47 protein-coding genes are annotated in these 54903 nt (G+C 30.4%); 17 read left to right on the forward strand and 30 right to left on the reverse strand.

Features of this window, described 5'->3' with window-relative positions:
* Positions 1-108: 108 nt before the first annotated feature.
* From RSC72_RS10365 to RSC72_RS10405, 9 genes are all read right to left on the reverse strand, one after another.
* On the reverse strand, positions 109-876 hold the full coding sequence (locus RSC72_RS10365) for a LytR/AlgR family response regulator transcription factor (RefSeq protein WP_332544990.1): 768 nt from the start codon (positions 874-876) through the stop codon (positions 109-111).
* 64 nt (positions 877-940) lie between these two features.
* On the reverse strand, positions 941-2260 hold the full coding sequence (locus RSC72_RS10370; RefSeq protein WP_332544988.1) for a RagB/SusD family nutrient uptake outer membrane protein: 1320 nt from the start codon (positions 2258-2260) through the stop codon (positions 941-943).
* A 13-nt stretch (positions 2261-2273) separates the two neighbouring features.
* The gene (locus RSC72_RS10375) at positions 2274-5615 is read right to left on the reverse strand and encodes a SusC/RagA family TonB-linked outer membrane protein (RefSeq protein ID WP_332544987.1); all 3342 of its coding nucleotides are present in this window, start codon (positions 5613-5615) and stop codon (positions 2274-2276) included.
* Between the two features lie 9 nt (positions 5616-5624).
* The gene (locus tag RSC72_RS10380; protein WP_442878328.1) at positions 5625-8204 is read right to left on the reverse strand and encodes a zinc-dependent metalloprotease; all 2580 of its coding nucleotides are present in this window, start codon (positions 8202-8204) and stop codon (positions 5625-5627) included.
* A 100-nt stretch (positions 8205-8304) separates the two neighbouring features.
* Entirely contained in the window at positions 8305-9909 is a 1605-nt protein-coding gene (locus tag RSC72_RS10385) for a histidine kinase (protein ID WP_332544986.1), read from the reverse strand.
* Positions 9910-10066: 157 nt separating this feature from the next.
* Positions 10067-10702, reverse strand: a complete 636-nt coding sequence (locus tag RSC72_RS10390) for an NAD(P)H-dependent oxidoreductase (RefSeq protein ID WP_332544985.1) — start codon at positions 10700-10702, stop codon at positions 10067-10069.
* A 7-nt stretch (positions 10703-10709) separates the two neighbouring features.
* Complete coding sequence (locus RSC72_RS10395) at positions 10710-11078, reverse strand: DUF1304 domain-containing protein (RefSeq protein WP_332544984.1); 369 nt, start codon at positions 11076-11078, stop codon at positions 10710-10712.
* A gap of 23 nt (positions 11079-11101) precedes the next feature.
* Positions 11102-11521 carry an organic hydroperoxide resistance protein gene (locus RSC72_RS10400; RefSeq protein ID WP_332544983.1) on the reverse strand — a complete coding sequence of 140 codons (420 nt, stop codon included), beginning with the start codon at positions 11519-11521 and terminating at the stop codon, positions 11102-11104.
* A 6-nt stretch (positions 11522-11527) separates the two neighbouring features.
* Positions 11528-11959 carry a MarR family winged helix-turn-helix transcriptional regulator gene (locus RSC72_RS10405; protein WP_332544982.1) on the reverse strand — a complete coding sequence of 144 codons (432 nt, stop codon included), beginning with the start codon at positions 11957-11959 and terminating at the stop codon, positions 11528-11530.
* A 143-nt stretch (positions 11960-12102) separates the two neighbouring features.
* On the opposite strand from RSC72_RS10405, the gene RSC72_RS10410 reads away from it, so the two are divergent.
* The 4 genes from RSC72_RS10410 to RSC72_RS10425 all read left to right on the forward strand — a co-directional run bounded on the left by RSC72_RS10410 (position 12103) and on the right by RSC72_RS10425 (position 14793).
* Positions 12103-12663, forward strand: coding sequence for a TlpA family protein disulfide reductase (locus RSC72_RS10410; protein WP_332544981.1), 561 nt, complete (start codon positions 12103-12105; stop codon positions 12661-12663).
* A gap of 234 nt (positions 12664-12897) precedes the next feature.
* Positions 12898-13323 (forward strand): hypothetical protein, encoded by a 426-nt coding sequence (locus RSC72_RS10415; RefSeq protein WP_332544980.1) that lies wholly within the window; start codon positions 12898-12900, stop codon positions 13321-13323.
* The gene (locus tag RSC72_RS10420) at positions 13324-13791 is read left to right on the forward strand and encodes a hypothetical protein (protein WP_332544978.1); all 468 of its coding nucleotides are present in this window, start codon (positions 13324-13326) and stop codon (positions 13789-13791) included. It begins immediately after the preceding gene.
* 456 nt (positions 13792-14247) lie between these two features.
* The gene (locus RSC72_RS10425) at positions 14248-14793 is read left to right on the forward strand and encodes a DUF1697 domain-containing protein (protein WP_332565973.1); all 546 of its coding nucleotides are present in this window, start codon (positions 14248-14250) and stop codon (positions 14791-14793) included.
* Positions 14794-14865: 72 nt separating this feature from the next.
* Here RSC72_RS10425 and RSC72_RS10430 read toward each other — a convergent pair whose 3' ends face one another.
* The 4 genes from RSC72_RS10430 to RSC72_RS10445 all read right to left on the reverse strand — a co-directional run bounded on the left by RSC72_RS10430 (position 14866) and on the right by RSC72_RS10445 (position 20250).
* Positions 14866-16944, reverse strand: coding sequence for a protein-disulfide reductase DsbD family protein (locus RSC72_RS10430; RefSeq protein WP_332578491.1), 2079 nt, complete (start codon positions 16942-16944; stop codon positions 14866-14868).
* The gene (tilS, locus tag RSC72_RS10435; protein WP_332565971.1) at positions 16938-18245 is read right to left on the reverse strand and encodes a tRNA lysidine(34) synthetase TilS; all 1308 of its coding nucleotides are present in this window, start codon (positions 18243-18245) and stop codon (positions 16938-16940) included. The genes RSC72_RS10430 and tilS overlap by 7 nt, the downstream gene beginning before the upstream one ends.
* A gap of 110 nt (positions 18246-18355) precedes the next feature.
* On the reverse strand, positions 18356-18763 hold the full coding sequence (locus RSC72_RS10440) for an RrF2 family transcriptional regulator (protein ID WP_332547017.1): 408 nt from the start codon (positions 18761-18763) through the stop codon (positions 18356-18358).
* A 77-nt stretch (positions 18764-18840) separates the two neighbouring features.
* Positions 18841-20250: an aldehyde dehydrogenase family protein gene (locus RSC72_RS10445; RefSeq protein WP_332547016.1), complete on the reverse strand. Its 1410-nt coding sequence runs from the start codon at positions 20248-20250 to the stop codon at positions 18841-18843.
* Positions 20251-20343: 93 nt separating this feature from the next.
* Here RSC72_RS10445 and RSC72_RS10450 point away from each other — a divergent pair, with 93 nt between their 5' ends.
* Entirely contained in the window at positions 20344-20778 is a 435-nt protein-coding gene (locus RSC72_RS10450) for a hypothetical protein (protein ID WP_332547015.1), read from the forward strand.
* 10 nt (positions 20779-20788) lie between these two features.
* Here RSC72_RS10450 and RSC72_RS10455 read toward each other — a convergent pair whose 3' ends face one another.
* Positions 20789-21424 carry a LysE family transporter gene (locus tag RSC72_RS10455; RefSeq protein ID WP_332565970.1) on the reverse strand — a complete coding sequence of 212 codons (636 nt, stop codon included), beginning with the start codon at positions 21422-21424 and terminating at the stop codon, positions 20789-20791.
* Positions 21425-21597: 173 nt separating this feature from the next.
* Positions 21598-22059: an Lrp/AsnC family transcriptional regulator gene (locus tag RSC72_RS10460; RefSeq protein ID WP_332547037.1), complete on the reverse strand. Its 462-nt coding sequence runs from the start codon at positions 22057-22059 to the stop codon at positions 21598-21600.
* A gap of 379 nt (positions 22060-22438) precedes the next feature.
* Here RSC72_RS10460 and metK point away from each other — a divergent pair, with 379 nt between their 5' ends.
* Positions 22439-23698 (forward strand): methionine adenosyltransferase, encoded by a 1260-nt coding sequence (gene metK, locus RSC72_RS10465; RefSeq protein ID WP_332547035.1) that lies wholly within the window; start codon positions 22439-22441, stop codon positions 23696-23698.
* Positions 23699-23728: 30 nt separating this feature from the next.
* Here metK and RSC72_RS10470 read toward each other — a convergent pair whose 3' ends face one another.
* Positions 23729-24127, reverse strand: a complete 399-nt coding sequence (locus RSC72_RS10470; protein WP_332547034.1) for a hypothetical protein — start codon at positions 24125-24127, stop codon at positions 23729-23731.
* 93 nt (positions 24128-24220) lie between these two features.
* Positions 24221-24604, reverse strand: coding sequence for a hypothetical protein (locus tag RSC72_RS10475; RefSeq protein WP_332547032.1), 384 nt, complete (start codon positions 24602-24604; stop codon positions 24221-24223).
* 145 nt (positions 24605-24749) lie between these two features.
* On the opposite strand from RSC72_RS10475, the gene fabG reads away from it, so the two are divergent.
* A complete protein-coding gene (fabG, locus tag RSC72_RS10480) occupies positions 24750-25493 on the forward strand; it encodes a 3-oxoacyl-[acyl-carrier-protein] reductase (RefSeq protein WP_332547068.1) in 744 nt (247 codons plus the stop codon).
* 82 nt (positions 25494-25575) lie between these two features.
* The gene (gene menD, locus RSC72_RS10485) at positions 25576-27246 is read left to right on the forward strand and encodes a 2-succinyl-5-enolpyruvyl-6-hydroxy-3-cyclohexene-1-carboxylic-acid synthase (protein ID WP_332547066.1); all 1671 of its coding nucleotides are present in this window, start codon (positions 25576-25578) and stop codon (positions 27244-27246) included.
* Positions 27247-27273: 27 nt separating this feature from the next.
* Here menD and RSC72_RS10490 read toward each other — a convergent pair whose 3' ends face one another.
* The 3 genes from RSC72_RS10490 to RSC72_RS10500 all read right to left on the reverse strand — a co-directional run bounded on the left by RSC72_RS10490 (position 27274) and on the right by RSC72_RS10500 (position 30121).
* Positions 27274-27813, reverse strand: coding sequence for an OmpA family protein (locus RSC72_RS10490; protein WP_332565969.1), 540 nt, complete (start codon positions 27811-27813; stop codon positions 27274-27276).
* Positions 27810-28466, reverse strand: coding sequence for a SanA/YdcF family protein (locus RSC72_RS10495; RefSeq protein WP_332546820.1), 657 nt, complete (start codon positions 28464-28466; stop codon positions 27810-27812). The genes RSC72_RS10490 and RSC72_RS10495 overlap by 4 nt, the downstream gene beginning before the upstream one ends.
* A 65-nt stretch (positions 28467-28531) precedes the next feature.
* Positions 28532-30121: a Na+/H+ antiporter gene (locus RSC72_RS10500; RefSeq protein ID WP_332546818.1), complete on the reverse strand. Its 1590-nt coding sequence runs from the start codon at positions 30119-30121 to the stop codon at positions 28532-28534.
* Between the two features lie 111 nt (positions 30122-30232).
* Between RSC72_RS10500 and RSC72_RS10505 the strand changes: the two genes are divergently transcribed.
* Complete coding sequence (locus RSC72_RS10505) at positions 30233-31000, forward strand: methyltransferase domain-containing protein (protein ID WP_332546816.1); 768 nt, start codon at positions 30233-30235, stop codon at positions 30998-31000.
* Between the two features lie 69 nt (positions 31001-31069).
* Here RSC72_RS10505 and RSC72_RS10510 read toward each other — a convergent pair whose 3' ends face one another.
* From RSC72_RS10510 to RSC72_RS10525, 4 genes are read right to left on the reverse strand one after another with little or no spacing between them, the layout of a single operon-like run.
* Positions 31070-32257, reverse strand: coding sequence for an aspartate aminotransferase family protein (locus tag RSC72_RS10510; protein ID WP_332546814.1), 1188 nt, complete (start codon positions 32255-32257; stop codon positions 31070-31072).
* Positions 32258-32259: 2 nt separating this feature from the next.
* Positions 32260-32820 (reverse strand): hypothetical protein, encoded by a 561-nt coding sequence (locus RSC72_RS10515; protein WP_332546812.1) that lies wholly within the window; start codon positions 32818-32820, stop codon positions 32260-32262.
* 38 nt (positions 32821-32858) lie between these two features.
* Positions 32859-34502, reverse strand: coding sequence for an OstA-like protein (locus RSC72_RS10520; protein ID WP_332565968.1), 1644 nt, complete (start codon positions 34500-34502; stop codon positions 32859-32861).
* Positions 34503-34520: 18 nt separating this feature from the next.
* On the reverse strand, positions 34521-34976 hold the full coding sequence (locus RSC72_RS10525; protein ID WP_332547007.1) for a Fur family transcriptional regulator: 456 nt from the start codon (positions 34974-34976) through the stop codon (positions 34521-34523).
* A 179-nt stretch (positions 34977-35155) separates the two neighbouring features.
* On the opposite strand from RSC72_RS10525, the gene RSC72_RS10530 reads away from it, so the two are divergent.
* Both RSC72_RS10530 and RSC72_RS10535 read left to right on the forward strand, forming a co-directional pair.
* Complete coding sequence (locus tag RSC72_RS10530; protein ID WP_332565967.1) at positions 35156-37495, forward strand: ATP-dependent helicase; 2340 nt, start codon at positions 35156-35158, stop codon at positions 37493-37495.
* A gap of 210 nt (positions 37496-37705) precedes the next feature.
* Positions 37706-39172, forward strand: coding sequence for an alanine/glycine:cation symporter family protein (locus RSC72_RS10535; RefSeq protein ID WP_332546954.1), 1467 nt, complete (start codon positions 37706-37708; stop codon positions 39170-39172).
* A gap of 47 nt (positions 39173-39219) precedes the next feature.
* Here RSC72_RS10535 and RSC72_RS10540 read toward each other — a convergent pair whose 3' ends face one another.
* From RSC72_RS10540 to porU, 4 genes are all read right to left on the reverse strand, one after another.
* Positions 39220-39627 (reverse strand): OsmC family protein, encoded by a 408-nt coding sequence (locus RSC72_RS10540; RefSeq protein ID WP_332546953.1) that lies wholly within the window; start codon positions 39625-39627, stop codon positions 39220-39222.
* Positions 39628-39642: 15 nt separating this feature from the next.
* A complete protein-coding gene (locus RSC72_RS10545; protein ID WP_332546951.1) occupies positions 39643-40554 on the reverse strand; it encodes a pirin family protein in 912 nt (303 codons plus the stop codon).
* Positions 40555-40668: 114 nt separating this feature from the next.
* Entirely contained in the window at positions 40669-41892 is a 1224-nt protein-coding gene (gene porV, locus RSC72_RS10550) for a type IX secretion system outer membrane channel protein PorV (protein ID WP_332546949.1), read from the reverse strand.
* 30 nt (positions 41893-41922) lie between these two features.
* Complete coding sequence (gene porU / locus RSC72_RS10555; RefSeq protein WP_332565966.1) at positions 41923-45786, reverse strand: type IX secretion system sortase PorU; 3864 nt, start codon at positions 45784-45786, stop codon at positions 41923-41925.
* Between the two features lie 158 nt (positions 45787-45944).
* Between porU and gldJ the strand changes: the two genes are divergently transcribed.
* Entirely contained in the window at positions 45945-47579 is a 1635-nt protein-coding gene (gene gldJ / locus RSC72_RS10560) for a gliding motility lipoprotein GldJ (protein WP_442878297.1), read from the forward strand.
* An 83-nt stretch (positions 47580-47662) separates the two neighbouring features.
* Here the strand turns inward: gldJ and RSC72_RS10565 are convergent, their stop codons facing one another.
* The gene (locus RSC72_RS10565) at positions 47663-48190 is read right to left on the reverse strand and encodes a GNAT family N-acetyltransferase (RefSeq protein WP_332546973.1); all 528 of its coding nucleotides are present in this window, start codon (positions 48188-48190) and stop codon (positions 47663-47665) included.
* 209 nt (positions 48191-48399) lie between these two features.
* Between RSC72_RS10565 and RSC72_RS10570 the strand changes: the two genes are divergently transcribed.
* The 5 genes from RSC72_RS10570 (at position 48400) to RSC72_RS10590 (ending at position 53781) form a co-directional block, all read left to right on the forward strand.
* Positions 48400-49683, forward strand: coding sequence for a UDP-N-acetylmuramoyl-tripeptide--D-alanyl-D-alanine ligase (locus RSC72_RS10570; protein WP_332578492.1), 1284 nt, complete (start codon positions 48400-48402; stop codon positions 49681-49683).
* 39 nt (positions 49684-49722) lie between these two features.
* Complete coding sequence (locus RSC72_RS10575) at positions 49723-50205, forward strand: hypothetical protein (RefSeq protein WP_332547057.1); 483 nt, start codon at positions 49723-49725, stop codon at positions 50203-50205.
* Positions 50206-50357: 152 nt separating this feature from the next.
* Positions 50358-51407: an endonuclease gene (locus RSC72_RS10580; protein WP_332547056.1), complete on the forward strand. Its 1050-nt coding sequence runs from the start codon at positions 50358-50360 to the stop codon at positions 51405-51407.
* A 94-nt stretch (positions 51408-51501) separates the two neighbouring features.
* Complete coding sequence (locus tag RSC72_RS10585) at positions 51502-52605, forward strand: endonuclease (RefSeq protein ID WP_332566443.1); 1104 nt, start codon at positions 51502-51504, stop codon at positions 52603-52605.
* A gap of 444 nt (positions 52606-53049) precedes the next feature.
* Positions 53050-53781 (forward strand): MBL fold metallo-hydrolase, encoded by a 732-nt coding sequence (locus tag RSC72_RS10590; RefSeq protein ID WP_332545775.1) that lies wholly within the window; start codon positions 53050-53052, stop codon positions 53779-53781.
* 55 nt (positions 53782-53836) lie between these two features.
* Here RSC72_RS10590 and RSC72_RS10595 read toward each other — a convergent pair.
* Positions 53837-54903 (reverse strand): hypothetical protein (locus RSC72_RS10595; protein WP_332578493.1); only part of this gene is annotated, 1067 nt, incomplete at its 5' end.

Consider the following 54903-nt stretch of genomic DNA (forward strand, 5'->3'; position numbering starts at 1 on the left):
GAATAGAATTTTATCTTCTAAAACCTTATTCTCGATACAAAATTCTTACAGAATTCCATTCGAATTGACGGGTTAATTTCTAAAATTAGCAAAATGTACAACGGGTAATCAAATACTAGAATCTAACCAATTTTTCCATTCGGAAATTTGAGTTTTACTCACAAAAATAGATGAATTAATTTCTGGAATTGGTTCTAATTTGACTTCAATTTTTTGACTAGTATGTTTTATAATCTCCGTGATCGAATTGATATGCACAATAAATTTACGGTTAATTTTGAAGAAATTTCTGGGATTTAATTTATGAATAACATCTTTTATTGTATCATCATAAATATATGTTTTATAGTCTTTTGTCGTTAAAAAAAGATGTTTTCCTGAGGCAAAGAAGTAAGCAACCTCCTCTTCTTCTATCGATCTAAATTTATGACCATTCATCACCAAAAAACGATTAACCATAGTTGATTCATGCTTTTCTAAAGCAACTATAGATTGTAATGTAGAAGATGCATCAAAACTATTTCTAATTGAAACAAATTTATGCAAAGCAAGCTCTAATTGACTTTCTTCAAAAGGTTTTAAAATATAATCTATTGTAAAGAGTTTGAATACTTTGATTGCGTATTCATCGTAAGCGGTGATAAAAATAATTGGAGCAAAAAGTTCTATTTCTTCAAATATCTCAAAGCTTTTTCCGTCACCTAAATGAATATCCATAAAAATGAGGTCGACAGAATTATCTTTTAAAAATTCTATTGCTTGTTTTTTAGAACGTAATATAGTCAATGCAGTAATTGGCACAATATCTTGTTGCTCTAAAAGATTTTTTAGATAAGTTACCGCCAATAATTCGTCTTCAACAAGTGCAATATTCATAATTGCACAAAAATACAAAAAAAAAATAACCGCCTAAATGATAAATAAAGGCGGTTTAAAAATGTTATAAATGAGGATTATTGAGCTTTGCTGCTTGTGGAATTTCTATTGTATAACGAACATCATTTTTCTGTAAAATATATTCTTTATCTGAAATATGATGTATAATTTGTTTTTGATCTGCACGACGTAAATCATACCAACGTTGTCCTTCTAACGCAAATTCTCTGAAACGTTCATCTAAAATAAACTTCATCAATTCAGTAGAATTCATTGCAGAAATTTCAGTTTGTAGTTTTGTAAAACCAGTTGCTGAATAACGATTTTGTAAAACGGTAAACAATGTTGCCTTTGCTTGATCTAATTTGTTTAATTTCAAATACGATTCAGCTTTGATGAAATATAATTCAGCTACACGAAAAGACGTTTTGAATTCTGAATTTCCACCTTTGATGACTTTATATTTTGATCCATTTTTCTCAAAATAAAGAGAAAAACGTAAATCATTTTGAGTATCGTAACTACTTAACAATTCTGGCGAAACATACGCCATATATTGTACAGCATTGTTCAAGGTATTGTCTAAAGCTAAAATAGATTCGGCAGATGTGTAATGATTTGGAACTTGTTTTGTCGTGTTCAAATTCACTAAATCACCTTTTATTTTTAGCGTAGAATCAGAAAAATCAATTGCTTTTTGCCATTCATTTTTGTACAAAGCGATTCTTGCTTCTAAAGCATTTAAAGCTGCATTCGAAAATCTATAATTTAATCCCGCTAATTGCTGATCCATTTTCATCAACTTCGTTGCTTGTGCTAAATCAGACTCAATGTGATTGTAAACTTCTTGAACAGATGATGGCTTAAGCGTTGCTTCTAAATCTACTTTTAAATTTAAAGGAACTCCTTTGTCTGTACTTGCTGTTGCCGAATTATATGGTTTACCGTATAAATTCACTAAATCAAAATATGCATAAGCACGTAGCGCATAAGCTTCTGCTAATAATTGATCTCTTTCAGCAGAATTTTCCATTGTTTGTTGTCCTTCATTGATGATTTGATTGGCATAAAAAATCACTGTATAAAAAGTAACCCAAGGAAATTGAATTGATATTTGATCTGGATTTGTATCCTTCCATTGCGCAATCTCACGATATGAAATGAAATCATTTGAATATTCATTCAATGTAACCTCATCTGTTCGTAAAGCTGTCAAAGACTTGTGTGTTGGATATTTTGAATAGGCATTCGTTAATACCATACGATAATCTTCTACCGTTTTTGGAATCACTTTTCCGTCTGGTTCAATATCCAAATAATTGTCACAACTAACTGCTGTAAAGCTAACTGCAACTATGCTTAATAATAAAAATATTTTTTTCATTTGACTTTAAAATTTAGAAAGAAACATTAACTCCTACTGTTACAGATTTTGCAATTGGTTGTGCATAAATATTTCCGTATGTTTCTGGATCAAAATAACCTTTGTATCCATTACTAAACACAAATAAATTACGTCCTTCTAAGCTAAAACGAGCACTTTTGAAACCTACAACCTCAGCATATTTGTTTGGTAAAGTATAACCAACACGAATACTACTGATTCGCATATAGCTAATTTCCTTCGCCCAAATGTCTAATAAATTGTATGCATTCGCATTGTTTCCTGCAAACCATTTGTTCGCCATCCAACTATCGTTATCACCCTTAATTGGACTTGTAATTCCTGGAAGTGTAGAACCTGCCTCGAAAATATCTTGTGTATAATTACGACCTGGATCCAATTCCATTCCACGATAAGAAGGCGTTCTCATCACAGTTTGTTTTAAATTGAAAGCTGCTGAAATCGTTAAATCAAAATTGTGAATTTTGAAATTATTGATAATACCTCCTGTAAATTTAGGATCACGATCTCCGATATATGTAAATAAATTACGTTTCTCCTCGCTTGTTAATTTAGAATCAACAAATTCTCCTGGTAAAAAGTCTTCGTATAAATCATACAAAGCAAAGAATTCTTTCGCAGAAACTTTTTCATCACCTTTCCAGAACATTGGATTTCCGTGTTCATCAAATCCAGCTGTTTTTAAAGCAAAAATTGCATTTACAGGTAAACCTTCACGAGATGGAATTAAACTATTTTCGCGTTGTTGTTCTTTAAGAACTTTACTTTTATTGTGTGCAAAATTAACTGTTGTCGACCATTTAAAGTTTTTCTTATCAATGTTACGTGTTGTTAAAGCAATCTCGAAACCTTTGTTTGTCAATTCACCCCAATTCACCATTGTATATTCAAAACCAGTTTCTAAAGGCGTTTCGCGCATACTAATCATATCTGTTCCTTTACGGTTGTAAACATCAACAGCAAGGTTGATACGATTTTTGAAAAGACCTAAATCTAACCCAATATTTGTGTTGGTTGTTTTTTCCCAACGTAACAAATCATTAGGTAAATTAATCGCATTGATAATATCTTCTTTATTACCTGGTAAAATTGTCGCATCATTATACTCACCAATAAAAAATGGAGAAGTATTACGATCAATATTTCCTTGTAAACCATAAGAAGCACGTAAACGAAGATTCGAAATGAAATCGACATTCTCCATAAACGATTCTTTTGAAACTAACCAAGAACCAGAAACTGCCCAAATTGGTAAATATTTATATTTTTTGTTAACACCAAATAAATTCGTCCCATCATAACGTACACTACCAAAAAGAGTATATTTTCTGTCTAATGTATACGAAGCTGTTGCAAATGTAGACACATACGCATTTTCATCCGTAGGCATTTCTCTGTACGTTTCGTAACGTTTGTCAGCGGCAGAGCTTGAGTTTGGGAAAACGATTGCTGTCCCTGTTTTCGTTATTTTATTGTAACCAAAAGCACGTGTTAAAGTCGTCTCATTTTGTGTGTGACGAATTTCTGTACCAGCCATCAAGTCAATTTCGTGACGATTGTTAATCGTTGTACTATATGTTCCTTGTAATTTCCAGTTATATTGAAAAAATTCGTTATCCCAATTTTGTTTAACTCCTCCGTCTGGTAAGAAATATAGATATTGTCCAGATTTATAATAACGCGTTCCTTCTCTCATTTTACGTGTAAAATAAGTTTCTTGTTCTGCGTATTTTTCTGTTTTATTACTATCGTATTGAATTCCGAATTGAGATGTTAATTTTAAACCTTTTGCTAATTGATAATTAAAATCAACAATTCCTTTTAACGAACGATTTTTTAATGTATAATTTGTATTTTCTCTTTCTTCAATAAAATTGAATGGAATAGAACGATCATCATATCCATCAATATCTTGATCATAGCGATAAGAACCATCTTCATTAAATGGAGATAAATATGGATTCGCATTTCGTGAATAATTAATCGGGTTGATTGACGCATCAGCATCTGTTACAAAAGATTTTTTATCACTTGAAGTTGCAAAAATAGAAATCCCTACATCTAATTTATCGTTTAGTTTATAATTATTTTTTAAAGTAAGATTATAACGTTCAAAACCAGTTCCAATTGTAGTTCCTTGTTCATCATAATAACCTAACGAGAAATAATAATCAGAACGATCATTTCCTCCAGAAATACTCAATCCATATTGTGTATTAATTGCATTACGATACAATAATTTTCCCCAATCTGTTGTATTATTTCGTAAAGAATTAATTTGATTTTGCGTTGTAAGATCTAAAGAATTAAATCCTCCATTTCGTAAAGCATCTAATTGATTATTCTTTTGCAAAATTCGCATTACTTCACCTTTGTCTGTACGATACGTTAAATCGTCGCGACCAGCAAGCATTAATTCAAGATCAACTTTTTGAGAAGAGTTCAATAAATTCAAACGATCAAAATCTGGACGAGCCGTTACAAATGTATTCGCCGAAAAGTTAACCGTCATAGCGCCTTTTTTACCACGTTTTGTTGTAATCGAAATTACACCATTCGCAGCTCTTGCACCATAAATAGCCGTTGCAGCAGCATCTTTAAGAATCGTAATATCTTCGATATCGTTTGGATTTAATCCCGCGATAGAAAAGTTTTGCAATTGATCGATGTTATCTTTATCGCTAAAGTTTGGTACATCATTTCCTTCTAATGGTAAACCATCAATCACCCATAATGGATCTTGTGGTCCTGAAAGAGAAGCTGTACCACGAATTCTAATTTTACTTGGAGAACCTGGCGACCCCGTTTCTGTTGATACAGCTACACCAGCAATTTGCCCACTTAATAATTGATCAACACTTGCCACACCAGCTTGTTGAATATCATCCATTTTTACAGTTGATACTGCTGAAGTTAACTTACGTTTTTCAATTTTTTGATAACCAGTTACCACAACTTCTTTCAAGTCATTATTCTCTGGAAGAGCTTCACCTGAAGTTGATTTTAAACTAACATGATACGTTGTTAAATCTGTAGAAAGTTCAATTAATTTAGAATCATAACCTAAATAACTAATCAATACAGATTTTGTATTCGCAGGAACTTCTAAGGAAAAGAAACCATCTTCGTCTGTAACAGTACCAACTGTTACACTTTCTATAATTCCTTTTTGATCTGTTACTGTTGAAATTGATTGAGCTTCAATTTTAACAGATGCACCAGCAATTCCGATCAACAATTTTTCGTCTTGAACCGAACCTGTAATCACTCTCTTTTCTTGAGAAAACGCAATACTTGCCGCAAAAAGTGGCAAAAGAATGAGTGTCTTTTTCATTTCTATATCTTACTTTAAAGCTTCTTTAATACGAATGATTAAATCAGCATAATGCGCTTTTGTAGACGCATCTCCATTATTCTTTTTCTTGTTTAACAAAGTCAACACGCGTTGCAATTCTGCTCTTTTATAAGTTGTCACTTCTGACACTCTTTTCATAGAAGAATAGTTGATATTACGTGCCATTTTTTCTTCGTCCAAATAATTACAGATAGTTGGTATTTGTAGGTTTTGGTCAACTGTAAGTGCTGCAACAGTTGTTTTCTCAAATAATTTGTTTGTCGAAACAATTAAAGCATCAACATAATTTTTTTGAGTCATTTTTTCAAGAATCGTTAAGTTTGTTTTTTTATCAAAAGCTGTACTTCTTACTTGATCAAATAAATTTTCAACTGTATAGATTTTTTCGTTTGATTTTAATTCTTGGTGATTCAATTCATTTTCTAAAAGACGTAACAAACGATCATCTGTAAATAAATTATAAATCAACCCATATTGCATTTCTCTTGCCAATGTATACGGCGTTTGCTCGTAAGGTCCCATTGGAGAGTTTTTGATGGCATACGTTTTATCTAAAATATCATTGAAGAATAACCATTTTGGTAAATTGATTACATTTTCATTTAAATAATTAACAGCTTTGCGTTGCATTTCTGCTGAAACTGGTTCGTATGCTTTTTTATCAATTCCAAAAAACGTATTGTTCAGATAAATTCCACCAACATTCGCTAAAACGTGATTTGAATATAAATCCCACTGCCCGATTGTTTGGTAATATAATTTCCCTGTATTGATATAGCTTTTTCCATCTTCGTACGTCCATTTCAAAATGTTTTCTGAAACACGTTTTAGATTTTTCATTCCATATTCACTCGCCAAAACAGCATCATCACCTAAATCTTCTGATTGAGAACGTGGATCAATTGTACTTAAATAACCTTGTTGTTCACCATAGAAATACATCGGATCATCCTCATGTTTTTCAATCATATTACGAAGTGATGTTTTCTCCGTTTCTTGATTTGGAAACCAACGATATCCCCACTCTATTGCATATTTATCATACAACCCAATTTTTGGTGTAATTGCTGTAACGCCATCTTCTGGTTGTGCCACATAATTGTAACGGGCATAATCCATAATAGAAGGAGCTGTTCCACCCATTTTGTCTGTAAATTCTTTAGAACGTAAAGATTCTACTGGATAAGAAAAAGAAGAACCCATGTTATGCTTCAAACCAAATGTATGTCCTACTTCATGAGAAGACACAAAACGAATTGCTTCTCCCATGTGTTCGTCACTAAATTTATTTCCTCTCGCTTTTGGATCAATTGGACCAGTTTGAATACGCATCCAATCATGCAAAGAAGTCATTACATTGTGCCACCAAATGATATCAGCTTCTAAAATTTCTCCACTACGTGGATCAACTACAGAAGGTCCCATTGCATTCGCTTTTGGAGAAGCTGCATACGTAATCACTGAATAACGCACATCATCAATATCAAAATCTTTGTCATCAGCAGTTGGTTCTTTTGCAATAATTGCATTTTTGAAACCTGCTTTCTCAAAAGCGACTTGCCAATCGTGTACACCAGCAATAATTTTTTGACGCCATTGTTTTGGTGTCGAAGGATCGATATAATAAATAATTGGTTTCTTAGGTTCTACTAATTCACCTTTCAAATATTTTTCTTTATCCTCGTCTTTTGGTTCTAAACGCCATTTTGTAATAAAGCGTTGATCTTCCATTTTGTGTTGAGCATCATTAAAAAACCAATGTTTTTCTGTGAAATATCCCACACGATTATCTGCTAACCTAGGTTGCATAGGAGTTGTCGAAAGTAAAACAATATTACTTGTAACACCCAAGGTAACAGCCAAATCTACCCCTCCTTCATTTACACTTGTCGTTAACTGAGACTTAACCACAATGTTTTCTGGAAACGTTTTTACATTCTCTACATATGATAGATTTGCCTTTACCGAACCTCCTAAACCTACGTTCGTTAATACATCATTAAAACTTTTTTGATTTCCATCAAAAATTTTGTTCACTTTAATCGCAACTGCTGTCGAATCGCTATTTTGAGCTTCTATATCAAAAACTTCTATAATCGATTCCGAAAAATTATCTTTCACAGAAGCTGTAATTGCATCATTTTTAGGCGAAGAAACTTGTGGAACAATTGTTTTGACCCACACTTTTTTAGCTACTTTATCATGATAAAAAGAAATCACTTTGTTTTCGTAGTTCATTCCTTTATTCAAGCCCGCTTCGTTAACTTCCATCGGAACTTGAGACAATTTATTAACGACCAAAAATTGGCGCCCAAATAAAGTATCTGGAATCTCAAAATAGATATCTGTCTTAACTTGAATTGTATTGAATAAACCTTTCTTATACGTTCCTTTTTTTATTAATTCATCTATTTTTTTAACTTTCGTTACAGTTGAATCTTTTTTCTCAGTTTTATCTTTTTCAGCTTTTTTATCTTCTTTCTTCTGTCCATAAACAACAGCCGAAGACATTGCCAAACCAAGATATAGTGCTAATTTATAATTCTTTCTTTCCTTATTTTGACTCATTCGAACATTAAATTATCATTAATTATGGCATAAACTTAATCGCAGTTTTCTTATAATAATAGTTTTTTGGAGTGAGTGGTTAGTTTTTTGGAGTGAATGGTTAGTTTGGTTCGATGTAAGGTAAAAAACAAATAAATTCTTCGTTTTCTACTTTGGTCAAAAAATTATTAACTTGATAAAAATGATAGATTTTTTGTAAATAGTTTAAACCAAATTTCTCATTTTCTGTCGCCTTAGCTTTTTTCTGAAAAGTATTTTTAACAATAATCAAATCAGATTTTACGATAATATTTATCATTAAAGGTTGATCAATTGTAGCAATATTATGTTTTATGGCATTTTCGACAACAATTTGTAAGGCTAAATAAGGAATTTTTTTAGCTAAACTGTGTTTGTCTTCAATAATTAATTTAAAGATTAATTCTTCCGAAAATCGGATTTCTTGCAATTCCATATATTGCTGAATAAACTCTAATTCTTTTTCTACAACTACAGTATTTTCTTTAGGGGATACAATTAGATAACGATAAATCTTAGATAAATTCATTGTAAATTTCTGCGCATTTTCTTTGTTCAAGCCAATTAACATGTACAAAGAATTAAGAGAATTGAATAAAAAATGTGGATTGATTTGATTCTTTAATTGATTCAATTGATTCAATGTATTTACATTATTTATTTTCTCATTTTCTACAATCAGTCTATTTTTTTCATCATTAATTTCTTCTTTTTCCCTATAAGCTTTGGTTGTTAATTTATTGAAAATAAGAAATATAAAAATGATTAAAAGAAACGTAACTAAAAATATAAACGTTATGTAAAACTTAATTCGTTCTACATTTTCATTAATAATAAGATCAAGGTGATTGACAACGACATAACCATCAAAATTTTTGGTTTTTAGTGGTTTTATAAAACGTTTAATATTTGTATTTTCTATAAATTCCGACGAGGCTTCGTTTTCCGTGTATTTGTCTTGTGGAAAACGAGTTACAATTGTACTTGTTATTGTATCATTTGCTTTTATGTCTGTAAAATCGAACACATTTTTTCCTATAAATTTTTCGTTGGGATGTGTTAAACAAATTCCATCTTTATTAAAAATATAAGCGTAATTGGTTGCATTTATATCTATATCTATAAAAAATTGATATAAATCGTATAAATTGATTGTAGATCCGTAAAATAAATTTTCTGTTTTAGAAACTTTCACAGTGTCATAATTCACCCAATATAAGGTATCATTATAATTAATTAAAAAATTATTTATTTGTTGATTCTTAACAAGATAGATATTTTTATAATCTTTGATTGTTGGTTTATTAAGAATTTTAGAGAGAATAGTATGATCTGTAATCTTTTCTTTATCAGGCTGATAAAAAGTATACCAATTGTCACGAATTAATTTTCTATTAAAATTTAGATCATTCAGAATAGAAAAATGATCTGCATAATTGTTTTTATTACTTCTATTTACAACTTTTTGCAAAACACTTTGATATTCTTCTATGTTTTTAAATTCATGTTCAATAGCTTCATACTTTCTTAAAAAACCTTTTCGGACAAAATCTTCGTTGGTTTTTTGGCTTTCGTTATTTATCAAATAGCTCAGAGCAATCAACGCTATAATTACAATTAAACTGACGAATAATGCAATAACATAGATGGATTTTTTGGATAAAGTATATTGAAGACGAATAGACAAAAGTAATTTTTTGCAAAATTACAATAAGTTTTTAACTTGCTGATAATAATACAAAAACTTCTAAAAATATTAACTTTTTTAAGATTATTTTAAACTAATTTGGCTAGAAATATTTTGTATAAAAAAGGTGCAAATTACATTGCACCTTTATCTATTTTTATTTTGCTCGGATAGCAAACTCATTCATCGGAATTCTTACTTTTTTCATAGAAGACAACCAATCTTTGCTTGTGTCGCTGTAACCTAAATACATAATTACAGTACTTTTTAGTCCTTTTGCAGGCAAATCTAAAACTTCATCAAAAACCTGACTACTAAATCCTTCTACCGGCGTACTATCAATTCTAAGTTCGGCAGCTTGTGCCAAAGCTAAACCTAAACCGATATAAGCTTGTTTTGCAGCATGCTCAAAATGTTGCTCATTTGTTAATTGAGAAAGACTTTCCTTCAATTGACTTGTATAACTATCAAAACGACCTCTTGGTAAATCTCTTTCATCAGTCGTTAAATCATATACTTTATCTATTTTTTCGTCCGTGTAATTGTCCCAGGCTGCAAAAACAAGTATATGAGAACAATCTGTCACACATTCAGGATTAAGTGCTCCTTTAACCAATTTAGATTTAGTTTCCTGATCTTCTACCACTACAACACGAAACTGCTGTAAACCAGATGAAGTTGGAGCTAAACGTACAGCTTCTAAAATTTCATTTAAATCTTTTTCACTTACTTTTTTAGTAGGATCGTATGCTTTTGTTGCATGTCTCCATTCTAAATTTTCTATTAAATTCATTTTTCTATTATTTAGTAATAAAAACCATTATAAATGCCAATATAGCAGGTAACGCTTGTACAAAAAATATTTTTTTAAACGCAGTCATTGCACCATATAAACCTGCCACAATAACACATCCTAAGAAAAATAAACGAATGTTAATTGCCCATTCTGCATTGTCTATTAAAAAAGACCAAACCAATCCGGCTGCTAAAAAACCATTGTACAAACCTTGATTTGCCGCCAACGCTTTTGTTGGTTTAAAAAGTTCTGGAGAAAGACTTTTTCCAAAGACTTTTTTTCCTACAGTTTCCCAAGCAAACATTTCCATCCAAAGAATATATAAATGCTCGATGAGAACGATTGCGGTCAAAATATTTGCTACTATTTGCATTATTATAGTTGATTAATTTATTATTAATTATTTGATACAATTAGCTCTACATCAATATTATTACGTGTAGCATTAGAATATGGGCAAATTTGATGTGCTTTTTCTACATATAATTTTGCATCTTCTAAGGAAACTCCTAAAACCGAAACTGATAAAACTACAGCTAATCCAAATCCACCATTTTCTATTTGTCCAATACTTACATCTGCTTTTACAGTTGTTTCTGCTTTTACTTTATTTTGTTGCAAAACCAAATTCAAAGCACTATCAAAACAAGCAGAATATCCTGCTGCAAATAGCAATTCTGGATTTAGATAATCATCATTTGCTCCACCCAAACTTTTTGGCATACGAACATCAAAATCTACTACTCCATTTTCACTTTTAACTTTTCCATTTCTTCCTCCTGTTGCAGTAACAGAAGCTGTATACAATGTTTTCATATTTGTTTATTTTGATTTTATTTTTGTAATTATTCTTTTCAAATCCATTAAATCTTCCATAGAAATATTCATTTTTTCGGCTAATTTTGATGGAATTTCACAAGCTTTTATTTGTAAATCCTTTCCATGTTTGGTTAAGTTAATTTTAACTACACGTTCATCATTTTTACTTCTAACTCTTGTTACAATTTCTTTTTGCTCTAGTCTTTTCAATAACGGTGTTAAAGTTCCACTATCCAAAGAAAGCTTCTCTCCTATTTGATTTACAGTCATATCATCTTTTTCCCATAAAACAAGTAGCACCAAATATTGCGGATAAGTAAGATCCAAATCATTAAGTAACGGACGATATTCATTTACAATATCTCTCACCAAAACATAAATTGGAAAACAAAGTTGATTCTCTAATTTTAAATTATTTAAATCTTGTTCAATCATTTCAGTGCAAATGTATATCAAATTAAATTGCACACAATTTAATTTAACAAAACTTTAATTATAACCGACTAATATCATTTGTAGAAGTTGCTTTTTGTTCGCATCTTTGTTGAATAATTCGATTAAAATTTAAAGATTGATTGATGAAAAAAAATAAACAAATCATTTTAGCCATATTAGTAGTTCTTGGTTTAATAGCCGTAATGTTCACCCCAATTGGAACGTTTCTGAAAAGTAAAATGGAAGATGATAGCCATTTGGCAGGAAGTGATGTTCAACTTTTAGACAGTGATTATGATGTTGATTTAACTGGATACAATGGTGCTACAAATACCAATTTATTGGATATAAAAAATAGTGGAGAAGTTGTTTTTCTTAATTATTGGGGAAGTTGGTGCCCACCTTGTGTTGCAGAAATGCCAACTATTCAGAAATTATACGAAGCAAAAGGTAAAAAAGTAAAATTTGTTTTGATTACAATTCAAGATAAACCAGCAGTATTCAATGCGTTTTTATTAAAAAATAACTACACAATGCCGGTTTACGAACCAAGTAGTCCTTTGTCTAACAATATGCTACCAAAAGTTTTTCCTACAACTTATATTCTAAACAAAAAAGGAGAAGTTGTTTTAAGCGAAACAAAAACAAGAGATTGGAACGATAAAGAAATAAATGCTTTATTAGACAAATTGATCGCAGAATAAACACAAAACATGATATAAAAAGGGTAATATTTTGAAAGAGATATTACCCTTTTTACTTTTAGACTTTATAAATTTGCAACTCATAAAATCAAAAAGTTTTTGAAGAGTAAACGCATCATCAAGTTTTTTACAATTCTGACCATATTTATCATTCAGTTTTTATTTTTATTTGCCATTTTAAATGAACGAATAAAACATTATGCTGTGCCTTATATAGTCGTTTTAATTTGTTTGATGCTAGTTATTGTTTACAGAAAATTTCCTCTTCATCATCATGAATTTTCTTTTGATCAAAAAAGTTTAGTTCTTTGGATTCCTATTTCTGCAATTATTACTTATTTACTGAATAATAAATTAGGATTGGGAGGTGTTTTTTCTGCTGGAATTGTAGGTACAATTGGCTCATTTTTGACGATTATCAATCCAAAATCAAATTATCTAAAACAACTTGCTGCTCCAATTTATTGTGGAGCCTTTATTGGTATGACCTCATTAAATTTTGAATATGTTTATTTGATGATTATTACAGCTGGAATGTTTACAGCCTTGTTATTTTTTGCAACAAAATCTCTATTTGTAGGCGTTGGCGGGAAATTAGGAACTTTAGCTTTTATTGGCGTATTGTTGAGTATGTTATTATTTAAATTAATTTTTGGTTAGATGATTGATTTTTTGATTTTTGCAAGCACATCCGTAATTGCTACATTTTTAACCTTTGAATTGAATATACGTTTCAAACAAGGTCCTGTACGAGCTTCAGCTTCAATTGCATTAATTATTGGAGGGTTATTCTATTTTTTTCCAACACTTTTACCTGAAATATATACTAAAAATATTCCTTTATATGTTATTGGAGGCACCTTTATTGGTATGGTTTCTTCTAGCATTAATATTAGTTATTTTTCACTGATATTTTCACCTATTCTTTTTTCTGTTTTATTGCATTATACCAGTAAAGTTTTCAATGGCTTTGGTGGTGCTTTAGGTACAACTGCATGCATTGCATTAATGTGCACAATGGCTTTTCCTATCATTACAAAACACAAAAAGGTAACGTATGGATATCGTATCATTAGAATATTATTTTTAAAACAAAAACGAAGAAAAATTATAAAAAGAAAAGTTTAAGGTTTTATCAAAACAGTTAAAAATAAACTTTTTATAACCTATTCTACATTTTGCTAATTTTAGCAATAAAACCGTCAATTCGAGTAAAATTCTATTCTCGATACAATTTTTATTTATTATCATTTCTAAAAATCACTCTAACTGACGAATTTTAATTCAAAATACCAAGAGTTTATTTTATATTAAAATTTCACTTTAAATAAATAACACTAATTCACTTAAATTAAACTACTTAAAAATTAATAAAGTATTTTATCTACAATCTATTCAGCAAGTAAAAACTACTTAAACTTATCTTATAAAACTAACCAAAATAGCTAGTTGTATATTTTATATTGATTTAATTATTTTTTCAATTTATATTTAATCTATATGCATTAAGATGTACTTTTATGAAAGTTATAATACGAATTTCTTTAAAAGAGATTTAAATGCAAAATAGTTAAAAATGTATTTATGATAAGTTATATTTCAATATTAAGAGGCATTAATGTGAGTGGTAAAAAACTCATAAAAATGAACGCTTTAGAAGCTGTATACGAACAACTAGGTTTTCTAGATGTTATAACTTATGTACAAAGTGGTAATGTTGTTTTTTGTTCTGAAATAGACGATTCAAATGAAATAGAGCAATTAATAAAATCCAAAATAAAAGAAGTATTTGATTTTGATGTTCCTGTTATTGTCTTAACCAAAGATGAATTGGAAGAAATTGTTGCTGATAATCCTTTTACTAAAGATTCATCAAAAAATACTGAATTTTTACATTTTACTTTTCTTCAAGCAAGACCCGATTATAGTAGTATTGAAAGTATTGCCAATAAAAGGCAAGAAGGTGAAGATATCGCTTTTTCGAATAACGTAGTTTACCTTTATTGTCCACTTGGGTATGGAAATACAAAACTGACGACTAATTTATTAGAAAATCTATTAAAAGTTGAAGCTACAACTCGAAATTACAATACTACAATGGCATTATTAAAACTTGCATCAATCAAATAAAAATAGTTTCATATTTTAAACAAAAAAGCAATACAAAAAAATTGTACTGCTTTTTATAATTATATATAAATCTTATTTTGCTTTATACTTCGCAATTCCGTCATTCAACCATTTTAAGTAAACTTCAATATCAAGTTCAGCTTCCAAAGGTTTAGAAAAACGATTTAAATCCTTATCAACCAAAATATAATAAGGCTGTGCATTCGCATTGAAATGTTCAATCTCAAAAGCAGTCCATTTATTACCAACTGTTTTTAAATTACGATTTAGTGCTTTAGAAAATACTTTTTGATCTTCTGGCAATTCTTTCGCTTCGTCAACATATAACGAAATCAAAACAACATCTTCTGTCAAAATTTTCTTTACACCTTCGTCACTCCAAACGCGCTCCTCTACTTTACGGCAGTTTGCACATGCGTGTCCAGTAAAATCTAACAATATTGGTTTTCCTACTTTTGTTGCGTAAGCTGCGCCTTGATCAAAATCTTTGAAAGATGGAATTCCATGTGGTCCAGCTACCATATTAGGATCATCAAACTTTGCAACAGCCCCACCACCACCTGTTCCTTCGTGAAATCCACGTGGTGATTCTGAATAGGTCATTGGAGGTGTTAATCCGCTCAAATATTTAAGTGGTGCTCCCCATAAACCTGGAATCATATAAACAACAAATGTAAAAGAGAATATTGCGAAAAATAATCTTGGAACTCCTATTGTTTGAGTTGGTCCGTCTAATTCTAATCTAAATTTACCTAAAAGATATAATCCTAAAAGGAAGAAAATTGCAATCCAAAATGCTAAGAAAATTTCTCTTGGTACCCAATTCATTTGCCAAACCAAATCGGCATTTGATAAGAATTTTAATGCAAAAGCTAATTCTATAAATCCTAATGAAACCTTTATTGTATTTAACCAACCTCCAGATTTTGGCATAGAATTTAACCAACCTGGGAACATTGCAAATAATGTAAAAGGAATTGCTAAAGCCAATGAAAATCCGAACATTCCGATCATTAGCGAATAATAATTTCCTCCTTGTGTAGCTTGTACTAAAAGTGAACCAATAATTGGTCCTGTACACGAAAATGAAACTAATGCTAAAGTGAAAGCCATAAAGAAAATTCCGATCAATCCTCCTTTATCTGCACCTTTATCCGCAGCATTTATCCATTTACTTGGTAACGTTAATTCAAAAGCTCCAAAAAATGATATTGCAAAAATGACAAAAACAACAAAGAATGCTAAGTTTACCCACGGATTTGTAGACATTTCATTCAGAACCGATGGTCCAAAAGTAACTGTTGCTAATAATCCTAATAAAACATAAATTACAATAATAGATAAACCATAAACAAATGCTTTACCAATTCCCTCTCCTTTCGATTTACTTTGTTTTGTAAACATACTTACAGTTAACGGAATCATCGGGAAAATACAAGGCATTAACAAAGCTGCTAAACCTCCTAAAAATCCTAAAGAAAAGATTTTCCATAAACCATTGTCTTTTTTCTCATTATCAGCTAATAAAGAATCATCAATTTTCTTAACTGTATCTTGAACAGATGAAACAGTTGTCGCTGTTGAATCTTGGTTAATTGAATCTGAAGAAACAGTTGTCGTCGCTACAGAATCTACTATTTTTTGGGAGTCTTCCTCTGCTTTTTCTTCTGTTACCTCCGTTTTATCGTCGATTTTTACAGAAGGCGTTAATTTTACTGTTCCACTTGTTTCATCTGGTGGTAAACAACGCTCTGCATCACACATCTGAAACTCTATTGTATAATTGACATTAACTGGTTTATCACCAGTAACTTTTACTTTCTGAACAAATTTTACCTGATTTTCAAAATATTTTTCATCTTGCTCAAAAATCTGACTGTATTTATCAATGCGTTTTCCAACTTCTCTAAAACTACCGACCAATTTTGAATTTGGTCCAGCTTTAAAAGTTGCATTCGCAGGAATTCCTATTCCTCCATCAGGATGTTTTGAGGAATAAAGGTGCCAACCTTTATCAATTTTTCCTGATACCTCAATTTCAAACTCATTTTGTCCAACCTCTTTTACCGAACTCGACCATTTAGCAGGACTAAATAGTTGTGCATTTACTAAAATTGGAAACAAAAAAAGTATCCAAAGTTTCTTTAACATAGTGTGATGTTTAAAAAGTTTTTACTTGCTTTTGTTGTTTTAAAACGTTCATCCAAACGATAATTTACGACCCAAATAATCTGATCTTTTTGATCACATAAAAGCCAAACTTGCTCTTTTTCTAATTTAGAGAGTTTTAAATCTTTCATAAACTTACTTATCAATTTTTTTTGACCTTTCATTCCTATCGGATAAAAATAATCTCCTTCTTTCACTTTTCGTAGTTTAAGCGGAAACAAAATTGATGTAAAGTCTACTATTTCAGTAGCATTTTCGTGTGGATTTATCGATTTCACGAACTTCAAATTTAACGATTTGATTTCAATAAAATCATCTAAAATTGTGATTTCATTGTCATCTATCTCTTCAATATTTTTTAAAAGTAAATATTCGCGGTCTTTTATTAATCTATAAGTTGTTGATTTTATTTCACTTCCCGTTTCTGCATCCAAAAATTTCAGAATTTCGTAAGGCGAATTAAAATTATATTTTTCAAATAAATAATGAATATAAGTTTCTAACGGCTCAAGTTTTTTTAATTCTTTAATCTCTATTTTTATTGGATTACTTCCTGTAAATAAACAACTTGCAAGTTCATCAACTCTTTGCTGTACAATTAAATAATTATCATTGATATGACTTAAAGTAGCCAAAAAATTCTCATCAAATTGCGTATGAACTTCTTTTAGAACGGATAAAATATGATGCCTAATCTTATTTCTTGTATAATCATCCGTGGCATTTGTATAATCTTCTCGCCAAGCTAAAGTGTTATTTTTAGCATATTCTAACAAATCATTCTTCGTGAAATTCAACAACGGACGAAAAATTTTTCCATTATCTATTTGCATTCCAACCAAACCTTTCAACCCTGTTCCACGAGATAAATTAATCAGGAAAGTTTCGATATTATCGTCTGAATGATGCGCTGTCACCAAATCTTCTAAATGGTTAATTTGTTGTATTTCTGCAAACCAGTCATACCTCAAATTTCTACAAGCCATTTCTACCGAATAATTTCCTGTTTTTTGATAGGCTTCTACATCAAATCGAACCGAATGAAATGGAATATTATGTAAACCACAATAATTTCGTACGAATTCTTCATCGCCATTCGAATCTTCTCCACGCAATTGAAAATTACAATGTGCAACCTGAAAATTAGCAGATGTTTGACGAAATAAATCTAATAAAACCATGCTATCAACTCCGCCACTTATTGCTAATAAATAACGACGAAACGTAAAATTGTGATTTTTTAATATTTCGTTGAACTTAAATTGTAGTGATTTACTTTTCATTGAATTATTGTGCAATTAACGCTAAACTATTCAAAAAACACTTACATAATTCTTTGAATATTTTATACAATTTTCTAAAAAATAAAAAGCCTGAATAAATCAGGCTTCAATTATTTTAAACTTTCTAAAGATTTATTTTCCAAAATTTCTAATGTAGAATCTCTCAATTCAACCATTACTCTATTTAAAGTACAAACACCTTCATTTGGGCAATCATCACATTTTTCGTAATAATTTTTACTTACACAAGGTAAAAGCGCAATAGGACCTTCTAAAACTCTGATCAACGACGCCAAGCTAATATCTTTTGGTTCACGTGCTAAATAATATCCGCCTCCTTTTCCTTGTTTTGAGTTTACAAAACCAAGCTTTTTTAAATCCAACAAAATAGCTTCCAAAAATTTTTTGGGAATTACTTCTGTGTCAGAAATTTGTCCAATCAAAACAGGTTTATTGGTTTCTTGCCTAGCCAAATGAGCCATTGCTTTTAATCCGTATTTCGTCTTTTTAGATAACAATTTTATATCGATTTAAATACAAAAATAGCATTGTAAGTCCTATTAAACAAATATAAATCGAAAACGTTTGAAATGATTTAAAAATATTTTATCAAAAAATTGACAACCGTTTGTTTTATTGGTTTATACGGAAAATTTAAAAATTTGGATGGAGATAATAATCGATTTACTTTAAGAATTGGTTTTAGATGCGAAAAATCTTTAAAACCTTCATAACCAGTTGAAGCTCCAATTCCCGAATTGTTAACTCCACCAAAAGGTAAATTAGGATGAAGAATATGAACCAAGGTTTCATTAATCAAAACTGCACCAGAAGAAGTTTGTGTTTTTATCTGAGTGATAAAATTTGTATTTTTAGACAATATATACAAAGCTAAAGGCTTTTCTTTCAAATTTATAACATCAATTACTTCTTCTATCTCTTTAAATGTATAAATAGGAAATATTGGTCCGAAAATTTCTTCTTCATTAATTAAAGCATCATCTGATAAGTTGGTTAAAAGAGTTGGTTTTATATATAATTCATTCTCTAGATACTCATTCCCGAAAGGAGAATTTGCTCCTTTTTGAATCGCGTCATCAATTAAATTTCTTAATCTTTTAAAATTATTTTGATTAATAATTCTTGCCAAATCATTTGATTTTGAAGGGTCATTTCCAAATGTTTTTTCTATATGCTCGGAAAAAACTTGAACAAACTCTTGTTGAAATTCTTCTTTAATTAAAATATAATCTGGCGCTATACATGTTTGTCCAAAATTAATCAGTTTTCCCCAAATAGTTTTTTCTACAGCTTCTTGCATTGGAATTGTGCCATCAATAATTAAAGGAGATTTTCCGCCCAACTCCAATGTAACCGAGGCCAAATACTTTGCTCCTGCTTCCATCACAATTTTTCCAACTTTCGGAGAACCTGTAAAATGAATGTGATTAAATTTTTTCGTCAATAAATAAGTTGTTTCCTCTACATTTCCAGCAATTAGAGCAACATGATTTTCAGGAAAAACATTTCTTATTATTTTTTCTAAAATAAGTGTAACATTAGGTGTAAATTCTGATGGTTTAAGAATTGCCGTATTTCCTGCCGAAATACAAGCAATTAAATGAACAATAGACAATTGAAAAGGATAATTCCAAGGTGAAATAATCAGACAATTTCCCATAGGTTCTGGCTGTATTTGTGCCTTAGATCCAAAAAACAATAAACTATTTTGTACCGTTTTTACTTTTGACCATTTACTCAGTTTTCTCAAAAACAATCGAATTTCTGATAATACAGGAAAAATTTCGGTAGAGCCTGCCTCTATTTTAGATTTTCGTAAATCTAGAAATAAAGCATCTTCTATTTCTTCTCGATGATTTAGAATAGATTCTTTTAATTTTCTTAAATATACTCTTCGTTCTTCAAGTGTAAGCCTAGAAATTATCCATCTATTTTCTATTTGATTGTTATAAATATGATCTATTCTATCTTTAAAATTTTCCATTACAAACTTTTGAGAATGTTAATTTATTAAATAAATTTTAAGTATTTAGATTATTCGTTTATTTTTATAAACTAAGCGCAATAAGTAAAAAATATGCAAAATAATTTGACTTTAATTGATAAATTAAATCACATCAAAAATCTATTTATTTTAGGAAAAAGTGATGGTATTTTAAATGAAAAAGAAATTCAAATCATCTCTGAAATAGCAAAACATCATCAACTCTCTATCAATGAAATAAATTATATTTTGAGTGATAAAACACAACTACCTTTTTCACTCCCTGCAACTTTTACAGATCGATTAACAATGTTATATGACTTGGTATTGTTAATGGTTTCTGATTTGTATATACATGAAAATGAACGAGAATTATGTATAGATTTGGCTAAAAAATTTGAGTTTAATCCGCAACTAATTGATGAATTAACGGAAGATATTTTAAGTTTTGTAATTGAAGGAAAAGAATGTGATGAAGCAATGAAATATCTTGTAAAGTATGCACATCCAAAGGAAAACTTAAACTAATTGATCGATTTTATTTTACCAACTGATAAATTGTTAAAAGGGAAACAACACTTGTAACTCCACCAATAACGTAATTAATATTTTTTAAAACAAATGAATTGTCTTTCGATTTATTATTAAACATACGTAGGTACAAATAAAACATCATAAGCGAACCAATAACAACGCCTAAAGTAAATATAGAACTATTCGGATTTCCGAAAACTATAACGTTATAAGAGGTTAATGTTGCGCTCAAAAAAACATAAAACGGAATAGGAAAAATATTAATAGAAGCTAAAAATAAACCATAAATAAATTTATTTTTCTGCTTAACTTCGTTGTTTTCAAGCTTTTTTTCTTGCTTTTTTCGGTCAATATTTTCTGCAAAAAAGAGAAAATATATGGTTAATACAATAAATACAAAAAGCCCTATTTCGCGAAATAACAAGGTTACTTTTTCATTAAAATTAATAAATTTAGCAAAAAATATTGCTAAATAAACCTGAATCGAAATCACAATACCTACACCACTTATAAAAGTATATGCGCTTTTATATCCTTCACTCTTACCTATTTTCACCACAGTCATATTCAACAAACCTGGCAAGGAAGTACCAAGTAAAGCTGTAAAAATTCCGATAAGTAAAAGCTCTATATATTGCATTCTGATTATAAGCGTATCTAATAAAAGGATTCAAATTTAGGAATAAACTTTTGGACAACTTATTTATTAAAGATGATTTTTATGCATAAAACAAAAATCCCTCAATTAATATAATTAAGGGATTTTTGGTTATTCAATAGATAAATTACCGTAATTTAAAAAAGATATATTTTTTACAACAATTGATATGCAGTATCATCTTTTATATCACCAATAACAAAAGTACTATGCGTACTACCAATTACCTTGATTGTTGTTAATTTATTTACCATAAAATTTCGGTATTCGTCCATATTTTCAAAAGACATTTTTACAATATAATCATAATCACCACTTACATGAAAACATGATTGGACTTCTTTCAAATTTCGAATCTCAGTCTCAAACTCTTTAATATTTTCTTGGGAATGCTGTTGTAGTTTGATATGACTAAAAACGAGTAATTCTCTGTTTATAAATCTTCTATTTACTAAAGCTACATATTTTTCTATAATACCAGCTTTTTCAAGTTTCTTAATTCGTTCGTGTATTGCTGTTGAAGATAAGTTAAGTTTATCAGACAATTCCTTGTAGGTAATCTTACTGTTTTCTTGTAAATACATTAGTAGTTGTTGGTCGAGAGTATCAAATTTCATTAAAAATTAATTTTCTCCAAAGTAAGAACTTTATTTTGAATATTTATCTAAAATAATTTTAAATTATATAATAAAATAGAAAATTATTGACATTTTAATTAAAAAACATAATATTTATTCTAAAACACTTTTTGATTTTGATTTTTTAAATAATTCCTTCTAAATTTATCACAATCATACCTAAAAAAAAATATTCAATTTGATTATTAAAATTTAATGATTAAATACTTTTCTTATTCATATAATTCATTGTATATTTGTTCTCGAAAATCAAAAAGAGGAAAGATTTGACTGATTGCAACCTCATAAAAACAATTGCTAAAACAGGACTTCAGTTGACTCCTTCTCTATTTTTTAATTTATTAAAAAACACTATTCAATGTCATACTTATTTACATCAGAATCAGTTTCTGAAGGGCATCCAGATAAAATTGCCGATCAAATTTCTGATTCTATCTTAGATCACTTTTTAGCTTTTGATGCAAAAAGTAAAGTTGCTTGCGAAACATTGGTTACAACAGGACAAGTTGTATTAGCAGGAGAAGTAAAATCTAATGCTTACATAGATTTACAAAAAGTTACAAGACAAACTATTGCAGAAATCGGATATACGAAAAGTGAATATATGTTTGATGCAAATTCTTGTGGAATTTTATCAGCAATTCATGAGCAATCACCAGAGATTAATCAAGGTGTTGTACGTGAATCTGATGAAGAGCAAGGAGCTGGAGATCAAGGAATGATGTTTGGTTATGCAACTAACGAGACAGAAAACTTTATGCCTTTAGCATTAGATTTATCTCACAAATTATTAAGAGAATTATCTAATATTCGTAAAAACGAGATTGAATTATTACCATATTTACGTCCTGATGCAAAATCTCAGGTAACAATAGAGTATGATAATGATAACAAACCTGTTCGTATAGATACTATTGTTATCTCTACACAACATGATGATTTCGCAAACGAAGAAGCGATGCGCGATAAAATCACAAATGATATTATTAACATTTTGATTCCTCGTGTTAAAGTACAATTACCAACTCACATTCGTGATTTGTTTACAGCTGATATTAAATATCATATCAACCCAACAGGAAAATTCGTAATTGGAGGACCTCACGGAGATACAGGTTTAACTGGTCGTAAAATTATTGTAGACACTTACGGAGGAAAAGGTGCTCACGGTGGTGGTGCATTCTCTGGAAAAGATCCATCTAAAGTTGACCGTTCTGCAGCTTATGCAGCGCGTCACATTGCAAAAAACTTAGTTGCAGCAGGTGTTGCAGATGAAGTTTTGGTACAAGTTTCTTATGCTATTGGTGTTGCTGCACCAGTTTCTTTATTAGTAAACACATTTGGAACAGAAAAAGTTAATTTAACTGAAGGAGAAATCTCTAAGAAAGTTTTTGAAATTTTTGATATGAAACCTTTTGCTATCGAGCAAAGATTCAAATTAAGAAGTCCTATTTACAAAGAAACTGCTTCTTACGGACATTTAGGACGTCAGCCTCAAACTGTTACAAAACGTTTTGAATCTGCTAACGGACAAGAAGTTGTAGAAGTTGAAGTTGAGTTATTTACATGGGAAAAATTAGATTTCGTAGAGCAAGTTCAAGCTGCTTTCGGATTATAATCTATTCAAAATACAACAATAAAAAAGACGCTAATTTAGCGTCTTTTTTATTATATCTTTCTTTAAACCACTCACAAACCACGTTTCATTTTTTGTTTGATAAGAAATATTCAGACTATCTTTTGTCATCATAATTAGTTTACTTGGCGTCCAATCTACATTTCGTAATGTATTACCACCAGTCATTTCCATCTGGATATTTTCTAATGATTTTATTGATTTAAAATTTCCTTCAAAATCAAATTTATATACATTATTTTTTTGCGAAACTCGCACTACTCCATTTCCTTTCACAGTATCATTTATAGAATCTTTATAGACAATATATCGTTCATATTTATCTTTATAAATTGTATTTTCTACATCATCTTCATTATTACAAGAAAGTAAGAATATAAAAAACGAAGCAATAATAATCACATTTCTCATAAACCAAAGTTATTTATAAGATAACAAGAACTAACTCATTTTATTGCACAAAAAAAGACGCATAAAGCGTCTTTCTATTATTTCTATTAGTTATTATCTTGTTGCATTAGCTGTCCAAGTTTTACCATCTTTTGTATAAATAATTGTAAGTTTATTACTATCTATTGTTATAATAGAAGATTCATTAGATCCGATATTTACTAAAGTATTATCTCCTTTTTTCTCAAACTCTACTCCATTCAAATCAGGAATTTTATCCGAAAAAGCAAAATTATACTTCGTTCCGCTAGCAATTTTTGTTACAAATACACTTCCACTATTAGAAGATATATTATTTGTTCCTTCTCTATAACTTATGCTTCCTTTATATGTTCCTGCAAAAAAATCATTGTTAGCAGGATCATCATCATTGTTACATCCTGTAAATACAAATAATGCAAAAACCGTAACGGCTAATAATTTTAATAAATTCTTCATGTTTAATATTTTTTTATTGTTTGTAGATAATCACATTTTCAACTATAATACCACAAATTGTTAAGATTTATCATTCAAATGAATTTTAACATTTTTAACTCTCAATAAAAATTGTATTTTTGAGCTTTAATAAATAGCTATAAACATGAATTTATTGCAAGGTAAAACAGCAATCGTAACTGGTGCAACACGTGGTATTGGAAAAAGTATTGCTGAAGTTTTTGTAAAAAATGGCGCTAACGTTGCCTTTACTTATGCTTCTTCTGTAGAAAAAGCAAACGCTTTGGAAGAAGAATTGGGACAATTCGGAAAAATAAAAGGATATCAATCTGATGCTTCTAATTATGAAGCTGCTCAAAAATTAGTTGAAGATGTTTTGGCTGAATTTGGTCAAATTGATATTGTAATTAATAATGCAGGAATCACAAAAGACAACTTATTAATGAGAATGTCTGCAGAAGATTTCGAAAATGTAATTCAAACAAACTTAAATTCTGCTTTCAATTTAACTAAAGCTGTCATCAAACCTATGATGAAACAACGCTCTGGCTCTATCGTTAACATGTCTTCTATTGTAGGAATTAAAGGAAATGCTGGACAAGCAAATTATGCTGCATCAAAAGCAGGATTAATTGGTTTCTCAAAATCTGTAGCTTTAGAATTAGGTTCTCGTAACATCCGTTGTAATGCAATTGCACCAGGATTTATCGAAACTGAAATGACAGAAGTTTTAGACCAAAAAGTGGTTGAAGAATGGCGTAATGGAATTCCATTGAAACGTGGTGGACAGCCAGAAGACGTTGCAAATGCATGTTTATTCTTAGCTTCGGATTTATCAAGTTATGTAACAGGACAAGTTTTAAGTGTTGACGGAGGTTTACACACTTAATTCTATAAAATATCATACTTTTATAAAGGTTTTGTTTAGTAAATTTGCTATTCAAAACCTTTTTTAATCTAAGAATTTCCAATTGAGAAAAATATCAAATAAATTAAATGTTCAATTAATTGCCGAAACTTTTTTAGCTTTCGGAATTGATCATATAATTCTTTCACCAGGCTCTCGCAATGGCGCTTTGACTATGCAATTTGCTAACGACAAACGTTTCAAAACATTTAGTGTGATTGACGAACGTTCGGCTGGTTTTGTGGCTTTGGGTATGGCGCAACAAATTCAGAAACCTGTTGTAGTATGTTGTACTTCTGGTTCGGCAACTGCAAATTATTATCCCGCAATTACAGAAGCTTTTTTTCAGAATGTTCCTATAATTGTGCTTTCTGCCGATCGTCCAGAACATTTGGTAGATAATTTTGATGGACAAACTATTCGTCAAAAAGATATTTTTGAGAAACATTCTGTTCATAATGTTCAGCTTTCTGAGAGTGAAGAAACAGATGATTTGACACGAAATATGTTGTTAACAAAATATGCGTTAATAGATTGTATGCACAAATCTGCTCCAATCCATATTAATATGCCATTTTCTGAACCTTTGTACGAATATGTAACCGAATCTGCAATAGAAATTGATACAATAACAATTCCGGCAAAAGAGTATCCAGAAATTGATGTGATTGATTTTATGAAACGTTGGAATGCTTCTGAACGTAAAATGATTTTGGTTGGTTTACATCATCCTGATTCAGAATTTGGAAAATTTGTGAAACAATTGGCGCAAGATGATTCTGTCGTTGTGCTGAATGAAGTGACTTCTAATATAAATGATAAAAGATTTTTCAATAAAATAGATCAAGTTATTTTCCCGTATTCTGACGAAGAATTGGAAACATTGAAACCAGATATTTTATTGACAATTGGACAAAATGTGGTTTCGAAAAAGATAAAAAAATTCTTGCGTGACCACAAACCAACACAACATTGGCATTTGGACGAATATTGGCAACCAGATACTTTTCAGGCTTTGACAGATAAAATTGAAACAAAACCTGAATTGTTTTTAGAGCAATTTGTACCATTTGTAAATCCAAAAGAATCTGATTATTACGAAACATGGAATACAATTCGTGAAGCGAACAACGTTAAACACAACAATTACATCAATATGATTCCGTTTTGTGATTTGAAAGCGTTTGATTCTATTATTCGAAATTATCCCGAAAATTGGCAAATTCAATACGGAAACTCGACTGTAATTCGTTACGGATTATTGTTTGATCACAAAAATTCTAATCCTGTTTTTTGTAACCGCGGAACCAGTGGAATCGACGGCTCTACTTCTACCGCTGTCGGTGCTTGTATTGCTTCGGAGCAAAATACGGTGATGATTACTGGAGATATTTCATTTTTCTATGATTCAAATGCTTTGTGGAATGTGAATATGCCGAATAATTTCAGAATTATTTTGATTAATAATGGTGGAGGAAATATTTTTAAATTTATTCCTGGACCTTCTGAAAGCGATGTTGTGGAAGATTTCTTTGTTACAAAACATCATTATACGGCAGAATTATTGGCAAAAATGTACGATTTTGAATATCAATCGGTCAATAATTTAACTGATTTAGAAACAACTTTCAAAGATTTTTACAATGAAAGTAATCGTCCGAAGATTTTAGAAATAGATACTCGAAATGCGGATAACGATACTATTCTAAGAGCTTATTTTAGTCGTTTAAAATAAAAAATATTCATAATAAAAGAGAAATCATCAATTACTTGGTTTCTCTTTTCTAATTCCAAATGAAATTCTATTTTCTTCTTTAAGTTTCCATTCTGGACATTCTTCATCAATGCATTCTTTCCATCTTAAATCTGAATCAAGTTTTAATTCGATGCTAATATTCTTAAATATCTTATTATTTTTAATCATATATTTTTTGACATTTTCAGCTCTTTTCTTTGCTAATCTTTTCAACTTATTTTTATCTGAATCTAAATTTGTATAACTAATAATTGATAATTTCTCAATATCTTCTACTTTTAAAGAATTTAAAAATGATGAAATAAAATTATCAAGTTGTTTTAATTCAGATTCACTAATTTCAGTTTTATCTTTATCAAAGTAAATTGTCGGAGTCGAATAACAAATCATTTCTTGCCACTGACATCCATTATTTTCTTTTGGACCTTTTACAGTTGGACAATGATCTTCAACATCAGGAATTCCATCTCCATCAGTATCAATCAAATCTTGAGCAAATATAATTGGACTAAAAAATATATTTATGATGAATAAAAGTGATTTCATATTATCTCAATTTTCTCTCCCAAAAATTTTGGTTGAACATTAAAAAAGCTATCAATAAAAACTTTAGTTCGAGCAAAATATTCGCGAATATTTGTTTTCAATCCTGCATGTTTATTGACATCTTTGGCATTATAACCAAAAGCTTTAATTCCGTTTTGACGAGCAATATAAACTGCACGCTCGTTATGAAATTCTTGCGAAACAACAATAAATTCATTCTGACCAAAAATTTCTTTCGCGCGTATCATAGAATCTAAGGTTCTGAAACCTGCATGATCTAAATAAATCACATTTGCTGGAATTCCATTTTTTATCAAGGCTTGTTTCATTGCTTCTGGTTCATTGTAGTTTTTTCTTCCATGATCTCCACTCAAAATAAAATGCGTTACTTTTCCCGATTTATACAATTTTGTCGCAGCTTCTATACGATACGTAAAATAATAATTTTGATAACCGCCCACCAAGTTTGGCGCAGTTCCCAAAACAACTGCAACTTTTGTTTTCGGTAAAATTTCTAATTTATCTGTAACAAATTCTTCGGTTGATTTTTCTATTTTATAATTAGCAAAAGTTGTAAATAAAAGACTTGATATTGCTAAAATTAAAATAGTATAAAATGTTTTTTTTAGAAACTTTTTCGTTTTGATTTTCATCGAATAATTAGAATTAGATTGATTGTTAAAAATACATATTTATTGAAACTTAAACGAGAATAAAATTACACATAACGAATTCTTTCTTCTTCTAGATCTATTTGATGAATTTGTTGACGAATTAATTCTTCATTAATTTCAGGATTTTTATTTAATTCCTTTAAATAATCACGCTGAATTTCGAACATTTCTAATAAAACAATTTTTATATTATCATCAATCCAACGAATATCTTGTGAATTTACTTGATCTTCCCAATGTTTCAAAACACGCTCCATACCAGTATGTCCAATCCAATCTCTTTCATACTTTTCTTTAATATGTAAATAAACATGCTGTTTTAGATCTTTTTTAATTTGTAAATGCATCTCTGCATCTCCTTTTTCTTTTTCTAATTGTTCTAAGCCCAAAAATGGTTTATACTTATTTATTATGTAAGGTAATGTAAGACCTTGAATGACTAATGTTAAAAGTATGACAACAAAGGTTACAAATAGAATCAAGTTTCGGTACGGAAAAGGTGCTCCGTTTAACTGTAAAGGAATAGATAAAGCCGCTGCCAGCGAAACTACTCCACGCATCCCCGTCCATCCTAATACTAGAGGAGATAAAAGACTTCTTCTATTAAAATTCATATTACGGGCTACATGTGGTCGAAATACAATAGTCGAAAACATGGCTACATAAGAGCTTATAATTCGAGCAACTATCAAAACAATTGTAACAATAACACCATAAGCAATAGCAGTTTCTATCGGAATTCCGTTACTTTTTATTCCTGCTACAATTTCGGGTAATCCTAAACCAATTATAAAGAATACTAAACCATTTAATAAAAACACAAAACTTTCCCAAAAATTAAACCCTTTTAGTCGGCTACTGCTGCTCAAAAAATTTAATTGATTTGATGCCATAAACAATCCTCCACTTACAACTGCCAAAACACCAGAACAATGTGTTTCTTCTGCAATATAATACATAATATAAGGAACAATAAGGGTTAAAATAATGTCTGATGGCGCGTCTGTTGTTAATCTTTTATGTACTTGCATAAAAATCCAAGCGATTATTAAGCCGATACCTACACCGCCAATTAGCATCCAAACAAAATCAACAATAGCATCTTGCCAAAGAAACTGTCCAGTACCAACAGTAACTAATGCAAATCTTAAAATAATTAATGACGAAGCGTCATTCAATAAACTTTCACCTTCTAATATTGCTGAAGTAGATTTCGGTATTTTCACAAATTTTGTAATTGCACCAGTACTTACTGCATCTGGAGGAGAAACAATACCTCCTAATACAAAACCTAATGCAATACTAAATCCCGGAATAATATGATTTGAAACTATTGCTACTAGAAAAGCTGTAAAAAGAACAACTAAAAAGGCAAAACTTCCAATAATACGCCACCATTTTTTCATTTCTTTTAAAGAAACATTCCAAGATGCTTCAAATAATAATGGAGGTAAAAAAATAAAGAATATTAAATCAGGATCAATATGAAGCATAGGTAATTCTGGAATAAAACTAATTCCTAAACCAGCAATTACAAGTAATATTGGATAAGCAATTTTTAATTTATTCGCCCAAACATTTAATAATACAATTAAAACAATAATTGTAAAAAAGAAAGGTAAATTCTCAATCATAGCAGAGTTGGTTAGTTAGGTGTAAAAATAATCTAATTTTTAATTCATTTATAATCCAAAAAATTCTTTAACACAAAAAGAAATTGATTAAATTTAATATAAAATTACATTATGCCTTGGAATCCAGAAATCTATAACACCTTCAAAAGTATTCGTTATCAGCCATTTTATGATTTAATAAGCCTCATTTCTGATGAAAATTTAAATAATTGTGTAGATGTTGGTTGTGGTACTGGTGAGCAAACTGCTATTTTATCAGAAAAATTTAAACAAGCAAGTTTTTTAGGAATTGACTCGTCAACGGAAATGTTAGAAAAATCGAAAGATTTAGAGCATGAAAATCTACGTTTTGAGCAAACAACGATTGAAGAATTTGCTGATTCTGATTCTAAATATGATTTAATTTTCAGTAATGCAGCTTTACAATGGTCTGATAATCATGTCGAATTGTTTCCAAAATTAATTTCGAAACTGAATGATAATGGTCAATTTGCTATTCAAATGCCTTGTCAAAAGGAAAATATTTTGAATATTATTTTAAGTGAACTTGTACAAGAACAACCTTATTCGGATTTTCTGAGTGGTTATCATCAAGAATCACCTTTATTAAGCATTGATGAATATGTAAAAATTATGTTTGATGAAGGTTTGAAAGATTTGAATATCAGTTTGCGTGTGTATCCAATTTATGCTAATAATGAAACTGAATTGTATAATTTTATTTCTGGATCAGCACTAATTCCTTACATGGAAAGGCTTACGGTACATGAGCAAGAACTTTTTGTGAAGGAATTTCTACGACGAATCAAAAATTATTTTGAGCCATTTCCTGCAATTTATTCATTCAAAAGATTATTAATTTACGGAAGAAAAAAATAAATTTAAAACAACAAAAGACAATAAGTAAATCACAGATTGTCTTTTGTTTATATTATTTTAATTCAAGTTTTAATTTAAATCATCTAAAACAGATTTTAAGATTGTACAACCTTTTATAATATCTTCATCAGAAATATTAATTGGAGGTGTAATTCTTAAATTCTCTATACTATACATCAAGAAGAAAAGTATTAAACCGCGATTCATACATTCTGCTTGTACTTTTATTGTATATTCTGGTGAAGATAATTCTGGAGCAAGCATCAAACCTTTTCCATGTATTGTTTTAATTTTTGGATGTTGAAGATTTTCTCTAAACAATTGCTCTTTACGGTCAATATCTTCCATCAATTTTTCATCCTCAATAACATTCAATAACTCTAAAGAAGCCGCTGCAATAACTGGGTTTCCACCAAAAGTTGTAATATGTCCCAATTGTGGATTTTGTTTTAGCGATGACATAATTTTATTGGACGTCATAAATGCACCAACAGGTAAACCGCTAGCCATTCCTTTTCCCATTGCCACAATATCTGGTACAATACCAAAATGTTCGAAAGCAAATAATTTTCCTGTTCGCCCGAAACCTGGCTGTATTTCGTCCATTATCAGCAACGCGCCAACTTCCTCACAACGATTTTTTAGTTTGATAAAGAAATCATTTTCTGGTAAACGAAAACCTGAAGCTCCACGAATACTTTCTACAATAACACCAGCAGTTTCTGTTGTAATTTTTTGTAAATCAGCTTCGTTATTAAAATCAATAAAATAAACTTCTGGCAACAATGGTCGGAAAGCTGACTTTTTTCTTTCATCACCAGAAACACTCAACGAACCGTGTGTATTACCGTGATATGCATTTCTGAAAGATATTAATTGCTGACGTCCCGTAAAACGTTTTGCTAATTTCAACGAAGCCTCTACTGCTTCTGTACCAGAATTTACCAAATAAACTTGTTCTAAACCTTCTGGCGTTAAATCGACCAAACGTTTGCACAATTCTACTGGTTTTTCTTGCGCATATTCACCATAAACAGCGACATGCATATATTTGTTTACTTGATTTATAATTGCTTGATTAATGCGTGGGTGACTGTGTCCTAACGTATTTACAGAAACGCCTGCTACAAAATCAAGATAGGCTCTTCCATCCTTTCCGTAGATATAAGAGCCCTTTGCATAATCAACTTCAAAACCAGACGCAAAATTTGTGGTTTGCGCCTGATATGTGAAAAATTCTTCTTTTAATGTTCCCATTATTATTTTAATAATAAAAATACACCAACGCCGCCTAATGCATAAGCTGCAACTGTAAGCGCATCTGATTTACCTTTTGAAAATTTTCTGATTTGAACATCAGAAATATCATTTTTATGAAATTTTAATTCTTCTTTTTTTCCTTTTACAACTGCATATAGCGTGTCAGCTTTCCACTGCTTTGCTTCTATTGTATATTGTTTACCCTGCACATCAACTTTATAAAATTTGTTTTCTTTTATAATATCAGTCATTTTGATTGTTGATGGATCAATTACAGGCTTTTCCTTATTTATATTTTGTTCTTTTTTTAACAAAGCTTCTTTCACAAGCGCTTCTTCATCTACTAATGCATTAGTATTGTTAAATGAATTTTGATTTGCTGGCGTTCTTTGTTTACGCGCTTCTGCCATTTGATTTGCTTTACCTCTCCTATTCTCATTAGGATTAGTCGTAGTTTCTTTAGCTAATTCGAGAGCGTATTCTTCTGGATCGAAAGCTTTATACGTATAACAACTTGTAAAAAATAAGGTAATTGCAAGAAATATGTAGTTTGTTTTCATGTGTCGCTTTTATGGTTAACGATTAAAATCAAAAAAGATTATTTTGATTCGACAAAAATATCTCTCCATTTGTTTAATCGTTCACTAATTCTCCACTTAAAATTGGGTAAATAACGTATTTCATCTGGAAATTGTGATAAAGGATACATTTTTCCATCAGATTTTATGCGACATGCAACCAATTCTACATCTTTACCAACAACATCAACTTCTATAATTCCACAATACGAAATATTAGCACCATAACGTTCTTTCTTTTTCGTTTTGGCATCTGTATCGTCCATATAAGTTAGTGCAACAGCATTTTCTTCTACATTTACAAAATCAATTTTATCATCATGAAATAATACTGTTAAATATTTCCCTTTTATTTGATGAAATTCATTGTCGATCAAAGAATCTACTTTAGCAATTACAAAAGCATTATTAAACACCTTTAATGAATCCATTTTATTGGTTTTCATATTGGTATATACTTCCATATAATCTCCAGTCACTTGATTATCTCCTGACCAAAGTATTGGATCTTTGTAAAATTGCATGATTCCTTTTGTTTGATTAAAAACCAAAGAATCTGCTTTTCCATTTGCATTCGATTTATAGAAACGTGCTTTATGAAAAGCTTTTATAAACGAAGTAGAATCTACATCGTGACGTTTTACAGCCAACAAAGTATCCGCACTTATATATAAAGAATCTTTATCAAAAGCCTTTACTGCGTAAGCATTTTTGGTTACATAAGCTGAGTCTAAATAACGAAAAGCTTCACCATAATCTCCACGTAAAAAACGTTTTTCTTTTGGATCATCTAAAAAAACATCACCTTCTCCTTTTCCAAAACCAGTTTTATCATTAAAATATAATTTCTTAGCAGTAAGTGTTTTATCTTGATAGTATACTTTCGAATTATTTCTTAACCAAGCTTCTCCTGTTTTTTTATTAAAATCACCATCAGATGTAATAATATATTGAGAAGGATCATTGCGACGTGTTATTTTAGAATAATCTCGGAAAGTTGTAATTCCAGTCAAATCATTCGTTGTCATTTTCCTAGAATAAATCGTATAATCTTTATTCGTAATGAAAACCTCTGATCCAAAATTTGCAGATTTTGATTTGATATTGTACACAACATTTCGTCCTTCGACCAATGTTCCATCAGATCCAATCGTTTTATATGTATCGTTAACAATAATATTTCCTGTTAAACGCTCATAAATTATTTTTTCTGAACTAATTTGCTGTGTTGGTGTCTTAACTTCAACTTTTCCAATTCCTGTCGCTATTTCAGTTGTTTTATTATATTCCATATAATCAGCTGTAATACGAGAACCTGGATCTGTTAATACAACATTTTTGAACGCTTTTGCGATAGTTGTATTCCCATCATATTCCATTTTATCAGCTGTTATTGTTTTGTCTTTACTCACCAAACGAGCATTAGACCATACAACAGTCAAATTTTTATCTTGGTATAAAACAGCACTATCCGCATAAACCAAATCACCTTTGTACTCGATAACAACGTTTCCAGTTAAAAACTGATTTCCTTCATATTTCTTAGGATCACGCTCTATTAAATCTGCGTGCTGAAGTTTAGCTTTTACTTTTACGGATTTCTGTTGTGCAAATAAACTTATCGTTAAAAGACAAGTTAAGAGTATTGAAATTTTAAATTTCATTTCAATTGTTAGCTTGTATTATGACTTGTTTTTTTTTGTTCCGTAGAAATACAACGAGTGATTATCAATTTTGATATCAAAAACTTCTTCAATCGTTTGTTTAATTATTTGAATTCGAGGATCACAAAATTCCAATACTTCTCCTGTATCAGATAAAATAATATGATCGTGATTCTTATCAAAATAAGATTTTTCATAATGAGCTTGTTGATCTCCAAACTGATGTTTACGTACCAATTTAGCATCCATTAACAACTCAATTGTATTATATAAAGTAGCACGGCTAACGCGATATTTCTTGTTTTTCATTTTGATATACAACATATCTATATCAAAATGATCATCTGTAAAATAAATCTCCTCTAAAATAGCGTAACGCTCAGGTGTTTTACGATGTCCCTTATCTTCCAAGAAATTCGTAAACACTTGTTTTACTACCTCATAATTACTTGATTTTACTGATTCCTCTGTCATATAAAAAATTTGTGTAAATATAAGGATTAATAATTTATCAAATCAACGATATCTTTCCTAAATATTACTAAAATTCTATTATCTGATAACATAATTCTATAATAAAGTATAATTCAACAACAAAAAAATTAAGGTAAATATATTTTATCCTTTACGTACAAAGTTTAACTTTGCACACGATGGAAGAAAATTATTTGGAAAAACTGAACGAACCGCAGCGATTGGCTGTAGAAGCTACTGAAGGACCAGTTATGGTGATTGCAGGTGCGGGTTCTGGAAAAACGAGAGTTTTAACATATCGAATTGCACATTTACTACACAAAGGTGTAGATGCTTACAATATATTGTCTTTAACATTTACCAACAAAGCGGCTCGTGAAATGAAAGAGCGTATTGGTACTGTTGTGGGTGATTCTAATGCAAAAGCCCTTTGGATGGGTACCTTCCACTCTGTTTTTGCGCGTATTTTGCGTGTAGAAGCTCCACTTTTGGGTTATCCATCAGATTTTACAATTTACGATCAACAAGATGCTGTTTCGGTGATGACGAAAATTATCAACGAGATGAATCTGGATAAAGATATTTACAAAGCCAAACAAGTCTTAGGTCGTATTTCTCAATACAAAAATAATTTAATCACAGTTCGTGCTTACCATAATAATCAAGCTTTAATAGAAGCTGATAATGAAGCGATGAAACCTCGTATGGGCGATATTTACAGAGCTTATGTAGACCGTTGTTTCAAATCTGGCGCAATGGATTTTGATGATTTGTTATTGCGTACAAACGAAATTTTGACTCGTTTTCCTGAAGTTTTAGCTAAATATCAAGAACGTTTCAAATACATCATGGTAGATGAGTACCAAGATACCAATCATTCACAATATTTGATTGTGAAAGCTTTGGCTTCTCGCTACGAAAATCTTTGTGTTGTTGGAGATGATGCGCAGTCTATTTATGCGTTTCGTGGAGCAAATATTCGTAATATTTTATCATTCAAAACAGATTATCCTGACGCAAAATTATATCCATTAGAGCAAAATTATCGTTCGACACAAATGATTGTTGAAGCTGCTAATCAAATCATTAAACATAATCAAGACCAGATTGAAAAAAATGTTTGGACATCTAATGAAACAGGTGAAAAAATAGCTATTTACCGTGGTCTTTCTGATGCTGATGAAGCGAGATATATTGCAACGCAGATTTGGGAAAGACAGATAAATGAACATCTACAACCAAAAGATTTCGCTATTCTATATCGTACAAATGCGCAATCTCGTGCGTTAGAAGAAGCTTTACGCAAAAGAGGTATTAGTTACCGTGTTTTTGGTGGAACATCTTTCTATCAGCGAAAAGAAATAAAAGATATGGTTGGTTATATGCGTTTATTAATCAATCAAAATGATGAAGAAGCTTTGTTGCGTACCATTAATTATCCGGCAAGAGGAATTGGTCAAACAACAATTTCTAAATTATTAGTCGCTGCAGATCAATATCAAATGTCTTTGTTTTCTTTGTTAGAAAACATTGCGATGTATGCGCCAAATATCGGAATTAATGCAGGTACAGCCAATAAACTGAACGATTATGTGTTGATGATAAAACGTTTTCAAGTCATGTTAAAATCACATGATGTGTACGAAGTTACGATGGAAATGGCCAAAACAACGCAATTGTTGAATGCATTAAAAGAAGACTCTACACCAGAAGGAGTTTCACGATTAGAAAATGTACAAGAATTGTTAAACTCAATTCAAGGTTATGTTGAAGAACAAAGACAATTAGACGAAGGAGATTCATCTCTTGGTGGTTTTTTAGAAAATATTGCACTTGCAACGGATGCCGATAACGAAGATGATGATAACAACAAAGTAAATTTGATGACCGTGCATTTAGCAAAAGGACTTGAATTTCCTATTGTATTTATAGCTGGTTTAGAAGAAAATTTATTTCCGTCTATGATGAGTGTAAACACGCGTGCAGAACTTGAAGAAGAACGACGTTTGTTTTATGTAGCGTTAACGCGCGCAGAAAAAGTAGCTTATATGACGTATTCTGTTTCTCGTTTTCGTTGGGGAAAAATTATTGATTGTGAACCTTCTCGATTTTTAGAAGAAATTGACGACGATTTCTTAGACTGGAAAAATCTAAATATTTCGGCAAGAGCGTCTAATAATAGTGGTTTATCCGCAGATTTATTTGGAGATGAACCTACTCCACAACAATATCAACAACGAGAAAAAGCTGTACCTAGACAAAATCCTAGAGCGAGAGTTGAACCAGCTCAGCCAAAAGCAAATTTCAAACCTGTTGCAACGACTAAAAGTTCTGGAAATAATCTTGCAAATTCACAAGGATTAGAAGTTGGTCAAGTGGTTGTTCATGATCGATTTGGTAGAGGAATTGTAAAAGATTTACAAGGCGAACCAAGTGATATGAAAGCTGTAATTCACTTTGATAATGCTGGTGAAAAGAAATTATTATTAAATTTTGCGAAATTAAAAATAATACGATAACATCATAAAAAGACACTTCTATTGAAGTGTCTTTTTTATTTTAAATCAATTAGTTAGTCATATTCATTTAAATAATAAAATTAATATAGTAACAACATCACTATAAAGAAAATACTCTACTCTATTATTTAAGATTCATTTTTAATACGTCTTTATTAAAAATATTTTAGCATTTTAGCACAAATTAAACACTAAAACACTTTTTTACACATGGACGAAATTATTCACGCCGTCAACGGTTATGTCTGGTCTTATGCATTAATAGGACTTTGCGCAATAACAGGTATTTACTTTTCTATTCGAACAGGATTTTTACAAGTCGTTTATATCAAAGATATGGTTCGCTTACTTTTTAGTGGTGAAAAATCGGACAAAGGAATAACTCCTTTTCAAGCTTTTTCTTTGGCTATTTCTGGTCGTGTCGGAACAGGAAATATAGTTGGTGTAGCTACCGCTATTGCAATGGGCGGGCCTGGCGCAATTTTCTGGATGTGGTGTATTGCATTCTTAGGAAGTGCTTCTGCATTTATAGAATCTACTCTAGGACAAGTTTACAAACAAGAAATTGATGGAGAATATCGTGGTGGACCTTCATATTATATAGAAAAAGGGTTAGGTATAAAATGGTACGCCGTTTTATTTGCTGTAATTACAATTCTTAGCTGTGGATTATTGTTACCAGGAATACAATCAAACAGTATTTCTTCTGCTTTGAATAATGCCTTTCAAATTCCGAGTTTAAATTTTATTGGATTTGAAATTAATTTAGTTGGAATCGCAATTATTTCTTTATTAGGTTTAATTATTTTTGGAGGAGTAAAACGTTTGGGACAAGCATCAGAATTCATTGTTCCTTTTATGGCAGGCGCTTACATTCTTATGGCTTTAGTAATTATTGGTATGAATTTTAGCGAAATTCCATCTGTTTTGAAATTAATATTTTCTTCAGCATTCAATCAAGAATCTCTTTACAGTGGAGTTTTTGGTTCTGCCATTGCGTGGGGAATAAAACGTGGAATTTACTCAAACGAAGCAGGTCAAGGAACAGCTCCACATGCAGCCGCAGCGGCAGAAGTTTCGCATCCAGCACAACAAGGTTTAGTACAAGCATTCTCTGTTTATATTGATACTTTATTTGTGTGTACGGCAACTGCTTTTATGATTTTGTTTACAGGAAAATACAATGTAAATCATCCAACAGAAGCAAATAAATTTATTACAGAAAATTTACCAGGAACAGATTATACAGGCTTTACACAAGCAGCCGTTTCTAATCATTTTCCAGCTTTTGGAGATAGTTTTGTTGCAATTGCGTTATTCTTTTTCGCTTTTACTACTATTATGGCTTATTACTATTATGCTGAAACAAATATTATGTACATTTTTAAAGATGGGAACAAAAAATTATATGTTTGGTTATTGCGTATTGGCTTTTTATTAGCAACTTATTACGGCACAATAAAAACAGCGGAAACAGCTTGGGCAATTGGTGATATAGGTGTTGGACTAATGGCTTGGGTAAATATTATTGCAATTTTATTATTGAGTAAAACAGGACTGAAAGTTTGGAAAGATTACAAACAAAAACGTGAAAAAGGAATTGAAAATCCTGATTTTAATCCATCTGAAATTGGAATTAAAAATGCAGATTTTTGGGATAAAAAATATTCTAAATAACACAAAAAAAGCCTCTAAAATATTTAGAGGCTTTTTTATGGATATTATTATGGAGCAACAAATTCTATTGTTGTTTCAATTTCATGACCACGTTCTAAGATTTTATGAATAGGACATGAATTCGCTACCTTTAATAATCTTGTTTGTATTTTTTCTTCGAAATTCCCTTCAATTTTTATATGACGTTGAAATTTGATTGGTTCTGTTGTTGTTACTTCAAAATTCACATCAACCTCAACTTTTTTATAATCAAACTCCTTGAAATTCATATACATTTGCAGTGTAATAGACGTACAAGATGCAAGTGACGCACCAAGTAATTGACTTGGTTTTGGAGCTGTGTCTAAACCTCCTTTATCTACTGGCTCATCTACAATAAATTGATGATTTCCTACATCAATATTCGAAATATAATTCTTATCCGTCGATACGGATATTGCATTTATAGTATTCATTTTTTATTTTATTTATTAATCCTTTTTTTCGCCTCCACTAGGTCTTGCATTAATTTGCGCTGGTGGAATTGGAACATAATCATCATCTTCTGGCACCTTAGGAAACTTGTGATTAATCCAATCTTGTTTTGCTTTTTCTATTTTTTCGCTAGAAGAACTTACAAAATTCCAGAAAATAAAACGTTCTTCTGGTAATGCATCTCCTCCAAAAATATAAACTGTTGTTCCAGCTTTCATTTCAAATTCACAAAGTTTTGCATCTTTTGCAACTAACAATTGTTTCGTTCCATAAGTTTCTCCTCCGTCTACAATTTCTCCTTCTAATACATATAATGCAGATTCTCCGTATAAATCTTTACCAATTGAAAGATTAAAATCATTTTCTGCTTTAATTTCAATAAGATATAGCGGAGAGTATACTGGTACAGCAGATTCATGTTCTCTAAATTTACCTGCAATTAATCTATATTGAGCATTTTCGTCCGACCAAGTAGGTAATTTATCTTCTGATACATGTACAAAACTTGGCTCTATATCTTCTAGTTCTTTTGGTAAAGCAACCCAAATTTGCAAACCATGCATTGTTTTTTCTGTAACACGTAAATAATCTGGTGTTCTTTCGGAATGTACTACACCTTTTCCTGCTGTCATCCAGTTTACTGCACCAGGTTTTATTTCTAGTTTAGTTCCCAAACTATCGCGGTGCATTACAGCTCCCTCAAACAAATAAGTTAACGTTGATAAACCGATGTGTGGATGAGGACCAACATCAAGGTTTTCGTAATCTTTCAATTTTGTTGGTCCCATGTGATCGATAAATACAAATGGTCCGACATGTCTTTTTTGACGAAAAGGTAATAATCTACCTACTAAAAAATTGCCTATATCAGCTGCTTTTTCTTCTAATATTAATCCTACGTTTGACATTTTATTTTTTTATAAAATTAAATTTAAGTTTGGTTTTAAAACTTGACATAAGTTAATAAAAAAAAGAGGTTAACCAATGGCAAACCTCTTTTTATGATAATTTTTAACTATATTTTAATAATCGTAATTATTTTGTGTTTCTCCACCGAAATTCCAAGCAATACCAAAACGCAATGTATTTTCTAATGCATTGTTTGTGTCTGACATTGGAATTAAGTATGATGCGTTAAATGCAAAAGCATTGTATTTAAGTCCCAAACCTAATGTAAGATGTTGACGATCTCCTTTCATTGGGCTTTCGTGGAAATAACCTGCACGTACAAATAATGCATCGTTATAAGAATATTCCGCACCAATAGAGTACGCAATTTCTTTTAACTCTTCGCTTCCTCCTCCTGGTGCATCACCAAAAGAACCAAACATACTCTCCATAACTCCTTTATTAGGAATATCTCTTACAACTTCATATGTTCCGTCTTCTTTTTCCTCTACTCTAACGTCTGGTGTAGGCACTAATAATTTAGAAAATTCTGTTGTAATTCCTACTTTATTGTAATCATCAAACTTGAAATCATAACCAACTCCCAAACGTAATGTTGTTGGTAAGTATGATGCATTATCTTCTGAATTTGAATAGTCTAATTTTGGACCAATGTTAGAAATTTGGAAACCTCCACGTAATTTTCCTTCGAAGTTATTGGTATCCATTGTTTCAGATTGGTAATAACCAGCTAAATCTACAGCAAATGTGTTAGCAGCTTGTACTGTACCATCACTAATTCCGTTGAATAAATCTGAACGAATAAAACGTCCTGTTACAGCCATCGAGTAATTATCTGTTAAGCGTAAACCATACGATAAGTCAATAGAGAATTCGTTTGGTTTTGCCATTCCATTAGATACAATTTCATTGTTTACACCAAGACTATTTAGTTCGATTTCTCCCATATTAAAATAGTAGATACTCGCACCTAATGTACTACGCTCATCTTGTCCTAAAAATGTGTAATACGTTGCATTTAATAAGAAAACATCGCTTGTTAACGAAGTCATATAGGGTGTATACGAAAAGGCTACTCCCGAATAATCTTGTGCAAATGAATATTTTGCAGCATTCCAGAATTGAGAATAATTATCAGCAGATGTCGCAACACCTTGATCTCCTAAACCTCCTGCGCGTGCGTCTGGAGAAATTCTTAAGAATGGAGCTCCAGTCAAAATTGGATTTGGAAGTTTTAATTCATCTTTCAAAGCACTTTCTGCTTCTGCCTGTGTACTATATTGTGCATACGAAAAAGCCGATGCTAAAATCAATAAGCTTGCGGTAATTTTTTTCATTCGTTTATTATTGATTATATAAATTTATTATTATTTTAAAATTACAAGTTTTTCTACAGCTGCAGCAGAACCTTTACAAACAGATTCGTCCACACCTTTTACATTAACTTTGTAAATATAGACTCCTTTTCCTATTTTATCACCAAAATCGTCCAAACCATCCCATTCTATCGCATATTTTCCGGTACGATAACCTTCTCGGAAAGGTTCTGCAGAAACTGTTTTGCGTACAGTTTTTACTAATTTACCCGAAATTGTAAAAATCTGTACCATTACATCTAACTCAGAATCACAGTTATGTTCGAAATGGAAATAGGTATTTTTTGTAAATGGATTAGGCCAATTTAACAACTTATCGATGTGTAATTGTCCCGTTCCGTTTTCCATTACTACAAAGTCTAACGTTGTTGTATTGGAATTATTGTTGATGTCCCAAAATTTAAGATTTACGGTATGTTGACCAAGTTCAAGATTTTTTAATTGATACATGACTTGACCTTTTTGATAATCTTCGAAATTTTTGTTGACACATGGATTGGCATCGCCACCGTCATAATACTCATTCAACACATAAGCATCTTGCACTTTACCATCTATTGTTGCTACGATGTCGTGACCAATACTAGATCCTGTTGCGTTAATTCCTGTATTATCTGTCAAACAACCTACCAAATACGGTGAACGATCTGTAATTCCACCATCTGCAAAATGTAAATTGTTCATGTATAATTTACCTTGTGGGCGTTCATCGTCATTTAAACCTTCTTCATTAATTCCTTCCATAGAAACTGGTTCTAATGCAGAAGCATCTTTTCCATCTTTTTCGTCCCATGCATAAAATTTTATTTTACGATCGCCAGCTTCATAATTTATATCTTTTGGCACATAAAATTGAATAGTAAACTCACCATTTTCTACTTTTCCAGTTCCTTTATATATTGTTTTATTTTCCGTCTCGAAAGTATCAGTCCATCTTTCTAAGTATTTATTCGTCTGTTTTTTATCAAATAGGCTTATTGAGATTTTACCATTAAAGTTAGCGTCAATAGTAGAAGAATTTAACTGATTAATATTACCTTTAATTGTTACAAAATCTAAAGCTTGCATTATTCCTCCGTTTAATATATCTACATCTTTTTTATTATTAATACTTGTAATAATAATTTTTTGTTTGGGACGATGAACCCCTAACATTGGATCTCCAAGAATACTAACTTTTTTATTATCACTATCATTTGAAGGGAAATTCACTTTAACATTATTTAGAGCATGTCCTATTGATTGATTTTCTAATACATCTTTTCTAAAAAATTCTTGTATTAAATATCCATTCATTGACTTTCCATAACCTGAGTCTATAGGACGATTCGTTGTAATCATTGCTAATGCACCTCCATTAAAATTTTTTAGCATAGCCTCTCCTGCAGAATTGTATTGTGGTAAATCCCATACTGTAAAATCACACGTAACAGTACATACAATTGGTAAACGAGAATAAGCTGCATTAAAATTAGATAAACCTGTTAATTCTTCAGCTGTTAATATACGCTCTTGTGACCAACTACGAGGTCCTCCATGACCATAATACATTACAAAGTTAGAACCTAACTCTATTGAATTTAAAATTCCCTGATTAACAGTTGGGTAACGAAGACCTGCAGATGTACCTTCGGATTGATGAGCTGAAGTATAAATCTTATTAACAGTATAAAGTAAATTTTCTTCTTTATCAAATTCTTTACTTATTTTTTTATCAAAATCAGGATTATCAACTGTATTAATCGGAACATCACTACCACTAACAAATGTTACTTTCGTACGCCAATCTCCATAAGACATCCCTTTTCCTTGAACCTTATCATAATATGAAATTATTTTATCTACTAAAACTTTAGCTTCTAATGTATTTGCTGCAGAAATACGGCCTACAGCAATATCAAACCAATTCGCATCATAAGCATAAATTCCATCTACATTGTTTGATAACATTTTTACATCATCAGACAACATCGCAAAATAATCATCTGTTGCAATTGCACCATCAATATTAAGAGAAGGTTCATCCGTAAAAGTTGGAAGATAAGTTGTAAATTCTTTTACTCTATTTTTTGGATCATAAGTTGTCGCACCAAATAATACTCCATATTCTAAATCTAGGTTATTATTATCTTTTAGAAATTTAAAAAAATCTCGAATTGCAATCGGATCTTGAGATCCAGATGAAAAATCATTATAAACCTGATCTGTCGTTACAACAGCAACTTCTATATTATCATGTGTTTTTCTGAATTGAGCCAAATGGTTCGCTTCTTCTATAAATTTTGGATGCGTAACAATAACATATTTGAGATTACTTAATGAGCGTATATTTTGATTCGGAACTCGTCCAACATAATCTATTGTTGTAAAAGCATTTTCATCTTTAAATGCAATAAACTCATTTGGTAAAATTGTTTGATATTTATATCCTGTTCCTTCTGGTTTTATGTTTGATATTTGATGAATATCAGCAACATTCCAGACATTTACATTAGACGAATTTTGAAGTGTAAAAGCATTAACTCCACTATTTGCAGCAGTTTCTAAAAAACGAAATGTAAACTGTTCGTTATTATAAACTAAATTATCTTTAAAACGAAGTTGTAAATAATCTAAAAATCCTAATCCTGACGGATTTGCTCCATTAGATGTTACAGAAATATCTATTGTATTCGAAGTAAGTGAAATTGGTATATCTTTCTGGACTCTAGTAAACGCAGAATCACCCAAAACTCCAGTAAAACTTTGTCCATTAATACCAATCGTAAAACCATTACTATTCGCATTTTTACCAACCAATGAATATCTCAGAAAAGCCTCACCTCCATTTACAATAGAATTAGCTTTAAATGTTTTCTTGAAACCTCCATTTACGGCTAAATTTTCACCAACCCAAATTTGTCCTAATCCATTTAGATTAATCGAATCTTTTTCGTGAAACTGTAAATTATCAAATTGAGAATATGTTTTTACAGCACTTCCCGAAATTGAAGAATCTCCTACTCGTTTTCCATTTTCACCTTCATAAGAAATAAAATAATAAGCATAGTCATCGTAAAGATTATAACGTAATTTTATATCATTTGCTGTTGTAGACTCATCTCTATACCATTGATGTGGACCTTTTGCATAAAAAATAACATAATCGCTATTATCAAATCTACCATCTTCGGAACCAACAAATTTTATTGGAATTTCACTTAATGCACCTACTCTATCATTGGTTGTATTTTCCATCAAACGACCTTCTCCGTTTCCGTATACTTTTAATTTACGTGGATCAAGATTTGTTGGAATACCATTTTTCGTAAAAAAGTTTCTATCTAATTTAAAAACACCTCCTTTTGATACCTTTATTTTAAACCATTCTCCTTTTTCTAATACACTTTTTGTCGAATTATCGATTAATTTTCGAGAACTTTTCTTTAGTGTATTCGATTTTTGAACAATTGAAAAAGATTCAACCTTCAAAATTTTATTGTTTTGTTTAACAAATGGAGAAACTTTAACAACCAATTTTTGTTGTCCTTTTTTATCTATAATAGAATAATATGTGTAGCTAATTTGCTCTTTTATAGAAGAAGTATCTAAATCGCCCAATTCATTTCCAATCTCGCGATACTGCACATTTGTAACTTCAGCCTCTCGATTAGAAGAACTTAACTCTACAATAAACTCTGGAAGAAAATAACTTCCAATCGAATAATTTTCTTTATTCGAAAAGTACGGAACATTAACAGTTGTACCATTCGTTAAAGAAATTGTTTGATTATTCTCCCAATTTATTTTGTAAGTTTGACTAAATAAATGAGGAAATTGAAATAAAGCTGCGGCTAAAATAAAATATTTCTTCATGTCAATTAAACGCTATTTTGACAAATATATTTTCAATTGTAAAATAAAAAAAAGTTTCTTGCGTTACAGATAAGAAATAAAGCATTTTTTCGTTGTAAGATTAATGTCAAATGCTTTTATTTGCATTAAATTTAATATTTGAAAACCAGAAATATTCTATGAAAATGAATAAAGGACGTATTTTTTCTCTTGCTCTTGCAGCCGTTACTATGAGCGTATTCATGGGTTGCGCAAGCAGTTCAGGTAAGAAAAAAGGAGGTGGAACAAAAAATTTCACAAGCCGTACAGGTTGGAAACCAAACGACAGTAAAGGTTGGTTTTTTTCAGGTAAAAAGAAAGAAAATATCAAGGCATGGCCTGGTATGGTTTTTATCGAAGGTGGTTCATTTACCATGGGTATAACTAAAGATGATGTGTTACATGACTGGAATAACTCTCCTGTTCGTATGCAAGTAAAATCTTTTTTTATCGGAGAAACTGAGGTAACAAACTATGAATATAAGGAATATTTAACTTGGCTAAAAGTTGTATTTCCTCCAGAAGATACGCAATACAAAGATATCTATAATGGAGCTTTACCAGACGAAACGGTTTTCAATAATCAATTGTCTCGTGATGATTTTTCGACAGAAAATTATTTGTTTTCTCCAGAATTTAGCTACTATCCAGTAGTTGGTATTTCTTGGTTACAAGCAGTTAATTACACTGATTGGTTAACAGACCGTGCAAACGAAAAAGCATTAATGGCTAAAGGAATTCTATCTAAAGATTATTATTCTAACGAAGAATATAATTATGGTAGTAAAACGTTTAGTGCAGAGCAATATAAATTAGGAGATACGAATGTAAACGAAGCAATAGATTCTACTAAGATTATGAGAGCGAATCAAATCAAATCTCAAAATCAACGTATCTTAAAAGCTAATCGTGCTACTGGATCTTTAGAAGTTCAACCTTTCCGTTTACCAACAGAAGCAGAATGGGAATATGCGGCTTTAGCTTTACCTGGAAATCGTGAGTACAACGAATACAAAGGAAAAGAAGTTGCACAAAACAACTTAAGAACTGTAAAAGGAGCTCAAAGAGGTCAATATTTAGATAACTTTAAACAAGGTCGTGGAGATTACTCTGGTATTGGTGGATTTGGAAATGATGGTTCTGCAATCACAAGTGATGTAAGAAAATATCCATCTAACGATTTCGGTTTATACGGTATGTTAGGTAACGTTGCTGAATGGGTTTCTGATGTTTATCGTCCTATTATTGATGAAGAAGCAAACGACTTCAACTACTATCGTGGTAATGTTTTCAAAAAGAATATTGACAACGGACAAGGTGGTTTCGAGAAATTTGACGAAACAAATGTTGAATATGATACATTAGACAACGGTCGTTTAGTATACAAAGGTTTACCTGGAGCATACAAAAAAGAAGTTGAGTACGATTTAACAAATTACCGTGACGGAGATCCAAATTCTTCTCTTAATCCAAGAGTTGAAGAAGGAAAATCTGCAGACGGTGCAACAGAAGATATGTATAATGCACCTCAACGTAAATTTAGAGTTGACGAAAAAGGTCGTGTTATTTTAGAAAAAGATACGCAAAAACGTACTTCTGATATTTCTGATGAAACTCGCGTTGTAAAAGGTGGGTCTTGGAAAGATCCTATTTATTGGATTGACGCTGGACAAAGGCGTTACTTACACCAAGCACAAGCAACAAACTGGATTGGTTTCCGTGTAGCACAAGAATACTCTGGTAGTTTCGAATCTAAACGTAAACGTAGAGGATAATTATCCTTTCTAGATATAATATAAAAAATAGCGATGAAAATTTCATCGCTATTTTTTATTATTATTTATTTTATTTTGAATTATTAGCTCATTTTCAAAGACCAATCAATCACATCTTCGTTTTCATAAATTGGAGAAAACCCAAGTTTTTTCAAAAGATTAATAGACTCTACATTATCCGAAAAACATTTTGCTGTTATTTCTCTTACAATTTCTTGAGAAAAAGCCCAACGAATTAATTCTCTCGAAGCTTCTTGCGCAAAACCTTTACCTCTTTCTTCTGTAATAATTCCGTAACCAATATCAACATTCTGAAATTCAAAATTGTAACCTTTAAAACCTACATCTCCTATTATTTCTCGTGTATCTTTCTTAATGATTAACCACGATTCAAAACCTGTCACATAATCATTAATAGATAATTTTCCTATAATTTTGGGTATTGTATCCATTACATCAAGGTCTGGCCAACTTTTTCCACGTTTATAACCTTGCTCATAAAGCAATTCATAATCATTATATAAAATATTTTCGCAAATATCTTGTGTAAATGGAATAAGAATCAACCGCTCTGTCTCTAATTTATTTATCTCTATCTCTTTTATTTTCATTTTTTCCTAGCACTGATATAAAGTCGACAATGTAGTGATTTTAATATAACAGACTTGTATACAAAGATTAATATCATACTGATTTTTCAATAAATTTTAAGGTTTTATTTTTTAGAACATTCATACTCAAAATACTATTGTAAATTTAAAATTTCGATGTATAATACTTTATATTTGCATACAAATAAATTTATCTATTTTTCAGATTCATGACAACAGCAGAACTATTCGAACAATTTTTAAAATCGAAAACAGTTACGACAGATACTCGTAATATCTCAAAAGATTGTATCTTTTTTGCTCTAAAAGGTGCAAATTTCAATGGAAATACATTTGCCCAAGAAGCAATAAATCAAGGTGCGCGTATAGCAATTGTTGATGAAGCAGAATTTGAAAATCAAACAAATAATATATTTTTGGTTGATGATGCCTTAAAAACTTTACAAGATTTAGCCAAAACATATCGCAATTATCTCAAAATACCATTTATAGGTTTAACAGGATCTAATGGTAAAACAACTACAAAAGAATTAATTTCTGCTGTTCTAAAAGAAAAATTCAGAACACATTATACATTCGGAAATCTAAACAACCATATTGGTGTTCCGTTAACTATACTTTCTATTCCAGAAAACACAGAAATTGCAGTCATAGAAATGGGCGCGAATCATCAAAAAGAAATCGAACTATTGGCTTCTATTTCTCAACCAGATTTTGGTTATATTACCAATTTCGGTAAAGCTCATTTAGAAGGTTTTGGAGGATTTGAAGGTGTTATTAAAGGTAAATCTGAATTATATGATTATCTAAAATCTGCAAATAAAATAGCTTTTATTAATGCAAATGATCCTATTCAAGTCGAAAAAACAATAGATATAAAACAAATTACTTTTTCGGATCAAAATAATGCAGATTATCAAATTGAATTACTTGAAAATAAACAAGAATATTTAGCCGTTAAATATCAAAATTTAGACATACAATCTCATTTAACAGGAAATTATAATTTCAGTAATATTTCGTGTGCAATTGCAATTGGTTCATATTTCGGTATTGATTCTGATTTAATCAAACAAGGGATCGAAAATTATTATCCATCAAACAATCGTTCACAAATTATAGAAAAAGAAAACTATAAAATTGTAATGGATGCTTATAACGCAAATCCAAGTAGTATGGAGGCTTCTCTAAATAATTTCGCAAAATTTGAAGGCTCAAAAACTATTGTTATAGGAGATATGTTTGAACTTGGTGAAGAAAGTAAAACCGAGCATCAACGTATTTTAGAATTAGCTGAAAGCCTAAATTTTAATCAAATTTATATCTTAGGTCTTCATTTTAAAGAAACAAACGCAACAAATACAAATGTTGTAAAATTTGACAATCGTCAATCTTTTGAAGAATTTTTAAAAAATAATGCCATAAATTCCCAAAATATTTTGATAAAAGGATCTCATGGTATGCGTCTTGATTTATTGGAAACACTAGTATAAATTATTATGGTAAAAAATTTTTGCTTAATTACTTTTTTAATGGTTTTTAGCTTCTCTAATGCACAATCGTTGATTGAGTGGAGAAAAGATATAAAACTAGATTATACTAATTTCAAGAAAAAACCAAATCAAATCAAAACACCTCAAGGTTATTTAGATTCTAAACTTGGTTGGCAAATCGCAGAAACAGATGGAGAAATTCCACAATTAAAAGTTTTTAATCGTTTTGATGAATCAAATTCATGGGTTTCTATGAAACACGAAGGTATTTTACAAGAAATGCAGTTACAATTTGATTTGTCAGAATTATATGCACGTAAATTAAGAAAAGATTTTAAAGATTTACAAATAAAAAAGGTAATAGACAAAGATTCGTATCGTTCAAAATTTATTTTAGAATCAAGCAAATTTCAGAAAAGACTGGCTAAAATTGCGGGTGTTTCATTAAATCAACCAGGTTTACACAAACTCTTGAACAAACAAATACAAGATTCTCTAATTATCTACGAATCGTACAAATAATATCATAAATGAGTTTTATCATGTTTTAAAATGAATTTTAATCAAAAAAATATCATATATTATGAATTATGTTTAATTAATTGAAATTTTACAATTAATTAATTTTTACTCTTCTTTTTATATATAAATTTGTAGCCTTTTAAAATTACATTATGAAACAAATTTCTACAATTTTATTTTTTGCTGCATGTTTTACTGGGCTTGCGCAACAACCTTATTACAACAGTATTGATCTAAATTTGAAAGGTCAAGAGCTAAAAAAAGAATTAACAACGCTTATCACAACTACACACAAAAAACAACTTAGTTATGGAGAAGTTTGGGATGCATTAAAAGTAACTGATTTAGATCCTACGAACTCTACACGTGTTATCCAAATTTATGGATACAATAAAAACTCTACAACAAGTGATGATGCTTATTACAACTCTGTAAACAATAATGGTGGTGGAACAACACAATGGAACAGAGAGCACACCTATGCAAAATCTTTAGGAACACCTAATTTAGGAGAAGCTGGTCCTGGTGCAGATGCACATCATTTAAGAGCTTCTAATGTTAAAAGAAACTCTACAAGAGGAAGTTCAAAATTTGCAAATGGTTCTGGAACTTCTAAAAATGTTTCTGGCGGATGGTACCCTGGTGACGAATGGAAAGGTGATGTTGCACGAATGATGATGTACATGTATCTTAGATACCAAACACGTTGTTTACCTGCAGGTGTCGGAGTTGGTAGCACTAGTCAAACATCGGATGGTATGATTGATTTATTTTTGAAATGGAATTCAGAAGATCCTGTTTCTCAAATCGAAATTCAACGAAATGAATATTTAGGAAATTCGGCAAATAAATTCGCACAAGGAAATAGAAATCCATTTATTGACAATCCATATTTGGCAACTGTTATTTGGGGCGGACCTGTTGCAGAGAACAAATGGGAGAAGTTAGGAACTGATGATAACTACATCGAAGTTAAAAATACAATTAAAACTTACACAAAAAATAATAGCATTTTAATTGCTTCTACTGATGATACTGTTGCAAGTATCCAGATATTTAACTCATTTGGACAACTTGTTCGTTCATACGATAATACAAGAAAATTAAAAACAATTGAGCTACAAAATTTTGAGAAAGGTATTTACATTATAAAAATTAATGGAGCTACTTATTCTACAAATAAAAAAGTAATTGTTAAATAATTAAATATCATTAAAATAAATAATTAAATAGAGAATTAAGTTATATTTTTTTGTAACTTGATTTTCTATTTTTTTAAATTAAATTAATAATTATATGAAAAAAATATTTTTACAAATTAGTTTATTTTTAGCAGGTACAAGCCTTTATGCACAAGCTCCTGCTAATTATTACAACACTGCAACTGGAGAAAAATTTGAATTGAAAACCCAATTGTATAATATTATCAAAGGTCATAGTACAAAATCTTATGATGCATTAAAAGGTTTGTATAGACAAACCGATAGTAACAATGGATTTCAAGATAAGTATAATGAAAAAGATAATACTATTTTTGACATCTATTCAGAAAATACGAACGGAAAAGATCCTTATAATTATATACCTGGTCAAAAAGAATGTGGTAATTACAGTGTAGAAGGAGATTGTTACAACCGCGAACATCTTATCCCACAAAGTGTTTTTAATCAAGCCTCTCCAATGGTATCTGACCCTCTTCATATTTGGCCAACAGACGGTAAAGTGAATGGAGTAAGAAGTAGTTTTCCTCATGGTGTTGTGAATAATCCTACAACGACATCAAAAAATGGTTCAAAATTAGGACCAAATGTCAATTCAGGTTACTCTGCAGGTTATTCAGGAACAGTTTTCGAGCCAATTGATGAATTTAAAGGAGATATTGCACGTGCATATTTTTATTTTGCAACACGTTATCAAGAAAATGGAATCCAAGGATGGAGCTATGCAATGTTCAACGGAACAAAAGATAAAGTATTTACAGATACTTTTCTTAAAATATTAATGACATGGCATTTACAAGATCCTGTTTCTCAAAGAGAAACGGACATCAATGATTTGGTTTACAAATATCAAGGAAATAGAAATCCTTTTGTCGATCATCCAGAATATGCGCAAAAAGTTTGGAATGTTACTTTAGCTACTGATGATTTTGTTTATCAAAAACGTGATGATGTTAAAGTTTACAATAAAACAACTCGTTCTGTTGTCGTTAAATTAGAGAATAATCAAAAATCAATTCACAAGATTTCAGTTTTCAATTTAAATGGACAATTAGTTAACGAAGTTCAAAATTCTACACATCAAAAAGAAGTAACTGTAGATTTCAAAACTCCTGGAGTTTACATTATAAAAGTTGTAGGTCCAGAAATGGAAATCAACAGAAAAGTGGTTATCAAATAATCAATATAAAAAAAGCCTTCATTTTTTAAATGAAGGCTTTTTTATTTTAGTAATAATCGTAATCTTATTAATCATGATTAATATTCTTTTTATAGAAAGTTAATCCATATAAAAATAATGGAATTCCAATTATTACCATTAACAACACAAATAATTTTAACATAATATAAAAAAATCTTATACTTTCTAATACTATTTTAAATGTACAAAAAATATTATTATATCCAACAACTAAATAACGAATTTTATATTAAATATTTAATTTTTATACAAACTACGTAATAATAAATAAAAATAAATAAAGTAAATTCAATAATTTAACAATATTGTTAATAAAACGAATACAGCAAAAACACACTCTTTTTATCAATAAAATGACAATGATTATGAATCTTTTTCATTCAAAAAAAGGATAAACAATTACCTTTACTAAAATTTTTCGAAATGAGAATTATTCCCTTGCTAGAAGGAGTTTATGAAGTAAGTACAAAGAAAGATTTTCATTATATAGATCCTAATTTGACCAATATCAAACCAAAAGAAGGTTATTATTTGACTGTTCGGCCATTTTTAGTGCAAATAGGTAATGAAAATATTTTGATAGATGCAGGATATGGAACTGAAGAAGATTGTGAATCTATTTTGATTAGAAAATTAAAAGAAAATGGGCTCAATTCTTCAGCTATCACAAAAGTTTTGATTTCGCATTTACACAAAGATCATGTCAATGGAATTGGTTCTTGGATTGGAGATGAATTTGTATGTAATTTTCCAAATGCCAAAATTTATATTCAGCAAAAAGAATATGACTATGCAATAACACAAAACAATAATTCATACAATTATGAACGATTAAAGAAGTTGAAAAACTTTAAAAACATCGTTTGGATGAATGAAAATGAAGGTGATATTTCGGATCATATTCATTTTAAAGTTACTGGAGGACACGTCCCTTTTCAGCAAGTTTTTTGGTTAAAAGAAAACAACGAAATTGTTTTTTACGGTGCAGATAATTTACCTCAACTAAATTACTTGAAATATCATGCCGCTTTCAAAAATGATGTTGATGGACATAAAGCAATGGAAGATCGTTTACAATGGGAAGAACAAGCTAAAAATGAGCATTGGAAAATACTATTTTATCACGGAAAACGTACAGAATCAAAACAATTTTAGATATTTTAAACAAAAAATCCAATCAGTTTACTTCTGATTGGATTTTTTATTTAATTTATAATAAGATCATTGCTTGTATTGTAAACATATCATCCGATTTTTTAGGTTGATCAAAAGCATGTTGATATTCAATAGAAATTTTAGCATTTTGACCATCAATATACCAGTTCCCTCCCACTTTTAACTCTTTTGCTGGTTCTACCAATCCTTTAAAATCACGATGAGAATAACCAATATAAGGCTGAATACGATTTCTGAATTTAGACTCGCCTTCTTTCATATTTTTAGGCAATAAATAACCAACATGACCAGAAAACTGATCGCCATCCCCTACTACATTTCCTTGTAAATATTTCTCGCCCATATCAGATTTTTGATATTTAGCATAAGCTGTAATAGATGAATTTTCGCCAATTGGTGTATCATAAAAAGCATCAACTGCGAAATGTGTCACATCTTCTCCAATTAAATCATCCGTATTATCTTTTCTTACAATTGCATTACTTTGATTAAAGAAACCAGCACCAATATTAAACACTTTTTTTGCACCTAAATATGTTCCTACACGATATGGAAGAACATTAGATTCTTGATCTAAGAATTGATAATCAAAATAACCCGAAATCGCATATTTTCCTTCACCAAGAATTGCTTTTCCTAAATATTTTTCTTGTCCGTTTTGTAATTCTGTTGTTGCATTTCCGTCTAGCGTATTTGTAATAGCATCACTTATTGCCAAACGATAATTTAGTTTTCCTATTCTACCCTTTGCAAATATTCCTAAATGATTTGTAAATTGATCAGATAATCCAAGTGTAGACCAATCTGCACGATTATTATCTAACGTTAACATATTTATAGAGCCCTGACCATTTCCTCGAGAAATTCCTCCAAAATTATGTACACCAGCACCAATTGCTAAATTATCTGTTACTTTATATTGTAAAAACATTTCATGCAAAAAAAATGTAACATCTGTGCTTTTTCCCATCGGAGAAAGATTGTTGTCATAAATACCATTTGCACCAAAATGAGTTAAAATCATAAATCGGTCGTTAAGCTGAGAATAGACTAAAACACGTGCTCTTTTAATAGAAAATCCATCATTTACATTTTTACCTT

It is taken from the genome of Algoriella sp. (genome assembly GCF_036647415.1).
In the GTDB taxonomy this organism is placed as follows: domain Bacteria; phylum Bacteroidota; class Bacteroidia; order Flavobacteriales; family Weeksellaceae; genus Empedobacter.

Excerpts from the sequence above, each read along its gene's own strand:
- RSC72_RS10365 (WP_332544990.1), bottom strand. The coding sequence starts at position 876 with ATGAATATTGCACTTGTTGAAGACGAATTATTGGCGGTAACTTATCTA.
- RSC72_RS10370 (WP_332544988.1), bottom strand. The coding sequence starts at position 2,260 with ATGAAAAAAATATTTTTATTATTAAGCATAGTTGCAGTTAGCTTTACA.
- RSC72_RS10375 (WP_332544987.1), bottom strand. The coding sequence starts at position 5,615 with ATGAAAAAGACACTCATTCTTTTGCCACTTTTTGCGGCAAGTATTGCG.
- RSC72_RS10380 (WP_442878328.1), bottom strand. The coding sequence starts at position 8,204 with ATGAGTCAAAATAAGGAAAGAAAGAATTATAAATTAGCACTATATCTT.
- RSC72_RS10390 (WP_332544985.1), bottom strand. The coding sequence starts at position 10,702 with ATGAATTTAATAGAAAATTTAGAATGGAGACATGCAACAAAAGCATAC.
- RSC72_RS10395 (WP_332544984.1), bottom strand. The coding sequence starts at position 11,078 with ATGCAAATAGTAGCAAATATTTTGACCGCAATCGTTCTCATCGAGCAT.
- RSC72_RS10400 (WP_332544983.1), bottom strand. The coding sequence starts at position 11,521 with ATGAAAACATTGTATACAGCTTCTGTTACTGCAACAGGAGGAAGAAAT.
- RSC72_RS10405 (WP_332544982.1), bottom strand. The coding sequence starts at position 11,959 with ATGATTGAACAAGATTTAAATAATTTAAAATTAGAGAATCAACTTTGT.
- RSC72_RS10410 (WP_332544981.1), top strand. The coding sequence starts at position 12,103 with ATGAAAAAAAATAAACAAATCATTTTAGCCATATTAGTAGTTCTTGGT.
- RSC72_RS10415 (WP_332544980.1), top strand. The coding sequence starts at position 12,898 with ATGCTAGTTATTGTTTACAGAAAATTTCCTCTTCATCATCATGAATTT.
- RSC72_RS10420 (WP_332544978.1), top strand. The coding sequence starts at position 13,324 with ATGATTGATTTTTTGATTTTTGCAAGCACATCCGTAATTGCTACATTT.
- RSC72_RS10425 (WP_332565973.1), top strand. The coding sequence starts at position 14,248 with ATGATAAGTTATATTTCAATATTAAGAGGCATTAATGTGAGTGGTAAA.
- RSC72_RS10430 (WP_332578491.1), bottom strand. The coding sequence starts at position 16,944 with ATGTTAAAGAAACTTTGGATACTTTTTTTGTTTCCAATTTTAGTAAAT.
- tilS (WP_332565971.1), bottom strand. The coding sequence starts at position 18,245 with ATGAAAAGTAAATCACTACAATTTAAGTTCAACGAAATATTAAAAAAT.
- RSC72_RS10445 (WP_332547016.1), bottom strand. The coding sequence starts at position 20,250 with ATGGAAAATTTTAAAGATAGAATAGATCATATTTATAACAATCAAATA.
- RSC72_RS10450 (WP_332547015.1), top strand. The coding sequence starts at position 20,344 with ATGCAAAATAATTTGACTTTAATTGATAAATTAAATCACATCAAAAAT.
- RSC72_RS10455 (WP_332565970.1), bottom strand. The coding sequence starts at position 21,424 with ATGCAATATATAGAGCTTTTACTTATCGGAATTTTTACAGCTTTACTT.
- RSC72_RS10460 (WP_332547037.1), bottom strand. The coding sequence starts at position 22,059 with ATGAAATTTGATACTCTCGACCAACAACTACTAATGTATTTACAAGAA.
- metK (WP_332547035.1), top strand. The coding sequence starts at position 22,439 with ATGTCATACTTATTTACATCAGAATCAGTTTCTGAAGGGCATCCAGAT.
- RSC72_RS10470 (WP_332547034.1), bottom strand. The coding sequence starts at position 24,127 with ATGAGAAATGTGATTATTATTGCTTCGTTTTTTATATTCTTACTTTCT.
- RSC72_RS10475 (WP_332547032.1), bottom strand. The coding sequence starts at position 24,604 with ATGAAGAATTTATTAAAATTATTAGCCGTTACGGTTTTTGCATTATTT.
- fabG (WP_332547068.1), top strand. The coding sequence starts at position 24,750 with ATGAATTTATTGCAAGGTAAAACAGCAATCGTAACTGGTGCAACACGT.
- RSC72_RS10490 (WP_332565969.1), bottom strand. The coding sequence starts at position 27,813 with ATGAAATCACTTTTATTCATCATAAATATATTTTTTAGTCCAATTATA.
- RSC72_RS10495 (WP_332546820.1), bottom strand. The coding sequence starts at position 28,466 with ATGAAAATCAAAACGAAAAAGTTTCTAAAAAAAACATTTTATACTATT.
- RSC72_RS10500 (WP_332546818.1), bottom strand. The coding sequence starts at position 30,121 with ATGATTGAGAATTTACCTTTCTTTTTTACAATTATTGTTTTAATTGTA.
- RSC72_RS10505 (WP_332546816.1), top strand. The coding sequence starts at position 30,233 with ATGCCTTGGAATCCAGAAATCTATAACACCTTCAAAAGTATTCGTTAT.
- RSC72_RS10510 (WP_332546814.1), bottom strand. The coding sequence starts at position 32,257 with ATGGGAACATTAAAAGAAGAATTTTTCACATATCAGGCGCAAACCACA.
- RSC72_RS10515 (WP_332546812.1), bottom strand. The coding sequence starts at position 32,820 with ATGAAAACAAACTACATATTTCTTGCAATTACCTTATTTTTTACAAGT.
- RSC72_RS10520 (WP_332565968.1), bottom strand. The coding sequence starts at position 34,502 with ATGAAATTTAAAATTTCAATACTCTTAACTTGTCTTTTAACGATAAGT.
- RSC72_RS10525 (WP_332547007.1), bottom strand. The coding sequence starts at position 34,976 with ATGACAGAGGAATCAGTAAAATCAAGTAATTATGAGGTAGTAAAACAA.
- RSC72_RS10530 (WP_332565967.1), top strand. The coding sequence starts at position 35,156 with ATGGAAGAAAATTATTTGGAAAAACTGAACGAACCGCAGCGATTGGCT.
- RSC72_RS10535 (WP_332546954.1), top strand. The coding sequence starts at position 37,706 with ATGGACGAAATTATTCACGCCGTCAACGGTTATGTCTGGTCTTATGCA.
- RSC72_RS10540 (WP_332546953.1), bottom strand. The coding sequence starts at position 39,627 with ATGAATACTATAAATGCAATATCCGTATCGACGGATAAGAATTATATT.
- RSC72_RS10545 (WP_332546951.1), bottom strand. The coding sequence starts at position 40,554 with ATGTCAAACGTAGGATTAATATTAGAAGAAAAAGCAGCTGATATAGGC.
- porV (WP_332546949.1), bottom strand. The coding sequence starts at position 41,892 with ATGAAAAAAATTACCGCAAGCTTATTGATTTTAGCATCGGCTTTTTCG.
- porU (WP_332565966.1), bottom strand. The coding sequence starts at position 45,786 with ATGAAGAAATATTTTATTTTAGCCGCAGCTTTATTTCAATTTCCTCAT.
- gldJ (WP_442878297.1), top strand. The coding sequence starts at position 45,945 with ATGAAAATGAATAAAGGACGTATTTTTTCTCTTGCTCTTGCAGCCGTT.
- RSC72_RS10565 (WP_332546973.1), bottom strand. The coding sequence starts at position 48,190 with ATGAAAATAAAAGAGATAGAGATAAATAAATTAGAGACAGAGCGGTTG.
- RSC72_RS10570 (WP_332578492.1), top strand. The coding sequence starts at position 48,400 with ATGACAACAGCAGAACTATTCGAACAATTTTTAAAATCGAAAACAGTT.
- RSC72_RS10575 (WP_332547057.1), top strand. The coding sequence starts at position 49,723 with ATGGTTTTTAGCTTCTCTAATGCACAATCGTTGATTGAGTGGAGAAAA.
- RSC72_RS10580 (WP_332547056.1), top strand. The coding sequence starts at position 50,358 with ATGAAACAAATTTCTACAATTTTATTTTTTGCTGCATGTTTTACTGGG.
- RSC72_RS10585 (WP_332566443.1), top strand. The coding sequence starts at position 51,502 with ATGAAAAAAATATTTTTACAAATTAGTTTATTTTTAGCAGGTACAAGC.
- RSC72_RS10590 (WP_332545775.1), top strand. The coding sequence starts at position 53,050 with ATGAGAATTATTCCCTTGCTAGAAGGAGTTTATGAAGTAAGTACAAAG.